The sequence below is a fragment of the Bacillus sp. GbtcB14 genome, from assembly GCF_019091205.1.
In the GTDB taxonomy this organism is placed as follows: Bacteria; Bacillota; Bacilli; order Bacillales; family Bacillaceae_G; genus Bacillus_A; species Bacillus_A cereus_AG.
In genome coordinates this window covers 1-57671 of record NZ_JAGXJT010000015.1, presented here as the reverse complement: position 1 = coordinate 57671, position 57671 = coordinate 1, and the positions used below count along the sequence as shown (strand labels likewise).

Genomic DNA, 57671 nt, shown 5'->3' with positions numbered 1-57671 from the left:
TATTGAAATATCGAAAATTAATATAAAACTGCCAATCTATCAAGGGACCTCTGAGGAAGTTTTAAGTCGCGGGGTAGGTCATTTAGATTATTCTTCACTTCCGGTAGGTGGAGAAAATACGCACACTATTTTAACAGGGCATCGTGGTTTACCATCAGCAAAATTATTTACAAATTTAGATAAGCTGAGTGAAGGAGACCGTTTTTATATTCACTCTTTAGACAAAGTTCTTACTTATAAAGTAGATCAAATTAAAGTAGTTTTACCACATGAAACGGACGATCTACAAATTGTAGAAAATAAGGATTATACAACATTAATTACGTGCACGCCTTATGGAGTAAACACTAATAGATTGCTAGTTCGGGGTGAGCGTGTAGAGTTCAACCAGGAAGAAAAGCAAGGAATGAGTACAGAGGTATCTATGTTTAATAAGTGGATGGTAATAGTTCCAATCCTATTGTTATGTACGCTTCTGGTCGTAATTTATAAGAAAAAAATAATTAGATAGAATGTATCTATCCCGTATTAATGAATAGTGTATCCAAAAATTTAGGGAAAAGCACAGAACGTATGTAGGGAAGGATCAATAATAAAAGTGCACTTTATTCGACTGTAGAAAAATACGGTAAAGGTGGGAACAAAGGAATTGAGGCTACGATTAAAACTGGTAAGTATTCATTTTATGGCTTTGTTGATGTTATGTGTAAGTTTTGTCGTCTATGTACCAAAAGAAGCGTATGGATCCACGATAAACATAGAAGGTCTAGGTGATATATCGCGTTATAATGCTGTTGTCTTTGGTAACCATAAAGCAGTAGGTGGCGATATTGAAGGAGCAATTGCAGTTCAAGGTGATATGGATGCATCTGGTTATACAATTGTAGGTGCAGCAGCGGGAACATCTAATATAGTAGGTGAAAAATGGAGTGATGAGGGATATCCATCCTTGTTATTGTCTGGAAAATTTAAAAAATCAAGAGAGGAATCTTTTATCATTCAAAACGGAATAGTCGTAATGACAAAAGAGAGTGATCCAGATCGTATCATACAATCTTCTTATGATCGTATTGTTTATAAAGAAAAACTAGAAATTGACACGAAATTTAATGAATTTCACAACATAGTGAACCAAGTCAGTAAAAATGCAGGCCAATATAAAACGAATATCCCAATTCCAAATATGAGTTATGGAATCGGAAAAGATATAAACAATCCTAATATTTATGTTTCATCAGAACTGGTAGGGAAAATCAATTTAGATATAAGAGATGTCTTTTTACCTAATGCTAAAGGAAAAGATTTTATCGTTATGTATTCGGATGCAATAGAGGTTACATTTAAAAATGGTGCTATCTTATATGACACGAACAATATTGGTAGGGCTACAGATATAATTCCTACATCACAACCCTATGCCCCTAATTCACCGTTCACTGAGTTATACGGGAAGGTGATTTGGGTTTTTCCTAATGCAAAAAAGATCACAACAGAGGGATATGGTGTCGTTGGGAGTGTGTTTGCTCCAAATGCTGTATTAGAAACAAAAGGCGGTTCGATAAATGGACAAGTATTTGTCGGTGCAGTACAACAAACTGGTGGATTTGAATTTCACAATTTCAAATTTAATTGGCAACATTGGAACAAGCCTAGTACAGGAAAAGTAAAGATAAAAAAAGTAGATAGTAATAATGATAATAAAGAATTGATGGGGGCAAAGTTTCATATTGAAGATTCAAATAAAAAAGTAGTTGGAGAGTTAGTAACAGATGAAAAAGGAGAAGCGGTATCAAAAGAATTACCAATAGGTAACTATACTCTTGTGGAAACAGAAGCGCCTAAAGGTTACGAATTATTAAAAGATAAAATAGCTGTAAAAGTAGAAAAAGATGTAGTAGTAGAAATTAAAATAGGGAATAAGAAATTACCAGATCCAATGGGGAAAATGAAGTTAGTAAAAGTAGATACGAGCGATAATAATAAAAAGCTAGCAGGAGCAAAGTTTCATATTGAAGATTCAAATAAAAAAGTAGTTGGAGAGTTAGTAACAGATGGACAAGGAGAAGCGATATCAAAAGAATTACCAATAGGTAACTATAACCTAGTAGAAGTAGAAGCGCCGAAAGGTTATGAATTATTAAAAAATAATACAGCTATAAAAACAGAACAAGATGTAGTAGTAGAAATTAAAATAGGAAATAGGAAATTACCAACTCCGACTGGGCAAATTGAAATTGAGAAAGTCGATGATAAGGATAGTAATTTAAAACTAAAAGGTGCTGTATTTCAAGTCTTAGAAAAAGAAGGTAAAGAAGTTAGTAGATTAACAACGGATGAAAAAGGAAAGGTGATTTCCAACCAATTAGCACTTGGAAAGTATACGATTAAAGAAATAAAAGCGCCAAATGGATATATGTTACTTAGAGATCCAATAGAAATAGAAATTACAGAAGCGGTAAGGATACAGAAACTAACAGTGAAAAATGTGAAAAATAATTGGATAATCCCTAATACTGGTGGCAGCGGAACAACAAGTTTTTACGTGATTGGTTTTATGTTAATGTTTGGTGTGTTATGTTTATGTGTGAAAAATCGTATATAAATAGTATAAAAACCGTTGTATATTATGAACTAATTTTATAAAGTTAGACAAATCGCTGCATTAGATAGTTTTTGGGGTAGGAGTTCGGCTTTGTACTGGACTTATGCTATTAAATTTGTCGAAGAAGGAAGGATAACAGTAAACATAGAATATACTAATAAATTAAAATGTCTATGAGGTGAAACTGATGGCAATAAAACAAGATGAAATTAAAGTAGTAGTCGGAGCTGGGGTGTTTGATAATAATCCAGGTTGGATACAAACGCAAGAAGATGAACTTAACTTACTAGATAAAGCAACGTGGGAAGAAAGATTTGAATACAATTCTATTTCAGCTATTTTAGCTGAGCATGTATGGGAACACCTTACATTTGAAGAAGGTGTAAGGGCAGCAGAAATTTGTTATGAATTTTTAAAGCCAGCAGGACACATTCGGTGTGGTGTTCCTGATGCGTTTTTCCAAGATGAAGCGTACCAAAATATAGTTCAAATAGGCGGACCAGGTCCGAAAGATCATCCAGCAGCAAGTCATAAAATCGTTCATAATTATAAAACCTTAACGAAAATGTTTGAAACTGCGGGGTTTGAGGTAGTTTTACTTGAATATTGTGATGAAAATGGTCAGTTTTATTACAACGAATGGGATGCAAACGATGGTGTTATTTTCCGTTCTAAAAAGTATGATTCTAGAAATAAAGGCGATAAACTTGGTTTTCCATCGCTAATTGTCGATGCGATTAAACTAAATTAAGTGCTTATAATATTAATTTATGAATTGTAGTGGAGTTTATTTGTTTATACTATTTTATTATAAAAATCGCAGAAAGTATTCTTTCTGCTTTTTATTTTGCAAAGGGGATGAATATACTATGCAACCTATAAAACAAGTGGCATTAACCTGCATTACTCATGATCCAACAGGGAGCTTATTATCTACAATAAAAGAGCTAAAAGAGGAATTAATAAATTTAAAGTATGATAAAAAATATATAACAATTAGTAATGTAACAACTAAAGAAATTGTAAAAGAACTAGAGGAATGTGAATTCCATATAAATATAGTAGAAAAATCAGGGGTAGCGAACGCACGTAGGGATTGTTTGAAGTTTGTTAGTAACCATGATCATGATTACTATCACTATTGTGACTTTGATCGTTTGCTAACTTGGATTAAAGAATATCCAGCTGAGCTTAATTCGTTCATTCAGAATATAGTAGATGTAGATTACTTAATTATTGGCAGAACGGAGAAAGCTTTTCAGACACACCCTGAAGAATGGCAAGTTACAGAAACAGTATCAAATAAAATTATGTCATTACAATTAGGGAAACAAGTAGATATTACAGCTGGTTCATGTGGGTTTTCAAAACAAGCAGTTGATTACATAATAAAATATTCTAAATGCAGAATGACTGATGGGGAATGGCCGATGATTATAAAAGAATTTACAGATTTTAAAATCGGGTATATTGCAGTAGATGGTTTAAAATACGTCAATAGTCTTAATCAAGATAATATTATTAATCCAATAAAAGCATGGTCAACCAGATTAGAACTTTCATGCGTAATAAGTCAATCAATTTTGAATATAACAAAAAATCCTTAAACTAAGTGGGGGGAATAGAGATTTCTTTTTTTAATGAAATCATGTAAAATAGAACGTATATTCGTTTTATTTTAAAAGGGGGTTAATTAATAATGTTCGCTGTAATAGATAAACAAGATAATGAATACGTAGTACAATTTGATCGTCATTTTTCATATTCAATAGAAGAGGTTTGGCCTGTATTAACAGAAAACAGTAAGCTTAAAAAATGGATGTCTAATTTACAGATTGAAAGCCTTAAAACAGGTGGCATAATCAAGTTTGACATGATGGACGGTTCATTTATAAATATTGATATTTTAGAGTGTCAAGTAAACGCAGTGCTTGAATTTACTTGGGATAAAGATCGTATCCGATTTGAAATACATAAAGAGGAAAATGGTACTCTTTTACTTCTTAAAGAATACATTCATGAATTAACAGATCATACACCGAAAGACATAGCAGGTTGGCATATTTGTTTAGATCTTTTTTCTTCCGTTCTAGAAGGAGAAGAAAAAGAATTTTCTAAAGATGAATGGCAACAGTGGTTTGAAATATATAAAGGTAAGTTTCTTGAAGTAAGAGGGTAATTACGTAATAGATTATATTTATTGTGTAATTATTATATCGTAAAAATGTCTTTTATGAAGAATAAGAATAGAGGTTAATATGAAAGTAAATCAATTAATTGCTAATAACATAAATAAATTAGATACAGCTATTCCATTTAATAAGTCGTTTGGAATCGCTGGTTTATCAGGATCAGGTAAAACAACTTTTTGTCAAACAATTGGCGAAGAATCAAAAAAACGATTAGTTTCTTTATTGCCAAAGGCTGAATATCAATATTTATTTCCTAATATCATGGAAACAAATTTTAGTGCTATTAAGATGGAGAATATGCCTTTAGTACTTTTTCTAGGAAAATCATCGATTTCTTCCAACCCACGTTCAACGATAGGTACTCATACTGGTGTATTTACTGAAGTTCGCGAAAAACTTGCCGAAGTATTTCATCTTTCCCCTGAGGTTTTTTCATTTAATAATCAGTTAGGTTGGTGTACTGGTTGTAAAGGTCGAGGCACTACTAAAAATATTGAGTGTAAAAAATGTAAGGGAAAACGTTATAGTGAAGAAATCGAACAACATACTATAGATTTATTTGCTAAACCACATACAATTTCAAATATTAACGATTTAAGTGTTGAATCTATTCTTTCGTTAGCGGAAGAGTTAAATATTAGTGAAGCGAAACAACATATACTGCAAAATATAATTAATATGAACATTGGTTATTTAACATTAAATCGAATTATGGGTACTTTGTCAGGTGGAGAGTTAACAAGACTATATTTGGCTGAATTCATGGCAGTAAGTGAAAATGCTGTAATTATTATTGATGAGATTTCAGTCGGACTTGATCATGAAACATTATTACAAATATTAGAAGAGATTAAGCAGTTAGGGTGTAAAAATCAAATTTGGCTCATTGATCATTCAGATACAGTATTGGATACAACAGATGAGCAATTGTTCTTTGGACCTGGTAGCGGAAAATATGGTGGGCAAATTGTGAAAGAGTCACCAAGACCAAAACCAATACTGTCGGATCTAAATAAAGAAGTACCAACAGAATATTATACATTCCAAGAATTATATTGCCGTAATATCCAAATGACGGAGTTTCAAATTCCTAAAAATAGGCTTGTGACGGTTACAGGAGAATCTGGATGCGGGAAATCTACACTTGTTAACGAATGTTTAGCTACAGATTTCTTGAAACGATATCCAAAAGATAAACTAGTTATGGTTGGACAAGATCGAAATCAATCTATTACAAGCCGATCAACTGTAGCCACTTTCCTAGATATTAAAAAGAAACTAACAAAGTATAGTGAAGAAATTGATGATATTTTTGAGCGTTCGATTGAGGATATTATAGATGAACTTCCAAATGAAGATATTGCGTATAAACGCTTGAGTCTACTAATTAAATTAGGACTTGGTTATTTAACGTTAGAACGAAAAACACAAACATTATCAACAGGTGAGTTTCAATGTGTTCATTTAGTTTCGGAGTTATTTGCAAACACTAGAAATCCACATACATTATTTATTTTTGATGAGCCTTCAAAAGGTTTATCTCAAAATATTTTAAATCAATTTATAGATAGTGTTAGAGGGATATTGCAAGATGAATCAGTCTCTATCATTATGATTGAACATAATAGTTACATGTTAGAAAGCTCTGATTATATTGTAGATTTCGGGAAAAGACAGCTTGAATCTATAAAGCATCTTGATGTACTAAGTCATGAAGATTATTATCGTCAAAAAAGTAGTGTGAATCATGCTGAGCAAATACATATTTCTTCAGCACTTAAGCATAAAGAAGGCGTTCACTATTTAGAAGGAAATCATATTAACTATTTTAAAAATGCCGAAAATGTTTATAAGGGTGGTATTTTAAAAAGTTTATCATCAATGGCCCGTTTAATTTATGGTGAATATAAATCTGATACAATTGCTCCTGTTGTTGCTATTGATCTTGAAAGACATTTATATAGTCAATATAGTTTCTTATATGAAATTGGTGGATTAATTAATCATATTGTAGCTGCTCATCCAACTAATAAAGATACGAGAAGTTTTGATTTCTATTCACAGGACAATCATTGTCCATCTTGTTCTGGACGTCTTCAAATTGAAGTTTTCGATAAAGATATTACAATTCAAGATAAAAATGTTCCATTTTGGGACGGTTTATTCGATCCGGAAATCATGAAAGTATTAAAATTTTATCAATATGAAAAAATAGAATTCCTATTTGAAGAAATTAAAAATGAGCTTGGTCACGATTTATCAAAGAGCTATAATGATATGTCAGAAGAAGAAAAGCATACGTTTTGGTACGGATATTTTGAAAAATCATTTTATGATAAAAAAGGAAAGACACGCAGAACATGGGTAGGATTTAATACGATTATTGGTGGATATATTGTTATTTCAAAAGCAGCTATTAAAGAAGAAATTAAGACTTCTAAAGAAATGATGACATGTCCAATTTGTGAAGGGACGGTTTTAAATCATCATAAACCACTTAAATTTGGTAACTTCGATATTCGTGAAATTATCAATCAACCAGTTGATGAAGTGTTGAAAATAATCGGTGATTTACCTGCGCTTCATAAATTGAAGTCTATAGTTGGTGGCGATATGAAATTGACAGAAGATGTTTCTTTATTGCCAAGGAAAGCACAAGTTGCACTGAAAATGTTGGAATTAGAACAGGCAAGCTTTTTAAACTATGAAATAGTGTTACAAAATGTTTTACCATTTTGGGACGAAATAAAAGGAAGTATTGAATCCATTAGCGTTAATAATCAAGTAACTATTTGTGATTTCCCTAATGTATATGAAACGAGAGAAAACATTATAGATAAGTACTTCACAAACGGTAAATATAAAAAACTTACGTATGTATACGAGGCGTTTGGATACAAAAAATTAGTTACCCAAATTAATAAAATTAGAAAAAATAATCCATGTCCATTTTGTAAAGGAAAGAAAGTTATAACAGAAGATAATCTACATGACGGCGTGTTTAAATTAACAATCCCATGTGTAACTTGTAATGCAACTGGTATTAGTGATGAAGGACTAAAAGAAGTTGTTGAGGCTGTGGATATACAAACATGGTTAACTGGAAAAGTTAGTGATGTTGTGGATGAGAGCTTATTAACAAAAGCTGTTTCGCAAATACCAATTTTTAATCGCATTCGCGAATTGGATAAACGAGATATGATGGCGGTTTATGAATGTCTTGAGTGTAATCATTAAAGTTTTATTAGCTTATGTGTTATTAAATAACTAACTTAATTAACACAACTTATATAAAACATAATTTTTTAATGAAAATTGTATTAACTCAGTATAATTAATCTAAAGTAATAAAAAAGATCCAACTTCTTAATGTCAAAGTTAAGAAGTTGGATCTTTTTATTTTTATGTCCTGCATACAATATTTCTCACTAAAGAAAGAAGTAAGGAAGGTAAGTAAGGAGAGATGAAAAGCTAATAGGGATAAAAAGTTGATATATTATGTAATAATTATATTATAAAAGTGATAATTAAGGGTTAAAAACAGTTCATAAGTGATATTTGTACTTATTAATCTTTTTATTTTGTTGTCTGATTTTTTGAATTTAACAGAAATATATACTTGAATGAAGTATATATTGCTGTTAAATTTATCCTATGGATAGAACAAGTTTAATTAAAGGTCATTTAGAAATGTGTGTATTATCTATTTTGTCGATAAAGAAAAGTTATGGTTATATGAAAGAACTTGAAGTAAACAATCTAAAATTGAAAGGAGTAGGAAGTATTTACCCCATTTTAACTAAGTTGAAAAATCAAGAGTGGGTTAATACTTATCAAGAAGTAACAGACAGTGGTAAAGTTAGAATTTATTATGAGATTAATGAAAATGGGAAAATACGTCTTGAGAAGAAAATTAATGAGTGGTTAGAATTGCAATCGGATATTCAAACATTATTAAAAAGCGGTTTGAAAGGAGACCTTTTGAAATGAGGAATAGATTAATAGGTAAAGAAAAGCAATTTTTAACAGACGTACTTAAGGAATTGAAGCAATACGATATTAGTTTAGAAGAAAGGGGAAATATTAAGCGACAAATATTAGAACATATTCAAGAATGTCGTGAACATGGTGAAGATAGTATAGAGGATCTAGGTACACCTCAATTATTTGTTCAAGATTTTATAGAAATAAATGAAATTGATTTACAGGTTAAAATGAAACAACTTCAAAATAAAAAGAGAAAATTTAACACATTTATCTTACATGGCATATTCATCGCATTTATTACTTACCTCATCTCGCAAACTACATTTTCATTAGTTTTAACTGAATCATTTAATTCAACTAATAGAAAAAATGCATTTAATTATAATATTTTATATCGCATTTCAGAGAATCAATGGTGGAATGCTTTATTGATAATGATTAGTTTTACGCTCTCTGTAGTAGTATTTATTAGTTTAGTAAGTTATAAAAAAAGAAAGCATCTTAAAGTATAATGAAGAATACGATCTATAAACTGTCTCTAATTTATATTCTTTGTAATATATTAATATTATGTATCATGCCTTCAAAAGTTTACGCTCAGCAAAATGTTAAAGTTACATTAGATAAGTATATTGAAAAATTTATAAAGGAGCAGAACATTCCGGGAGCTTCTGTTGCAATTGTACATAATAAGGATGTATTCTTCACAAAAATGATGGGGATTACTGGAGAATCTGAAAAAAAGATAACTAGTAAAACACCATTTGCAATCGGCTCAATAAGTAAATCTTTAACAGCTTTAGCTATAGTGAAATTAATAGAAGATAAAAAAATAAAATTAGAGGATCCAGTTCAACGATATCTCCCTTGGTTTAAACTAAAAGATCCATACATATCCTCAACTATAACAATCCAACATCTACTAACTCATACAAGTGGAATAAGTACATATGAGGGTTTAGCGTTATCAGATAAGCAATCCAAAAGTTCTACAGCATTAAAAGAAAATGTAATGAAACTTTCAAAGGTAAAATTAACTGCTCTACCAGGTGAAAAATATCAATATAGTAATGCGAATTATATTGTTTTAGGGGCACTAATTGAAGAAGTCACAAATGAAACATATTCTTCATATATGGAAAAGTATATTTTTCAGCCATTAAATATGAATGGCGCGGCAGCGAGTAAAGAAACTGCATGTGAAAAAGGTTATTTAACGGGGTATCAATCTTGGTTTGGCATACCAAGACACAGTGTAGTCTCCTATGATAATGCAGGAGCACCGTATGGTTATATTACCGCGAATTTGGAAGATATGATTCAATTTATTATGTTTTTGAATCACCATGAAGATTCTCAATTTTTAAAGCAAGAAAACATGGATCTTTATCTTTCACCACTTTATCAAATAAATTCAGAAAAAAGTTATGGTTTTGGATTAAGAACCACAAATATAAATGAAAGCGAAACGATGATTTGGCATTCAGGATCAACGCCCGATGCTCGTGCAGAAATATTTACTTTAAATAAAAGTGGCTGGAGTGGTGTGATTTTAACGAATAAAAATCATGTATTAGAAGAAACCGCACTATCAGTATTGAAAAAGGGAATTATTAGTATTTTGAATGGAGAAGAACCGGTTGATTCCCCTAAAAACATACCATTTACACAAATTGTTATGTCTATAGTTATATTCGCGCTTTTCACTACATCAATTATGTTAATTACAAAATATAAACATAAGAAAACAGTTAAAAGACTAACTTGGTTATTTATAGGGAGTCTATTTCTACTAGTATCTATTATTTTCATCCCGCTTCTTACTTATAGTACAAACTCACCATGGCATACGATTAAAATATTTGCGCCAGACGTAGCTTTAATTACAAGTATTATTGTAACTTTATTAGCTTTGAACGGACTAATATCAATTCTTATAGCCTTAAGAAGGAAGAAAGTATAATGGGAAATAATTAAAGAAATATAATTCAAGTGTTAAAAACAGTTTACTCTCACACGATGTCATTGTTTAAGATAAAGTTGAACTTCGAAGTAGATGTGAATTTTAGGAGGAAATCATGTTTAAAATAGGGGATTTTTCAAAACTATCTTCCATTAGTATACGTATGTTGAGACATTACGATAAAGTGGAATTATTACAACCAGTAAAAGTCGATGAGCAAAGTGGATATCGATACTATTCAGCAGCCCAATTAAAGAAAGTAAATCGAATTCAAATGTTAAAAGGTATGGGATTTAATATTGCTAGTATTAAAGAAATAGTAGAATCCGATAATATAGATGGTATAAAGGAACAATTTTTAAATCGTAGTGCTCAAATTAAGGAAGACATGAATAACCTCCAAAAACAATTACGTCTTCTCGAAGCCTCAATAAAAACGATGAGAGAGGATGTTGTTGAGATGAACTATCATGTTTCAATAAAAGAAATTCCAGAAAGAAATGTAGCTAGTGTTAGAAAGATTATTCCATCTTATAATCGCGAAGGGGATTTATGGGATATATTAATGCAAGAAATACAAATGAAAAATAGTAGTATTGCACATCCGAATTATAGTATTGCGGTTTTCCATGATCGTGAATACAAAGAAAATGATGTAGATGTAGAAATACAGCTAAGTATTTTAGGTAAGCATGAAAATACAAAAGATGTTACATTTAAAAAGATTGAATCAACTAATGTAGCTTCCATAACGGTTAATGGAAGTTATGAACAAATGACAGCTGTAAATGAAGCGGCGGCAAAATGGATTGAGACAGAAGGTTACGAATTAGCAGGCCCGATGTTTAATATTTATCATGTGAGTCCAGCGATGGAATCGGATCCTAATAAGTGGGTTACAGAAGTTTGTTATCCAGTTAAATGATGCTAAAGAAAAAGGCATTAATTATATGCCTTTTTTCTTTATGGTGTACCGTCACGGAAATGCGAATTTACAATGCTTAGCCTATTTTCCTGACGATTCTCCCGTTTTTAACAAGGTTAAGAAAGTTTCAGTGGTCTTAAAGAATCTAATGAGATCACTTTCTCCGAATTAAAATGGTATTCTCCTAGCAAATTAATATGTTCCCAGCCTAAAGGTGAAATGTGGTGCAATATTACGGTTATGGCGGGTGTAAAACAATTAGAACATGATCTTATTCATATGCGGCAGCGTGAAGGGATTGAATTGGCTAAGAAAGAAGGAAAGTTTAAAGTTCGGTTAAAGAAGTACCATAAACATCATGCAGGAATGAATTATGCAGTAAAGCTTTATAAAGAGGGAGATATGACTGTAAATCAAATTTGTGAAATTACAACTGTGTCTAGGTTCTCATTATATAGAAAGCTATCGGAAAGGAACAGTTGATGAGTTGTACTAAAAATAGGAAATATACAATAGAAAATAAATTTCATATAGAGGTGGAATTATATGCCTAAAATTGACAATATGTTAGCAATTCTATGGATGCTTCGTTCAGGTGAAAAAATTACTGCAAAACAAATTTCAGAAAAGTTAGAGATGAATATAAGGACTGTGTATCGTTATATTGATACAATTTCAACAAGTGGCGTACCTATCATTTCAGAACCAGGACATAACGGTGGATACACTTTATTGAACAATTTTATTGAGGCTCCTCTTTTTTTTGATTTTGAGGAGCAAACTGCACTATTTCACGCTGCTGTTTTTGCAGAAGAAGCGGGATATTATGGAGGTGAAGCACTAAATAGGGCCATTTCAAAACTAAGTAAATACTCAAATCAAGAGCAGGAAACAAAGATAAACCAACATTTAGCTAGTCTTGAAGTAATAAGTCGATTAAGTTCGCTCTCTATGGAACCTTTTTTGAAGGAGTTGGAACAGGCCGTAGCTGACGGGTATTCAGTAAAAATTCTTTACCATAAAAGTGGCGAAAAGCAATTAAATTATAGATTGGTCGATCCGTACAAAATTATCTATTGGAATAATAAGTGGTATGTGATTGGATTTTGTCATCTTAGGAATGATATCCGTAGTTTTAGAGTAGATCGAACTGAAAGTCTAATGCTAACAGAAAATAAGTTTAACCGACCAGAAAAATTTTCAGCACGTGACTTTTTTATAAATGGTCTTCTTCCAACTATAGAAGATAAGGAGGGGATTATTTCTTTGGTTATTAATGGGGATAAAAGTGTATTGGCTGATATTTGCCAACACTGGTTTTTAGGACATTATTTACAAGAACGGACTTCAAATCAAGCAGTTTTTCTTCTTGAAAAAGATATGATACATACATATGTACCTTATTTACTTTTACCGTACAATAAATCTATTAAAGTTATTGAGCCAATCAGTCTTAAGAAAAGACTTGTTGAAGTTCTGTCGGAATTAATAAAATTTCATCAAGTATGATAACTTCCCTGACGTTAACTGTCAGGGAAGTTATATTATAATAGCTATATAAATTGTGATTGGAGTGTTATTGGATGCAAACAAAAAAAGCTTTTCTATATGTATTTAATACAATGTCGGATTGGGAATATGGATATTTAATTGCTGAACTAAACTCAGGAAGATATTTCAAAAAAGATTTAGCACCTTTAAAAGTAATTACAGTAGGAGCTAATAAAGAAATGATTACTACTATGGGAGGACTGAGCATAAAACCAGATATTTCCCTTGATGAATGTACTCTTGAGAGTAAAGATCTTTTAATTTTACCAGGAGGGACTACTTGGAGTGAAGAAATTCATCAACCTATCTTGGAAAGAATTGGCCAAGCTTTAAAGCTTGGTACTATTGTTGCTGCAATTTGTGGTGCAACTGAGGGCCTCGCGAATATGGGATACTTAGATACTAGAAAGCATACAAGTAATAACTTAGAATATACTAAAATGGTATGTCCTAACTATAAAGGAGAAAAGTTTTATGAGCTGGGATCTGCGGTAGCGGATGCGAATTTAGTTACTGCATCAGGAATAGCTCCTCTGGAATTTGCAATGGAGGTACTGAAAAAAATAGATGTATTTACACCAGATTACATTCATGGTATAACCTAAATAAGACTCATAAACCTGAATACTTCTTCCAGTTAATGAATTCAATAAATAAATGAAGTAACTGAAAAGCTCAATTTCTCTATTTTGATTTGTAGAGAAGTTGGGCTTTTTAATTTGGAGTTTCCTTATCGTTGTAAATTCGTATTTTCCTGACGCGCCACCTTTATTAACTTATCCGTAAATATCAAGAGAAATTACTTCTTGATTCGATTCGTCAACTACTAGTACAATTTTATTTGCAAATGTACAAAATGAGCGGATTGTAATGGAATCCTTTAATGACTCTTTTAAAAACCAACCTGTTGGTACTAAAGAAATGCAATCTTCTTTTTGAAAGAATGAATGTTTGAGGAAATATGCTATTTCTTGAGTTTCTTTTAAGAACATCGGAGCAATGCAATCGAATAGTACAGAATAATATTTTAATGTTCTTCTACCGACAATTCTATTAAAAGAACAACTTCGGTATAAATCAGGTACTACGGGATATATACCGTTAGTTAGAAGTGCTTTTAAAGTTTGTTTTGATTTCTTCCTTTAAACCTAGCATGAAAATTTCATGTAATTCATTATTAATATAAACTTGTTTCACATCTTTATAGTGAGGGATTAATTCATTTTTAACTATATTTAAAGTAATGTCATTTGTAATGGGAAAGGACGTATAAACGTCCTCTTCAAGTATGACATCCATGCCACTGAAAAGTTGGCAAATTGGGCTGAGAGAAGCATTTGAAGATACAGGAGGTACCTTTTCTATATAAAAATCTTCATTTATAGTAGGTGCTGAATATTTTTGCTCTTCGATTTCAATTAACCAATCATACATAATTATCTTTCCTTCCATCATAGTTTTCGTATCGGACTATATAGTGCAATAAAAACTTCAAGTAGCTTCGTGAAAGCAGCTAAAGCAAATACAAGTACTGGATTATAGGCTGAAATAATACCTCCTACTAATGCCCCGAGTGGCATAGCTAATCGTGTAAGTACACGTAAAAATCCAAAAACCCTTCCTTGTATATTTGATGGAACGGTTTCTTGGCGAACTGTGGCTACAATTATATTCCATGCAATATTGCAAGTCATTGCAATACCGAAAGCAATGCCAGGAGCAAACCAATATGTACTCCAAAGTGCGAAAGTTAAGCCAATTGCTCCAGCGAATAGGAGTAAAGGAATTAGAAGGCCGCGCTGCAATCTCTTTTCTAAAGGAACTGCAATCAAGCTTCCTAAAATCCCACCTATGCTAATTAATGAATAATTAAAGCCACTTTGCTCCGGGGTAAGTTGCAATGTGGATAGTAAATAATACATGAATACACCTAAAACCGCACTTGCTCCAAAGTTTCCAATCATAGCTTGAAGAGATAAAGCTAAATTTAAGCAATCATTTTTGAGCCATTTAAACCCATTAAACAAATCAGATAGAACATTTTGAAGTGTATTTTTATCATTATTTTGGCTGTCTACAGTTTTAATTGATGGTAATAGCATCACAGCAACTAATGTTGCAATAAATGAAAGAACATTAATCCAAAGCACTTGAAAGCCTCCAATAAAAGATATGAAAATCCCAGCTATCATTGGACCAAACAAACTAGCCAATTGATTGATCATTTGATAGAAAGAATTAGCCTTCGTTAATGATGCTCCTGCGATGTGTGGAATGACTGTAACAGTTGCTATATCAAAAAGCATAGACATAACTGCTAAGATAAAAGTAATTACGTATAAATGCCAGATTTCTAATAGATGTAATGTATGTAGAATGGGGACAAGACTTACTAAAATAATATTGGTAATATCCGCTATCCAAAGTAACTTTTTTCGATCGTATCGATCAATTATTACACCAACTAAAGGACCAAATAAAACAATTGGCAATACATTAATAGCAAATAAAGAACTCATAATTACAGCTGAACCGGTTAATTGATAGGCAATCCATGGAAGCGCAAAAGTATACAGTGAATCCCCGATTCGTGAAATGAGTAAACCAAAAATAAATATCTTGTATTCTTTCGAAAAAGTTGTCTTTACGGTAAGCTTGCGTTCTAGTATAAATTTCACACTGTTTGAACCACCTTTATTATAGAGGAATTTGAAAATAATCCGTCCAATATTTATTATGTATAGAATTCTATGATTCTTTTGTGAATCCTACTTTTTAGATGTATTTTTAAATTTTAAGGAGGAAATAAAAATGAAGGCAGTATTTTGGATTGAAGAGAATTTAAGAACATAATAAAATTATAGTAAACTAATTTGTAAAATGGTTAATTCAGGAGGGAAAATATTGATGCATATAGATAAGAATGTAAGAACATCTGGTGCGTATGTAATGTATAAAAATTTATTTGTTTTTCAGGTTGGACCAACTAGTAAAGGCGATACATTAGGTGTAGTAAGGCTTGGTGGACATAAAGAAGGCGAAGAAACAGCGGTAGAAACTGCTAAAAGAGAAGTGAGAGAAGAAGCTGCTATAGATATTACTATTTTGAGTTCACCAAGTACATATTATAAAGAGAACTGGAATGCGCAACCTAAGAAAATAAAAGTAGAAAATGAAATCAATCCAATATTAATTATTGATAGTCCAGATGAAACTTTATCTACTATGTATATGGCACATGCAGAAAATGAACCAACTCCATCTTCTGAAACGAACGGGCTCTTATTACTTTCAGTAAATGATATTAGGCTTATTTGTAGTAAGGAAATAACACTAAATGATTATATTAAGCAAGATGGAATAGCTGTATTGAAAGAAAAAATGAATAAAGAGTTAATCTTGCAACCTTTTCCACAACTTATGTTTTTAGCAGAATTTTTAAAAAAGGATCCTGTATTACTTCAGCAGTTTCTAAATTAGCAACAAAAGCCACCTTTATAAGGGGCTTTTGTTTTAAATAATTTAATGGTATGTGTATCCTCCATCAGGAAACAATACATTGCCTGTAGTAAAACTATTTTGCATTAAATATAGTACAGTATGCGCAATTTCATCATTATGCCCAGGTCGTTTTACAAGAGATAGAGATTTATAAGTTTCATAAGCAGCTAGTCTATTTTCATTTTGTTCATTCTTTCTTTGTATTGTTCCGGGAGAAACAACATTAACTCTAATTGGAGCTAGCTCAACAGCTAAAGCTTTCCCTAAACTTTCAATAGCACCATTACATGCTCCGTAAGCAGGCGCTCCTTTAAGTGGTCTTTGACTAAATGCACCGGACATTAATACGATAGATCCAGAGTTTACAAGAAAAGGAATTGCATATTTTACGGCATAATATTGTGGCCAAAACTTTCCGATAAAGCTACTTTCGGCAATATCATCTGTAGTGGTTATTGGTCCGAGTGTGTAAGAAGCTCCTGGTGTGAACAAATGATTAAAATCCCCAATGTTCTTGAAAAACGCTTTTAATTGGTTTTTGTCTTGGTTATTCAATACATAAGTCTGAAGATGATTGTTATTAATTACTTCTTGAGCAATCATTAATTTTTCTTTGGATTTTCCTGCAATAATAACATGTGCGCCTTGTTCAATTGCTTGTTGTGCTGTTGCAAACCCAATACCAGAACTCCCACCAATGATAACGATACGGCTACCTTTTAATGTAGTAATAGGCATATTTAAGCCACTCCTTTAATAAAAACGTTAAAATAATGTTGTTATGCCTTTATTATTCGCTAAAAGATAGCAAGTGAAAAGTACGCACTTTTTATGTACATAGTCGTATATTTCGTACTAATCACTATTCATGCGGATAAGTAATATGAAAAATTGCTAAATATGTTTTATGATATCTGAGGAGAGGTGAGAAAATGGATTTACAAGAACCGAAGTTAAAAGGGGTAATAGCAACATTACAAATAATCGGTGGAAAATGGAAGCCACTCATTTTATTTATTTTGCTAACAGATGGAACGAAACGATTTGGTGAATTAAAGCGATTAATACCCGATATATCTCAGGGCACATTAGCGAAGCAACTTAGAGAATTAGAGTTAGATCGACTAATAGAACGAGAAATTTATCAAGAAATACCACCTAAAGTGGAGTATAGCTTAACTGCGCATGGAAAAACGGTAAGTGTTGTTTTGGATAGTATGTGTGGTTGGGGAAGGAAACATTTAGAATATATCAACAAGAATTAACTGTAAATTTATTATGTAAACTGAAAAATAGAAAGTTGTTATTTCAATAATTTGTATTTTATAATATATATAATTAGATGATGTTATCGTAGATATAATCTTTTAATTGAGGTGGGATAGATGAAATTATTTATTGCTCGAAGGAAGTAGTTGTTTGAAACTGAAAGATGTGTACCAGATATAAAAAGAGATTTTCGAAAATATAAACTATGAGTCTAATTCGGGGGACTTCAGGATTGAACATTTCATACATAGTAACAAAGGGGAAATAATAAAATGAATGAATTAGAGTACAAAAACTTTTATGATAAAGTAGGAAGAGTAAATGGATGGGATTTTAGTAAAATAAAATGTGAAACTGTAGGAGATACATGGGACTTTTATGGAGAAGTGAAAGAAAGATGTAAACCATCAGACGCTCTACTTGATGTTGGTACAGGTGGAGGAGAGAATGTACTTCACATAGCATCATCAGCTAAATTGTTAATTGGAATTGATAATTCTAACGGCATGATTGAAACGGCACATTCTAACTTGAAAAAATCAGGTATACAAAATGTTGAGTTTCTTCAAATGGATTCTGAAACGTTAACGTTTCAGAATGCCTATTTTGATATCGCTTCTAATTGTCACGCACCGTTTATAGCATCTGAGTTAGCAAAAGTAATGAAACAAGGTGCTTTTTTCTTAACGCAACAAGTTTGCGAACATGATAAATTGAATCTTAAAGAAGCATTTGGACGAGGACAGTGCTTAGGTGAAAGAGATGGATCTTTAAAAGAAAAGTATATGAGTGAACTTATAAATGCAGGATTTGAACTCGTGCAAGTACGTGAATATGATGTTACTGATTATTACAGTACGCCGGAAGATCTTATTTTCTTGTTAAAACATACACCTATTATTCCTAGATTTGGAGAAGAGGAAGAGGATTTTACTATTTTACAAATGTTCATTGATGCAAATAGTTCTGAAAAGGGGATTCGTACGAATTCAAAAAGATTTATGATTATTGCTGTAAAATCATAATGTATTTTATTATAGAAGCTGCTTTTCGTTTGAGGAAAGGCAGCTTTTTTGTATGGAAACAATGCAGGATAAATTTAAATATTCATACTAAAGTTGTAGCTTTTATATGAAAAAATCCACCCTTCTGTTTGATTTTATCTATTTATAAGTGTAATACAATACGAATAGATAATATGAAACAAGGGGGAATGTAACGTGATTACACATATTTCAGATATAAAACTACAAACGGTTTCCATAGAAGGGGTAAAACAAGTTTATAAGGACATATTATCTTTTCCAATAAAAAAAGAAACTGCATCATTTATTCAATTTGAAGTAACACCTTATACAACAATTAGTTTTCAAGAAGTGTATGAGCCAATTGCACCTGCACACTTTGCTTTTGAAATTTCATATTCAAAATTTCATGAAACAGCAAAATGGCTTGAAAAGTCTGGGTTACTTATTGTGAAATGGAAAGATGGAAATACAATTGGTGAGGAGAACGATCTATTCAATATATACTTTAAAGACGGTGATGGAAATCTACTCGAAATCATCGCACATACGTATGTGAAAGAAGATGTATTAGTTCCGCAGTCACCTTTAAATATTTTATACGTAAGGGAAATTGGTCTTCCCGTTAAAAGTGTGCCTGTATTTACGGAATGGTTGAAATCAAATCTAAATATGAAAACGATGGAAGATGGGGATATTTTTAATTTTGTTATAGGTGGCACCGCATACATCGTTGCAACTTGGTGGCAGCGACCTTGGATCCCAATTGCGATGAAAGCTTTACCACCAAAAGTACACGTTTCTTTCGGAACACCAGATCAAGCATTTTTACAGCAAATCCAAATTAACTTTAAGAAAAATAGTGTCCCATTTCAATGTAAACCTAATGAAGTATCATTTATTGAGCAAGGATATGCATTTTCAATTGTGCATACACCAAATTTCCCTTCTGATATTCCTAATAAATTAAAGTTACCACTTTCTATTTAAAGATAGAAAGTGGTTTCCATGTAGTTAAACAACAGCATTTTTAAACATTGATATAGGTATATTTAGTTTCGATCTTCATCCTATACAGGTTCATTATCCGTACTTGTTCCTCAGTTAATTCTTCTTTATCCCAATACATATGCATTAAGCTATATTCAAAAATCTCCTTTAATTTAATAAACATTGGCAACTTGTCTACCATCTCTTTAGGTAGTTCATTTTCCTCTTGATATCCGTCAAATATTGCTTTTGTAATAGAACGCTCATAGTCTGCGATATTCCCATCTCCGACAAATGAATATTCTATCGCACTATAAATAGGAACTGCTAAATCGAATATATAAAAATGTTTTTCACAGTCTTGAAAATCAATCATTGTTAAGTTTGAATTGTTTTCAACCAAAATGTTTTCTAACCATAAATCACCGTGAATTAAGCCGTAATTCGAAGTAGATTTTCCTAGCCCCTTTATAGAAGTTAAAACGTCAGAGGCAATTTCTCTTATAGTAGTTTCATCTTTAGGGATATACTTAAGAAAATTATATTCTTCATTTTCATACCAATCGTTTATATGTTTAACCGGTTTAGTCTTTTCAAAGCTTTTAGAAATACGATGTAATTTTCCAATTTGTTTACCAAGCTTTCTAAATATATTAGAATTCCATTCGCTCCTTGGTAAATGTATACCTGGAGCAGCTTTATATAATACGGCAAGAATCTCCTTGTCTAATGTTAACCTTTCTACTAAATTCCCATTAAGAGAAGGTATTATTGGAGGAACTGCTAAACCATTTTCATATAAAAAGTTCGTATATGTAACTTCTTCTAACTGTTCTTCATATGTTTTGTAGTTTGTAATTCTAATGAAGTATGTACTTAGTTCTGTAAGACATTGATACATTTCATTCGTTATTGGTTTCATGTTAATAAAGTTTAACGAATATTGTTCATTTATTAATTGAAGTATTTCTTTTTCTAGCTCGTTCATTGTAACATCCTTTCCAAATTTTACTTTTTTACTAGAGAACGAAAAGGTTCTTAATTTACAACATTCGTGTTTTATTTTTGATATCCTTTAAAATGAAGCATGTTGTAATGAATGGCCCATGTTATAAAACACAAGAAATATCAAAAGAAAGAAACGAATCTCTTTTATACTTTTATATAAGGAGTGAAGGAAATGAATGAACATATACAGCAGATGATTGATTGGATTGAGAGCAATTTAAAAGAAGAATTTTCATTAAATGGATTATCGCGTTATATGGGTTATTCTCCGTATTACTGTTCTTTTAGATTTCACCAAGTAACAGGCATTAGTATTAGGCGCTATATTCTTTTAAGAAGACTGTATTTATCTGCGGAGGATTTGAAGAATGATAGAAAGATAATAGATATTGCATTGGATTATGATTATTCTTCGCAAGAGGCTTATAGTAGAGCTTTCAAAAATGTTTTTGGAATGAATCCAAGAGAATTCCAACTTAACAAAATGCCTATTCAATCATTTATTAAACTAAAAATAGAAGAGGAGTTAAAAATGAATATTTTTAGAAAATTAGAGGTTGAGCAGTTACGTATCAATAATAATGAGTTGTTTGATAAAGATGTACTTAACATATTGAATGGTCAAATGATGTATGAAGAATTTAAAACGGAGAAGCTAATGGGTGAGTCTGATTATGCCCCATTTAACGAGGCCATGTGTGTAAATATGGCTACTGCACAAGTTTTTGATGAAGAGTTTATTAAAAAAAGAGCAGAAGGTCATAACAGTTCAGTAGAAAGTTATACAAAAAAGGTCATAGATCCGTTAAAAAATCTTTTTACAAAAAAGTATAAATGCATTGTTTTATGGTTTGGTGAAGATATGTTCTGTCAAATGAACCTACTTACAATACTTTCTTACCTTGAACAGTCCTCTTATGAAGGGAAGGTATACTTAAATAGCTTCAGAGAAGATGAATTTAAAGTAAATCAAATTGAACTTGAATTGGGAAATTATTCTTCGGTATACAATGAAGTATTAGTAAACCATAAAAAGGCTTCCCATAAGGTACCACCAGTAATGTATCAGTCTATAGACTTATATTTAGAAATGCTACAACAAGATAATACTGTAATGAAATTTATCTCTAAAAATAAAGATTTATCAACTCAAGAATTATTAACCAAGTTGTTTCAGCTATTTCCAACAATCGGATATGGGGATTCTCAGTACATAGAACTGATAAATAAAATAAAGAAGAAAGCTGCACCTAAAATATAGGAACAGCTTTCTTTTTACAATTGTTCAAGTAACTCTAATTCACTCTCTACAAATAACATTAGTTCTTTAATCGTTTCTCCTGTAAAATCAAAACGAATTCCAGCAGCTTCATATACTTCAGTTAAAGGTTTAGAGCTACCTAACGATAATGCTTTTTTATAATTTTCTATTGCTTGTTTAGGGTTTTCTTTATATTGTTTATACATTTGCAGCGCACCAAGTTGTGCGATAGCATATTCGATGTAATAGAACGGTATTTCGAATATGTGTAATACAGGTAACCAGCCAGTTGCAATCCAATCTTCATACCCTTCAATATTTACGACGTTTGATTGGTAAGTGTTATGTAATTCTAAATACTTTGCATTTCTTTCTTTAGCGGTATGATTAGGATTTTCATACATCCAATGTTGAAATTGATCAACGATAAGCATTTGTGGTAAGTACTTAACAATATCCTTAAAGAAGTCTAATTTTGCTTCTATAAATTCTTCTTTATTTTCATAAAAAGTATCCCAATACTCCATCGAAAACAATTCCATTGTCATGCTAGCAAGCTCAGCTGATTCTGAAGGGATTTCTAAATATTGTTGTAGCTCTAGCTGCTTCATATATTCATTATGAATACTATGGCCCATCTCATGAAGGAATGTAGTAACATCATAATGTGTATGATTGAGATTCATAAAAATAAAAGATAATTGAGAAGCAGGTAAATATTCACAAAATCCACCGGGTCCTTTTCCTTTACGGCTTTCTAAATCTAAGCAATTATTTTTCTGCATACGATCCAGTAATGTAGAAAATTCAGGATCTAGTTTGTGTAAAATAAGAGAACTTTTTTCGATTAAATCACTCGCGTCTTCGATAGGTTTTAATGCTTTTTTATTTGGTGCGGTTGCTTTTAAATCCCATGGACGAAGGCTATCTACTTGAAGTTCAGATTTTTTCTCATTAAATATTTTATCGATAAGTGGTACTACGTATTTACGAATAGATTCAGCAAGTTCATAGCAATCTTCAGGTGTATAATCAAAACGTTCATGTTTTTTGAACATATAATCACGATAATTATGTAATTGAATGTTTTTTGCTTTTTGGTGACGGATTACGATTAATTCATTTAATATATTTTGTAAATTATCTTCAACAGATAAGAATTTTTCAGAAATGAGAGTTTTTGCTTTTTTTCGTATATGACGATCCGGATCTTGTAAGTAAGACTGTAGTTCAGTAATTGTTTTTTCTTCACCATCCCATAGTGCAGTTAAACCACCTGTAATTTCGAAGTAATCGGTTACTAGTTTGTCTTCAGTTACCTCTAAATCAATGTTCTTTTCACAAAATAAAGTCTGAGCATTCTTTATTTTTTTATCTAGTAAGCTATGCGTTTTTGGATCAAGTTCCATTCGAAAAGGTGACTCTAAATATTTATTATCAAATGAATTTTGATAACGTTTCAAAAGAGGCCTTACAAATTGTTGATCATATTCAAAAGTATCTTTTATTTCTTTATTATCTGTATTACATTGAAAGGCGATATAGTGCGATCTTAATTGTTCTTCAATTTCCCAAATGAATGTAGATTGTTTTTTTAACCAGTTTTCAAGTTCTAGTTTTGAAGAAATGACTTCATTTAATAAAGTAGAAAGAGCTTTTTCCAATTCTAATACATTATTAATATCAATCGTATTTACACGTTGCAATATTTATCCCTCACTTTTTATTTACTTAAGGAAGTATTCTTCTTCTTTACTACAATCCCTTTTTTTCCTAGGAAGTTTGTGCCCACAACTCCAAGAACAATCAAAATTGTTCCGATGATGTGATAGTATGCGATTTGTTCATGTAAGAATACAACACCCGCGATAATTGTAATAAGTGTAGATAAGTTGCTGAAAACACTTATTTTAGCTGCTTCAATATAAGATAACGAATAGTTTAATAACAATGCGGTTAGTAAAGAAGATAGCAAACCTAAATATAAAATGGAAATAAGAAATGTTCCGTTCATAAATGGTTTAAAGTATATAGTTAATGTCCCTTTGTTTATATGGCTGACGATAGCAATTAAATTAAAACTAATAAAACCAATCGCTGTCATTGTATAAGTTAAATCCATAAGCTTGAAATTATTTGCCATTTTCCGTGCTAATACATTATAGAAAGCAGATGATAATGCCGATAACAAAATAAGAATAACGCCGACGATACTAGTTTCATAAGCCCCTAGACCATTCATTATAAATATATAAATGACACCGATGACGGAGATGAGTACAGAGATTTTTTGTGATGTATTCGTATACTCTTTTAAAAAATAGGAAGCTAAGATCATCGTAAATATTGGGATCACCGCTTGTATAATTCCTGCTTCAGATGAACTTGTATACACTAATCCAAAAGCTTGAAAAGCAAAAAAAAGTGCTGGATAAAAAATCGCAATTGGTAAAAGAGAAAGTATATTTTTAAATGATATATTTAACTTTATGAATCCAAAAATAACCGGAATATTTGCTGCTATGAAAGCAACTGTAAAACGATGAGCCAGAGTATCAAGAGGGCTTGTAATGGTTAGTGTTAGTTTCACGAATAAAAAAGAAAATCCAATAATAAATGAATAGAGTAATGCTGATATATATGCTTTTGTTGTATTTTTCATAATTTCACCTCATAGTAGTTGATTTCTTACTGGCCAGTATACGTACATAGTAAACTTTCTGATCTAGTGCTACAATGTGAACAAACACAAACTGTACCGGTACAAATTAAATGATGAGGTGGTAATGATGTATAAGTATTTACATGTTTTCAACGACTTAGAAAGTATGATTCAAAATGGGGAGATAAAAGAAGGTAAGAAACTACCGTCTATTCGGACACTAGTTACGCAATATGAGTGTAATAAGGCAACGGTTATACGGGCGCTACATGAATTAGAAAAGCGTCATATTATTTATTCTGTGCCTCAAAGTGGGTACTACGTTGTTAAAAAATCTGGGAATACCATAGAAAATAACGAGATAATTGATTTTGCTTCCTCAGCACCAGATCCAGATGTTTTCCCATATTTAGATTTTCAGCATTGTATTAATAAGGCTATTGATACGTATAAAAATGACTTGTTCGTATACGGAACGCCGAAAGGTTTACCGTCTTTAATTCCGGTCATTCAAAAACAATTAGCAAATTATCAAGTCTTCACGAAAGAAGAAAATATTTTTATAACGTCAGGTGTACAACAAGCGCTAGCGATACTAACTTCTATACCATTTCCAAATGAGAATGAAACGATATTAATTGAACAGCCAACATATCATTTATATATTGAGTATCTAGAAATAAATAAAATTCCTGTAATCGGTATTAAACGTACGAATGAAGGTATTGACTTGCATGAATTGGAGCGTATATTTCGAACAGGTAAAATAAAATTCTTTTATACGATACCGAGATATCATCATCCGCTTGGAACTTCTTATTCTAAAGATGAGAAAGAAAAAATCGTGTTATTGGCTAAGAAATATAATGTATTTATAGTGGAAGATGATTATTTAGCAGATTTAGAAACAGATTCAAAAGCAGATCCGTTATATAGCTTGGATAATTGTAATCACGTAATATATTTAAAAAGTTACTCTAAGATTATTTTTCCAGGTTTACGGGTTGGAGTTGCGGTCATTCCACCATCCATCGCAAATGATTTCCATACATATAAAAAGATATTAGATATTGATAGTCCGATGATTTCTCAAGCGGCTTTAGAAATTTATATAAAGAGCGGTATGTTTGAACGTCATAAAAACAAAATTAAATCTTCCTACTACAATAGATCAATAAAATTAGCGGAAACATTAAAAAAAGTGCAAAATGAAAATCCATCATTATTTACATATAATAGAAAAAACACATTGGGAATACACACTTGTTTAGAAATAGAAAAAAACATAGCTATAGAAACAATCATAAAAAATTCAAGAGAAAATCAAATTAGTATCGATTCAGTTGATAGAAATTATTTAAATGATTTTCATAAAGAAAAGTTGCTAAAGTTAAACGTATCGAATGTAAAAGAAGATAAAATTGAAGAAGGTATTCGTAAATTGATTGAGGAAATCAAACAAGTGGGACGGGTAACCTTTCAATTTAAAAAAGAAAAAAATAAATAAGGAGGTTTGTTGTGAGACGCAAAATAATTCTCTTGTTTGTGTGTATCGTTATAATAATTGGAGCTATCATTGTGACTAAATATTATAAAGAAGATGATCAATGTATTGCAGTTGGTAAGTATTCAAGAGGTATTATCGTAGATCAAAATAACGAACCTATATCTAATGTGAAAATTTATGAAGATTCAATTGAAAGTAAGGAACGTAGTATTTCAAATACACAAGGCGAATTTGAAATACTAAATGGAGTTTGTGGTGAGATTGTATTACAATTAGTTACTCCAGATGGAGAAATCTATACGAGGAAATATGATAGTAAGCATATACCGGAAGTGATAGAACTGAGTTATAAAAAGTAAGGGGAATTACATGCAACCAGTACAAGGAAAATGTGTTAAATTGATATTTTTTAGAGCACTCAATAGCTGCGTGCTCTTTTTATTTTGGACATAAGCAATTTAAATGGAAATGAACTACCAATAAATGTTAACCTTAAAGTGTAGCATTTATTTTGAATAGGAGGGTGATGGGGTCTATGGGAGTACGCTTAGTCGATGATTTACAACAATTATCGTTGTTACTTATGTTTTTAAGTACATTTATATTTTACAGATACTTAAAGAAGGTTAAGCGAGATAGAAAATTGACTGGTTTTGAATGGACAATGTATTTTGTCACTCAGTTTGCGACATTAATTTGGGCAATGACTTATTTTATTAAACATTTAGCTGAATCGTAATTTCTATTCACTCAATCTAGTTTACTGTTATCTATTAGGAACATAAATATAGTCCGTATCTAAATCAATGACAACATCGCTCATGAGGTCTTCTTGTAATAACTTTGGGATTTTTTCATAATGATACTTTACACAAAATAAGCTTAGAAGCTCTTCATTAGACATTTCTTCATTTTTTACATTTAAATACATTATTTTTAACTTGTTAAGAGAACAGTTACGGCCAAAAACATACTCATTAATTCCATATCCATCAAATTCAATTATCATATTATCACTGTTGGGTGCTAGCCAACGTTATAGCTTAAATTTTAGATAAATCTATTATACATTTTTGGGGATGTAGTGAGAATATAATTCTATAAAGTGAGAGGATATGAATGGAACGATATAAATTAGTTTTAGAAGGCCCTAAACAATTTAAGTGGGAAAAGTGTGAAATTAAGCCTATACAGCACGACGAAATTATCATTAAAACAATCGCAGGTGCAATAAGTATTGGCGCAGAGTTACCGCAGTATAGTGGATCTGACGTTACAGATACAAATCCTATTTATCCAAGAAAAACTGGATATGAAAGTTATGGTGAAGTTATTCAAGTTGGTAATAAAGTAACAAATGTAAACGTAGGCGATAAAGTAGTTTCTTTTTATGGACATGAAACGATAGGAATAGTTACGGGGTATAAAGTAATTCGAGTACCTAGTTATATAAAGCCTAAAGTTGCTTTATTATCTATTCTTGCATGTGATGCCGCTAAAGGAGTATTGAAAATAGACCCACGGCAAGATGAAAAGGTGCTTATAACTGGAATGGGAGTTATCGGTTTACTCGCTTGTTATTTCTTAAAATACTATGTAGGTGTTAAGCAAGTGGATGTTGTTGAACCAAATAAAAATAGAAGAGAATTTGCAAAGAAGTTTGGTGTGAAAAACACATTTGATTCAGAAGAACAAATAATAGAAACATATAATTACGGTTTCGAATGTTCTGCTACAAATAGAGGGTTTCACACATTACAAAAGGCTATTAATAATAATGGAGAAATATGTATTCTTTCTGATGGTAATATAGAAGAGCTAACATTAACCGCCGACTTTTATCGGAAAGAATTGAAAATCATTGGTTCAAGTGACGGTTATGATTATCAAAAACATGCAGATTGGTTTTTTAGTCAAATAGAACAAACACCATGGATAGAAGAAATTTTTCAACATGAAATTCATTATTCTACACTCGAGCAATGTTTTGCAGAATTGAGTAAAGGGACAATAAATCCATTGAAAGTATTCGTTTCATATGAATAATAGGTCAACTTATAGCTTATAATTTATCCTTTAATGGAGAATGCTAGTAACATTCACCATTAAAGGATTGGGCTATTATGAATATGATTTTGGAAAGCATAATTTTAATTCTTACTGGAATGATTGCATTAAAAATGACAGGTAGTAAATCTGTTAGTCAAATGACGAGAGCGGAAATAATTATAGTAGTATCAATCGGCCGTATTATTGTAGAACCAGTATTAAGTAGGAAAGTAGTCCCATCTATATTTGCGGCTGTAATATTTGCAAGCGTACTTCTTATCATTCATTTCTTTGAATTGAAATCAAGGAAGGTGGAACAATTCCTAAATGGCAGTAGTGTTGTTATTGTTGAAAACGGAGAAATTGTAAAAGAGAATTTGATGAAAGCAAAAATGTCGGAACAACAACTATATATGCAATTAAGAGAAAAAGGAATTCATGATTTAAAGAGTTTACAACAAGTTACAGCTGAACCGAATGGGCGTATTGGTTATCAATTGATAGAGAAAGCTCAACCAATAACTTTAGAAGTGTTAGAAAAAGTAATAGATCAGTACAATATAAAAAGATAATTTCTTATGTAAAAATGCCAATATACAATAGAAGTATTGGTATTTTTTATTTTGTCTAAATGTAAAAATTAATATTTAGAATACATATTCAACCAATCTTTAAAATAGATATAGGCTTATTAATATGCTATATTCAATGGACCTATAGTGACTGTGGTGAAAAAAGCAGCGTTAAAATGAATAGGTCTTTTATGTGATGCTATACAAGAGATAAGAATAAGGAGATAAAAATAAAATGGAATTTTGGGAATCAAGTTTTATTGAGAAACAAACAATGTGGGGATTTGAACCTACAGAATCTGCAATTTTGACAAAAGATGTTTTTCTGGAAAAGAACGTTAAAGATATATTAGTACCGGGTATTGGATATGGAAGAAACGCAAAGGTGTTTATCGATAATGGTTTAAATGTAACTGGAATTGAGATTTCAAAAACAGCTATTGATTTAGCGAAACAAAACGGACTAGAAGATGTTAGTATATATCACGGTTCGGTAAACGAAATGCCTTTTGATAATAAACTTTATGATGGAATATTTAGTCATGCACTTCTTCATTTGTTGAATGAGAAGGAAAGAGAGAAATTTATTAAAGATTGTTATAATCAGTTAAAACCTGGTGGATATATGGTTTTTACAACCGTTTCTAAAAAAGCTCCCATGTATGGAAAAGGGAAAAAGTTGGAGCAAGATTATTTCGAAATCATGGAAGGCGTAAAAATGTTCTTCTATGATAATGCCTCTATAAAGCAAGATTTTAATAAATATGGAATAGTACAAGTTTCGGAAATTGATGAACCAAATAAAAACATGGAAAATAAACCTTCAATCAATTTCTTAATGATAAAATGTAAAAAAGAACTATAACTAAAAGTTATTAAGAATTATTAAAGATGTTTATATATTGATTATGCACAAATAAAAAGGACAAGCATATAATAGAAATACCTATTAACTTTAAGTAACTTTAACTTTCTTTAATAGGGCATCTCAAAATCCCTAAAAAGAGCACTTGCGGAAACAAGTGCTCTTTTATTTTTTGTTTATTTAAGATGATTATAGTTCGTTTAATTAATATGGAATTTAAAACCATAAACTTTGAACAAAATGGTAAAATTAATAAGAGGATGTATAAGGGGGACGGGGATTTGAAACTTAAAGAACTGGCGAATTTGTTATTGATTAAAGAGACCATTGGGGATATGGATGTAGAAATTACGGGCTTGGAAATGGATTCTAGAAAGATAACTAGTGGAAATCTATTTATATGCGTATCAGGTATCGATGGTTTTCTTGAAGATCGGCATCAATTTGTTGAAGATGCAGTGAATAAGGGTGCTGTAGCACTAATTGTAGAAAGAGATGTAAATATTGAGATACCTAAAATAATTGTTAAAGATGCTAGGTATGCTATGGCAGTTATTGCATCACATTTCTATGGTTATCCATCTAATAAAATGAAGCTAATTGGAATTACAGGTACAAATGGGAAAACAACTACTTCCTATTTACTTGAAAAAATTTTAAGTGATTATGGATATCACACGGGGCTCATGGGGAATAACGGAGTCAAAGTTGGTTCAAAATGTTATCCAACTGATATTAATACGCAAGAACCTCCAACACTTCAACGAAATTTGCAAATGATGAAAAATCAAAATGCAGATTATTGTGTTATGGAAGTTACGTCACAAGGTTTACATATGGGAAGAGTTAAAGGGTGTAACTTTAAAATAGCTGTTTTCACAAATTTAACGCAAGATCATTTGGATTATCATGGAACATTTGATGAATATAAGCATGTAAAAGGTCTTCTTTTTTCAAGATTAGGAAATGATTTTTCTACTACAGATAAAAAAGTTGCTATTTTGAATGCAGACGATCCATCGGTAGAATACTTTAAAAACATTACTTCAGCTGAGGTTATCACTTATGGGATGCATAATGGAGCAGATGTTCAAGCGAAGAGCATAACTTTAAGCTCAAAAGGAATTCGGTTTTTAGTTTCGTCCTTTAATGGAGAAATAGAAGTTAACCTAAATCTAGTAGGACATTTTAATGTATATAATGCATTAGCAGCAATAACAGCGGCGTTGGTTGAAGATATTCCGCTTACAAACATTAGTGATAGCTTATCTAACTTAAAGAGCATTGAAGGTAGAATGGAAATCATAGACGCAAATCAAGATTTCCTTGTAATAGTGGATTATGCTCATACACCTGATGCGTTAGAAAATGTCCTCTCTACAATTAGTGAGTTTTCAAAAGGTAAAATCATTACTGTTTTCGGTTGCGGTGGAGATAGAGACGCAAAAAAACGATCTATAATGGGTGAAATTGCTGGAAGTTATAGCGATTTTGTTTTTATTACTTCTGACAATCCCCGTTCGGAAGATCCGCAGTTAATAATGAAAGATATTGAAAAAGGATTTTCACAGAATAATAATTTGAATTATAAAGTAGAGGTAGATCGTGAACTAGCGATAAATCACGCAATAAAAATGGCATCTTCTAATGATATTGTTTTGATTGCGGGGAAAGGGCACGAAACGTATCAAATTTTAAAAGATACAACAATTCATTTTGATGATAAAGAAAAAGCTCGACAAGCAATTATTAATAAATGAATGAATTCAATTAATAGCTGAATAGTATTGCTAATAAAAATAATGTTTTAGATGAATCTAAAACTAATAACGAAGCAATTTTTTGAAGAATTTATAATTGAAAGGTAAGGGTGTTTCTAGGAATATATGAGGGAAAACCTTACCTTTTATAGTTTTATTTCTTAAAAACAAATGTTATAGCATTTGTTTTTAATTGAATGTGTCTTTCGTTTCGGACTATATCATAAGCTAATTCTTTTATTTCAACTTTTATTTCTTGCCATTCCTTATAAATACTTTTTAATAGATGTATCATATCATCAGTAGGAAGGTTAATTTCAATTAAAGCATCTAATTCTTCATTCGTATGTAAGTCAATTTCTTGTATGTTTGAGTTAATAATTAAACAATTGATACCACCAGTCTTTGTACCTCTTTTCATAGAATGGAGCACGTTTGTTAAATCTTCTTCTGATTTAACATGCTCTAAACTTGATACTGCAACGATATAATCATAAGTATCAGGTTGGATGTAGTAGTTTTCAATTGATGCTTGTTCTGTTTTTATAATTTCAAATACATCATGTTCTTTGCTATAAGTTTGTAATTTTGTTAACGCGGAATCCAGTAAGTCCACACATGTAACAGTACCGCTAGCATTTTTTATTTTTTGTGCAATTGGAATGCTATTTCTTCCAACGCCAGAGCCGAGGTCAAGCACTTGCAAGTTATTTTGTCCTTCAAAGTAATCTAGTAAGTTCATAACTGTTTTAACCGGTTTATAAAGCCAAGAACCAGTTTCAAATAGTTTATATTGTTCATAGCAAAGGTCGTGATATTTCTTTTCTTCGTGTCTTATGTGATCAATACGGTTCATATAGTTTCAGCTCCAATATTTTTATTACAAAATGAATAGGTGGGGCAGCCTTTAACATTTGTTTGAATTCGAAAAATACCACCAGCATGTGGATACTCTTTTAATTCGTCATCCGTCATTCTTGTTCTGGCTGTTGTAACATATAAATCAGTTAAGTTAGGTCCACCAAATGTACATGAGGTTACATATAACGCAGGAATTGGAATACTTAATATTTGTTCTCCAGTTAAAGGATTCCACCTAGTAATCTTTGAACCTCCCCAATGTGCAATCCATAAACAACCTTCTTCGTCAATTGTCATACCATCAGGTAGACCATCATTTTCAGGGAAAATGATTACATCACTTGGATTATGAATTTCTCCAGTACGTATATTATTTTGATAGCGAACCACTTTTTTAGTAGGTGTATCTATAAAGTAAAGGTATGTATGATCAGGTGACCAAGCGATTCCGTTTGAAGTATTTACATGTGAAACTTTTTTCTCTACACTCAAATTGTTATTTAAACAATACAAGGAGCCTGCAGCATTAATACCGTATGTATCTGTAGTACCTGCCCAGAAACGACCAGCGGGATCACATTTTCCATCATTAAAACGATTTTCTATTAAATGTGGTTCGGGGTCAAAAATATGTGTCAGTTTTTCTGTATTTACATTAATAGAATAAAAGCCGTTTTCCATAGCTAAGAGTAATATGTCCTCTAAATATGGAATAACACAGCCGATTTGTTGATTGAGAGCGATTACTCGGTTTGTATTTGCAGTAGAATTAAGTATGCATAATTGTTTCTCTATAATATCAACCCAGTATAAAAGTTGCTTTTTTTCATTCCAACAAGGTCCTTCAGCTAAACTAGCTTTAGCATCTAAAACCAATTCTATATTACTGATCAAGATGTTCACCTCAATTTATAAGATATTTATATAATTCGATAAGAATGAAGGTAAACCTTTTAGTCAGAGGATATTAAGATTTTTACTGTAGAAAACTGACTATCTTAAGCGATTAAAAAAATGTATAAACATGGAGAGGAAAATGCATATGATGTTTTATGAAATTGTTTGTTTTTCTTGTAAAAATATATTCCGTGTTTACGAGGGAAGTGAAAAATAAAAGCGATTTAAAGAGAAATTGAAAGGGATATATTGTTGTGATGAATGGAGTCATAAAATTCAATTAGAAGCGATAAAACATTTATTTAGATAGCTTTTTCGTTCGGAAAAGTTTGACAATAAAAGCATTATAAATTATCATATGAAAAAACTAATATATAAAATGGCATGGAAGAGAAGAGTAGTTAAGAAAGATTACGTACAGAGAGCTCTGGTAGCTGAGAAAGAGCGGTATACATCTTAATGAAAAAAGACTTGGAGCTGCGCAAGGAACTAATTTGTTTAGGGATGGTGCGACGGATTCTCCCGTTATAGAGATAGGGTATAAGCATATTTTGCCGTACCTGAAGAGGTTAATATGGCGACGTATTGACAAACTGAGGTGGTACCGCGAAGCTAACAACTCTCGTCCTCAAGATGAATAATCTTGGGGGTGGGAGTTTTTTTATTGCATAAATTTGAAAATGTGAAAACAAATAATAATTGAGGTGAGTAATATATGCATTGGGCGTATGAAGTAGCACATGAGTTAATTAGAAAACATCCAAACAAAGAAACGTTTGTTTGCGCATCTGGAATCAGTCCATCTGGTTCTGTTCATATCGGGAACTTTCGCGAAATAATAACGACTTATTTCGTTGTAAGGGCACTTCAAGATTTAGGGAAAAAGACTCGTTTTATATTCTCATGGGATGATTATGATAGGTTTAGAAAAGTCCCTAAAAATATTGATCCATCTTTTGCGAAATATATTGGTATGCCATACTGTGATATTCCAGATCCATATGGTTGTCATAATTCGTATGCAGAGCATTTTGAAAAAGAGTTTGAGAAATCACTTCAAGTATTTGGGATTGAAGTGGAATTCATATATCAACATGCTGAATATAGAAGCGGAAGGTATAACAAAAACATATTAGAGGCTTTATATAGAAGAAAAGAAATATATGATATTTTAATGAGTTTTAAAACTGGAGAGTGTAGTGAAGAAGAGCGAGCGAGTTTTTATCCGGTTACATTATATTGTGAGAAATGCGAGAAAGATGCAACAATGATTACACATTTTGATGAAGTATTAAAAACAGTACGGTATGAATGTATATGTGGAAATGAAAATGAATTATCGGTATTAAATACAAATAAAATGAAACTGAATTGGAAAATCGATTGGCCGATGAGGTGGATGATAGAGGATGTTATTTTTGAACCAGGTGGAAGAGATCATTCATCAGAAACGGGTAGTTATAATGTATCCAAGGAAATTGCAAGGGAAATATTTAATCGTGAAGCTCCTCATTACGTTGCGTATGATTTCATAGGAATAAAAGGCAATCATGAAAAAATGTCAAGTTCTTCAGGGAATAGTATTACACCTAGTGAGTTGTTAAAAGTGTATTTACCAGAAGTGATTCTTTTCATGTTTGCTAAATATAGACCAAACGCAGCTTTTCATATCGGTCTTGATGAAGATGTGAATCGCAATTATACAGAATATGAACGATTGAAAGATAGTTATGAGAATAAAACGCTCAAAAATGAAGATTTATTTGATACAATTAAACTCTCTAAAGTTGATAGCGGGTTTAAAGAATATCCGAGATTTAATCAAGTAGCAGGAACGTTACCGCTATTAAATTTTGATTCATCTATTTTACAAGATACATTAGAAAAAATAGATAGAAGGTATACATTAGATGCTATGATAGCGATATGTAACCGCGCAGAGTATTGGATAAGAAACTTTCAATCTGAAAAATTAATTGCGGTAAATCAAGAGAGAAATACAGAGTTTTACAACACATTAGATGAAAGACAGAAAGAATGGTTAGTAGAAGTTTGCAAAACACTTCGTTCTAATAAAGATTACTCTAACTTTATGGAACAATTGTATTCAATTTGTCATCATGAAAATAAAAAAATAATGAAAGAAAATCAAAAACAATTATTTTTTATTATATATAGGCTCATTATGAATCAGTCTAGCGGCCCGCGTATACCGTTATTAATACATGTTGTAGGAGTTGAAAAATTCATTACATTATTAGATTTTAAAAAAGGCTAAAAGAAACGCAAGTACTTAAAGGTCTAAGTACTTGCGTTTCAAATTTTGCTACCGTGAATACATTTTCGGACATTCATCACCACTAGGTTCATAAAAACAGTGACTTTTAAATTGTCCTACAAATGGCTGGTTATACCATTCAGGCGGACAAGCTCCAACTGGACGGAAATACCAAAGAGCCCATCGTGCTGGCCAGCGCCATTCACCTTGTAAAACTTTTCTTGCGATATCTTTTTCTGATTCGCGAGCACGCTGATAAAAATATCCGTATTGCACTGCTTCAAATCCACCTGGACTTTGATATACTGCATCACGCACAGATCGAAGTTGTTTAAAGTCTAAGCAATCACAAAATACACGATTTACTACTACGCAGCCAACAAGTTGTTCACCTTGTCGACCTTCTCCTTCAGCTTCAGCACGAATTAAACGAGCTAGCAAATCCACATCGCTTTCGTTATATGGAATAAGGGGCATAGTGCTACCACCTTTCTTTACCTGTTATAGTAAAGAGTGTATGTATGAAAATAAGCTAGGTGCTTTTCTATAGGTAAATATCAATAAATATTAAAAGGAGCTTTTATGCAAAAAGCTAATTAATAATTGTAGAGTAATATAAAAAGGGAGAGATAACATGTATTGTATTCATAAAGAACATATCATTTACGCAATGTCACCAGATAATCAGCCTTGCATGGAAGTAGAAGTAGGGAGTCGTGTTGTATTTGAAACATATGATTGCTTTGAAAATCAAATTGACTCTGAAGATGTTGCGTTTCAAGAATTAGACTGGAACCGCATTAATCCAGCAACTGGACCTGTTTTTATTAAAGGTGCAGAACCTGGTGATATTTTAGTCGTAACGATTGAAAAAATTAAAATTGCAGAGCAAGGTGTTTTAACTACAGGGGCGAATCTTGGCGTAATGGGTGAAGAGCTAAACGAAAACACAGTGAAAATTGTCCCAATACATAATGAACAGGTTTTGTTTTCAAATGAACTACAAATTCCGATTAATCCAATGATTGGTGTTATTGGTACTGCGCCGAAAGAAGAAAGCATTTCATGTGGCACACCGCATGATCACGGTGGGAATATGGATTGTAAAGAGATAAAAGAAGGGACAATATTATTATTACCTGTAAATGTTCCTGGTGCTCTATTAGCATTAGGTGATTTACACGCAGCGATGGGTGATGGTGAGATTGGTGTTAGTGGCGTAGAGGTTGCTGGTGAGGTAACAGTAACAGTTCAAATTTTAAAAGGAAAGAAATGGCCACTACCAATGGCTATCCAAAAAGAAAAAGTAATGACGATTGCTTCAGAGAAGTTGTTAGATGCTGCAGCGAATCGCGCTGTACGTAATATGGTGACATTTTTACATGAAGAATTAGAAATGTCTAAAGCGGATGCAACACTTTTATTATCAGCTGCAGGCAATTTAAAAGTATGCCAAGTTGTGGATCCTCTGAAGACTGCTCGGATGGAATTAGGTATGAATTATGTGGAGAAACTGGGATTTACTTTGAGTAAATTTCATATTAAATAAAAATACTAGAAGAAGGATGCTGTTGTATAAAAGTATCCTTTTTTAATTTACGGATTAAGTAAAAAAAGGTAGTATTTATTTTATATAAGATTGTGGATCGAAAAAGGAGTTAATCAATGGTTAAAATTATGATTGTAGAAGATGATATGAAAATTGCAGAACTATTATCAACACATGTTGCGAAATACGGTTATGAAGGAATTATTGTAACGGATTTTCAAAATGTTCTAGACATTTTTTTAGACGAACAGCCAGAGTTAGTTTTATTAGATATTAATTTACCGAGTTTTGATGGGTACTATTGGTGTCGTCAAATTCGCGGAGTTTCTACATGTCCGATATTATTTATATCGGCTCGTGAAGGCACAATGGATCAAGTTATGGCGCTAGAAAACGGCGGCGATGATTTTATTTCAAAGCCCTTCCATTACGAGGTTGTAATGGCTAAAATTCGTAGTCATTTAAGACGTGCTTACGGAGATTATGCACCGAAAGTAGAAGAACGGATGGTTGAGCAACAAGGTCTTTGTTTATATCCGGAAAGGCTTGTGTTGAAGCTTAAGAATCAAGAGATTGATATAACGAGAAATGAAGCTATTTTATTAGAAATGTTAATGAAAAATTATCCACGTGTTGTGAGTAGAGAAGTGTTATTAAATAAATTATGGGATAGTGAATCTTATGTTGATGATAATACTTTAAGTGTAAATACAACTCGTGTGCGTAAAAAGTTAAAAACGTTACAGATAGAAGATGCAATTGAAACGATTCGTAGTGTCGGTTATAGACTACATATTACTTGGGATACTGGTATGGAAAAATGATAAGATTGTTTATTCGTGATCATATACCACTTATTTGTTTTACAGCCATCCAACTACTAGCCATATTTCTTGTATATTGGTTTGATGGACATAATCATATTTCAACAGCATTATATGCAATGTTTTTAGGTGCCTTCTTTATGGTAAGTTATTTAGTATTTCGTTACTTCACACATCGCACTTTCTATGAAAGGTTAGCAAATCCGTTGCACTCTTTGGATGATTCTGTTCAAAAATCAGATTTTGCAGTTGTATCTACTGCGCTTCAAGACTTGCTTGAGGTACAATATCGGCATTATCAAAATCAGCTCCAAATACAAGAGAGAAAAAATAATGATCATTTAACTTTTATGAATCAATGGATACATCAAATGAAAACACCTTTATCTGTAATAGAATTAATTACACAGGATGAAGTTGATCCACGTTTTGAAAGTATAAATGAGGAAACAGATAGGTTGAAAAAGGGGCTAGAGATGGCTCTGTATGTCGCGCGTTTAGAAGCATTTACACAAGATTTTTATGTGGAAAGAGTACAACTACATAAAATAGTAAATGATTCCGTGCATGAACATAAACGCTTCTTTATCCGGAATTTTGTATATCCACAGCTTGAAATTGATAAAGGTATTACTGTAGAAAGTGATGCGAAATGGTTACAATTTTTAATTGGACAAATACTATCGAATGCAATTAAATATTCATCAGGTAGTAGAGAAAAGATTAAAGTGCAAGCTTGTAAGGAAGGTAATAACGTTATACTTGAAATCGCCGATAATGGCGTAGGGATACCGAAGCAAGATTTACCAAGAGTGTTTAAACCTTTCTTCACAGGAGAAAATGGTAGAGATTTTAAAGAATCAACTGGTATGGGGCTCTATCTTGTATATGAAATTACGAAACAATTAGGACATAGTGTGGAAATCCATTCAGAAGTTGGTAAAGGTACCGTTGTACGAATTAAATTTTTTAATGTGTAAAAAGTAATCAAGGCTAAAGAACTTTGGAAATAAGTTTTTTAGCCTTATTCTGTATCTTTCATACATTTCCAGAATGAAAGATTATTTACATAAGAAAAACTAAGCGATACCGTTAAAGATAAAAGAGAGTTTTTTATTACCGGTTAATGGAAGGAGTGAATCAGAATAGATATTCGAAAAATGAAATATTTCATAACGGTGGCAGAAGAATTAAACTTTAGCCGTGCAGCAGAACGTCTTATGATGGCACAACCGCCTTTAAGCCAAGAAATTCGTAAATTAGAAGATGAATTAGGGGTCCAACTTTTTCATCGAACAAAGAGAATGGTTGAGCTTACCGATGCTGGGAAAATATTTTTAGAAGGTGCTAGGCAAACATTACTTCAAGTAGAAAGAACGATTAAAGAAACTCAGCTTGTAGAGGAAGGAAAAATCGGGCATTTAATCATCGGTTTTGTCGATTCTACAGAAACGGTTATAAACATATTAAAAACATTTCGAGAACGGTTTCCTAACATTCAGCTTATATTACGCGAGATGACAACAGACCAGCAAATAAAAGCACTTTATGAAAAACAAATTCATATTGGATTTATTCGTTCTAAGCAGAATAATGAAATATTGTTTTCCGAAGTTTGTTCTAAAGAACGTTTAAAATTGGTTTTATATGAAGACCACCCATTAGTTTCGTTACCTAATATTTCTATTAAAGAACTAGTAGATGAACCATTTGTTTTATTTCCTCGTCATTTCGGTACTAACTTTTATGATTTAATTATTAGTTACTTTTGGGAACATGGAGTAAGTTTAAATATTGTTCAAGAAGCAATTCAAATGCAGACGATTGTTAATTTAGTCGCAGCAGGAATGGGGATTTCTGTCGTTCCATCATCGGTGGAAAGTTATAAAAAATCGGGTGTCATGTATAAAGACATTCAGGAACATACACCGGAGATAAACTTATACGCTGGATGGAGACAAGATGAAAAGTCTGTCGTTCTCGAGAACTTCTTAGCAGTTGTTAGAGAGATTTATAAGACTTCACAACTTAAAGGCCCATCTTTATAGGATGGGCTGTGGGAAGTTGGCAAGAGGTGTTTATTTATAGGTAAAACTTACTCATGGTTCAACCTGTTTTGCTAGGATCATACTCAGCGAAACCTGTTAATACACTATCAATCTGATTCATAATTTCAGGTTGCAATTTAACACTAGTAGCAACTACGTTTTCTCTTATTTGTTCCGGATTTGAAGCACCAATAATTGCAGAAGAAACAGCTGGATTTTGTAACACCCAAGCAATTGCGAGTTGAGATAGGGTAAGGTTAATTTCTTGTGCAATAGGGTTAAGTTTCTGGATAGCAGTAAGTACATCATCACTCATCCAACGTTGCACCAGTTTGTCAAAAAACGGTTTTCCAGCATCCGAGTTAGCACGTGATTGAGCAGGGATTGGTTTACCTGGTTGATATTTTCCAGTGAGAATACCTTGTGCGAGGGGAGACCAAACCACTTGACCAAGTCCTTCACGTTGACATGTAGGTATTATGTCTGTTTCGATCACTCGCCACAACATCGAATATTGAGGTTGGCTAGCAATAAGAGGAATGTTCAATTCTCGGGCAAGTGCTGCACCGCGTGTGATTTGCTCCGATGTCCATTCACTTATACCTAAATAAAGGACTTTACCTTGTCTTACAAGATCTGAGAAAGCTAACATTGTTTCTTCAAGAGGAGTTGTTGTATCGAATCGATGTGCATAATAGACATCAATGTAGTCTGTATGTAGCCGTTGTAACGATGCATTACAATTTTCTATAATATGTTTTCGTGATAAACCTCGATCATTTTTTCCAGGTCCGGTCGGATGGCATACTTTTGTACAAAGTTCTATACTTTCTCGGCGTATTCCTTTCAAAGAGCGACCAAGTACTTCCTCGGCAATAGTGTCCGAATAAACATCAGCAGTATCGAATGTTGTAATACCGACATCTAGTGCGGCTTTCACACAATCATTTGCAGTATCTTCATTTACTTTTCCACCATGGTTTATCCAGTTTCCGTATGCAATCTTACTTACTGTTAATCCACTGTTTCCGAGTTTGCTAAATTCCATTGTAGAATCCCTCCTTAAAAATGATACCTTTATTATAAGAACTGAAATGTAGTATGTATAATATAAAATTAATCATAAATTTATATAAAAATTATATAAGAGGTAGTGCGTAGAAGTTTATTATTAGGGAAATCTAAAGGAGTAGTACAACAAGTGTAATGTATGCTTGTTTCATATGAAGTTAAGAAATGATAAATAGACCTAGAAGAAAGCAATCATTATAATAGCACATATAATTGCATTTACTCATACAGTACTATCATGGTACAATATGGTTATTAACGACGGAAAGGAATGATGGGTGGACGATGATTAACTAATCTTATTTTTAAATGTTGAAATGAAATAAATTTCAATTTCTAAAAAATAGGATTAGTCTGCCCAATTCCAAACAACGGTATTGCTATTTATGTTGCCCAATAGCTTATTTGGGTATAAATGATGTAACGACTAATCCTGCCAAATTTATTTGGGAGGATTTTTTTATTCTCCCTTAATGAAAGGGATCGGTATTATGAAAGAACTATTAAAATTAAATGATGTTTATGTTGAAATAAAGGAAAATACTTTGTTAGAGAAAATGAATGTGACAGTAAGACAAGGGGATATTATCGGATTAATTGGTAAAAACGGGGCTGGTAAATCAACGTTACTTCAATTAATAAATGGGAAGATTGAACCATCAAAAGGTACTGTTGAATGGATGCAAATGAATATGACAACAGCATATGTTGAACAAGAAAAAGAATCTTTTGTTAGTAAGGATATGATTGCAAAAGAAGCAGAGCTTCTTGCAAAATGGGGCGTGCCAACGAACGATTTTCTAACTTTAAGTGGTGGTGAAAAGCTAAAAGTTCGATTAGCAAAAGGATTTGCCGAAAATCCTAATGTTTTAATATTAGACGAACCGACAAATCATTTAGATGAGATGAGTACGGAATTTCTCATTAAACAAATTAAAAATATGAAAGGTACAGTTATCGTCGTATCGCATGATCGATATTTTTTAGATGTTGTCGCAACAAGAATATGGTCAATTGAGGATAAGAAATTAATTGACCATAGCGGGAATTATACAAGTTATATGAAAGCACGTGAGCAGAAAAGAATGACGCAGCAGCGTGAATATGAAAAACAACAAAAGAAGATTGAACAAGTAGAAACTCATATAAAAGAATTAAGTTCATGGTCACAAAAGGCACATGCGCAGTCTACAAAACAAGAAGGAGTTAAAGAATTTTATCGTGTAAAGGCGAAGCGAATGGACGCGCAAGTTAAATCGAAACGAAAGCGTCTTGAAAAAGAGCTGGAGAAAACGAAAGTAGAACGTGTGAAAGAGGATTATTCAGTTGAATTTTCTATTCAAGCGAGTAAAAAAGTAGGAAAACGTTTCTTAGAAGTAAAACAATTGCGGAAAGAATTTAATAGACGAATATTATTTGAAAACGTTAATTTTACAATTCAGCACGGTGAGAAGATTGCGATTATTGGACCAAACGGTAGCGGGAAAACAACTTTACTGAAGATGATAATGGGAAACGAAACTGCTGCAGGGGAAGTATGGATTTCACCATCTGCAAACATCGGTTATTTAACACAAGAAGTATTTGATTTACCACTTGATAAAACACCAGAAGATTTATTTTATAAAGAGACATTTGAAGGAAGAGGAAAAGTCCAAAATTTAATGAAACATTTAGGGTTCCAAGCTTCTCAATGGAAAGAGCCGATTCAGCATATGAGTATGGGTGAACGAGTAAAATGTAAGCTAATGGCTTATATTTTGGATGAAAAAGATGTACTTATTTTAGACGAACCAACGAATCACCTTGATCTTCCTTCACGTGAACAACTTGAAAATACATTAGCTGAGTACAACGGAACACTCGTTATCGTTTCCCACGATCGATATTTTCTAGAGAAAACAACTAACGCAAAACTTGTGTTTGTAAACAATACGATACAAAAGCAGCTCGAAGAACCTACGAAAACAAGAGATGAAATTGAAGAGCTACGTTTAACGCTAGAAACAGAGAGACAAGAAGTATTAGGTAAATTAAGCTTTTTAACTTCTAAAGACAAAGAATATAAAGAACTGGACGAACGGTTTATGGAGCTTACGAAGCAGATCAAGGCGCTTTAACGTAAATAAGGGGGATTAATATGGGAAAAGAGAGTTTGACTAAGTTATTTAAAATAGATTGTGGTGATATATACCTACAAGAGTTTACGGTCAAAGATGCAGAAAGTATTTATAAAATAGCAAATCAACCAGAAATAGAAAAGTTTTTACCCGACTGGAAATCAACGAAAGAACAACGAGTTAATTGGGTTACAAATGATGAAATACCAGAAAACAAAGCATTTCTTGATGCAGTGAGAACTACGACTAACACAGATGATCACATATTGAGGCTAGGAATATTTAAGAAAACCACAAATGAATTTGTTGGATGGTGCTGTACTGGTATGAAAGATGAACTCCCTGCACCGAATAGAGAAATTATGTATGCTATCTCAAATGAACATCAAAATCATGGCTATGCTACAAAAGCGACTAAAGGCTTAATTGACTATTTGTTTAAAGAAACAAATTTAAATGTCCTCAACGCAATCGCTTTAATTAACAATGTACCATCAAATAAAGTCATTAAAAAATGCGGGTTTACTTATTTGAGTGAACAGAAGATAGAAAATCAACTATATAATCATTATTTATTGAGTAAATCTGAATGGATAGAAAATATTTCTCTGTAAAAGGAATTAAAACGAAACCATTAAAAAGCTTAGAGCTAAAACTCTAAGCTTTTTTACATTCATTTTATACCTGTTAACATATGAAGGGTACAATTGTAAGGACTTCTTGATGAAATTGCTGTTCAACAAAATAGGGAGATCAAGCTGTACATGTGATAACCAGTTTAAAAAATCATTTATGAAAAGGGAATTGGAATATTTTGTCGAATTCGTGTATCAATGATAATACAAATTTCTTACTCAAATCATCCTACAAACGAATTACTTTAAGCTCAATTAGAAGAATGGAAGGGGAAAAATGGGGTGATATAAAGAAGAATTTGGTCTTAATCAACAAAAAATGCCGCTAAGTCTATTAAAGAGCTGCATATAAAACTTACGGTTGATTGCTAGTAAATTAAATCTTTAAGCCAGGAATTAGTTTAAATGAGGGAGGGGAACACATATTATTATTTGGTTTCGTCACTTACCACAAATAGGTATGGATTATTCAGAATGGACGCCGTTTATACAGAATGATTGGTACCAAAAACATTATATGAAGTTTGTATATTTATTTCAGATTATCATTTTTATGATACCTTATTTTTTTGAAACAAGTTTCACTCATATTAATATATTCTATCTTATCATAATAGGTATACTAGTCTTCATCATTCACGAATGTCTACACATTTTAGTAATAAGTAAAAAAGGGGATATTAGCTTAACATTTAGTGGGATATTCTTTTGGCTAAATACAAATGCAACCTTATCCAAAATTAGATTTTGGGTCTTTATGAGCTTGCCTGTTATTGCATTATCGGTAGTTCCTGCCATGATGTCTTTCTTTGTATCAGGAAATATTAAATCAATTTTATTATTTATATGTTGGATAAACACATTCATTTCCGCCTCAGATATTTACAATTCGTTTTTGATTGCAATGAAACCGAAGAACTCATTTTTTTGCAGAGGGTATTATCAAGTGAAATAGTATTTAATGGGTAACTCAAATATGCTTCAAATAATGCAATAGTTAAAAATATAATATTTGAAAGTAAAAAGACCGATAAAAAAATCGGTCTTTTGTTATTAATAAAATAAAGATTAGAAAATAGCATTGTAATTTAAACCAATATGCAAATATTATAAGATAGATATGCTTTGTTTATAGATTGAGAATAGGTTTGTTATCAGTTTTTTTAGAAATCTTACAAGCGTGTAAGATAAATGAAAGATGAATCAATATGAGCTGTAAGACAATTCATTTACACTCTATAGTGAGCAGTGGAAATGAAGGGAGAATAGAAATGGAAATTTTACAGGCAAAAAGTATTAGTAAAGTATATAAAGGGAAAGTACCTTATAAAGCATTATTAGATATTGATTTATCAATTCAAGAAGGTGAATTTGTAGGAATTATGGGTCCATCAGGTAGCGGGAAAACAACGTTATTGAATATGGTATCTACTATTGATTCTCCATCATCGGGAGAAATTATAATTAATGGTACAAATCCTTTTCAATTATCATCAGAAGAATTAGCGTTATTCCGCAGGAAAAAGCTAGGGTTTGTTTTCCAATCATTTAATCTTCTTAGCACACTTACTGTAAAAGAAAATATCGTATTGCCTATGACATTAGATGGTGTTTCTGTGCAAGAAATGAACAAACGAGTGGAAGAGATTGCAGAGAAATTAAGTATTACAGATATATTAAATAAACGAACATTTGAAATATCTGGAGGGCAAGCTCAGCGAACAGCAATCGCTCGTGCGATTGTTCATAAGCCGCAATTATTACTTGCGGATGAGCCAACAGGGAACTTGGATTCTAAATCTTCAAATGATGTAATGGAGATGCTCGATACGCTTAATAAAGAAGAAAAAGCAACGATGATGTTAGTGACACATGATCCGTATGCAGCGAGCTTTTGCAGCAGAGTAATTTTTATTAAAGATGGTCAACTATATAATGAAATTTATTGTGGCGAAAGCAGGCAAGCGTTTTATCAAAAAATTATGGATGTCCTTTCTTTGTTAGGAGGGAAAAGGCATGACTTTTCGTCAGTTCGCATGTAATAATATTTTTCGTAATAAGCGTACATATGCAGCTCATTTTTTGAGTAGTGCATTTTCTATTATGATTTTCTTCACGTATGCTCTTTTATTATTTCACCCTGATTTACAAGGGGAATTAAAATCGACAAGTGCAACAATAAGTGCATACGGTACATTGGGATTTTCAGTTTCGCAAGGCTTGATTTTTGTATTTTCATTTTTCTTCATTCTATATTCAGTCAGTTCATTTTTAAAGACGCGTAAGAAAGAATTTGGCATATTAATGATGCAAGGTATGTCAATGAGACAACTTAAGAAGTTATTGTTAATTGAAAATATGTTAATTGGACTTGGTTCAATTTGTATAGGGATTTTCATTGGACTCATATTTTCTAAACTAGTCTTATTGATAAGCGCAAGTGTATTAATGATTAATAATGGTTTACCTTTTTATATACCAGTGCAGGCTGTATTTTTAACAGTTATCACATTCCTTTTCTTGTTTTTAATCGTTTCACTTTTTACATTTAAAATGGTAAAAGTAACAGAACTTGTGGAACTTATTCAAGCGGAGGAAAAGCCAAAACCTGAACCGAAATCTTCAATTTTATTATCACTATTTTCTTTAATTAGTATAGGATATGGATATTTTTCAGTATTTCGTTTCATCCCAAGTTCCAATTTTATTACGCTTGGAATAGGTGTGATTCTAGTAATTATAGGAACGTACTTTTTATATACACAGTGTAGCGTTTATATATTGCATCTTGCGAAAAAGAGTGAATCTTTCTTTTTAAAGAGAACAAATATATTAACATTTTCTGAATTAATTTACCGTATGAAAGATAATGCAACGATGTTTTTTATAGTATCTATTGTTTCAGCAGTTGCATTTACAGCGATTGGTACAACAGCTGCAATTGGAAATAGGGATTTGGTAAGGATGACAAATCCGTATACCTTTTTGTATGGAAGTTTTGAAAACGACAAAGTATTAAATAAAAATCTTTCTATTATAAAAAAACACCTTTCTGATGCTAATATTCCGTATCGAATGGCTTCATTTTCAGATATTTACACAGAAAGTGGCGTACAAGTAATGAAGTTAAGTGAATATAACGATCTTGCTAAAGCACTAGGTTATCAACAAGAAACAATCGAAAAAGAAGATGAAATTTTATTAATTCCTGGAGTCGTAGCACAAAAACAAGAATTTAAAAATGGCGAGTATAAAAAGAATATAGAAGTCATTCAAGGTGACTGGACAAAGACATTTCATGTGAAAAAAGCTGTAGAAAATTTAGTTTTACCACATGATTCTAGAACTATTTATATCGCTGTTCAAGATCAGGTATATGATGGAATACCTTTTACTAGTGATCCAGTTAATCAAGATAGTCCATTTCGTACTTACGGATTTGTTGTAGACGATTGGATGAAAACGAAGAAAATTTCAAACGAATTAATTAGTACATTCGAGAAAGATATGAGAGAAGGTAATTTCCAATTTCGAGCTTTAACTATAGACTTGTTAAGTGCAAAGCAAACGAATGGGCTATTACTTATGGCATGTGTTCTAGTCGGAATCGTCTTCTTTACATTTGCTGCTAGTTTCATTTATTTCCGATTATATACAGATTTGGACCGTGATCAGCAGCAATATAAAATGATTTCGAAAATGGGATTAAGTAAACGAGAATTAAAAAAAGTTGTAACGAGACAGTTAGTATTAATGTTCTTCTTACCAATTATTGTTGCAGTAATTCATACTGTAGTTGCTTATATGGCATTACAACAATTAGTAGACTTTTCAATTTTAAATAGTTCTATCATGATTTTAATTTCATTTATATGTATACAAGTTTTATATTTCTTTATAACCCGTTGGCGTTATCTGCAAAAGCTGTATAAGGTTATGGAGCAATAGAGTATAGTAGCTTGTAAGACTACACAAAAGTACGTAAAAAAATGAACTGTATGATGAAAGGAAACGCGATGAGAAGAACTTTAACTATTTTTATGTTAACGATAGTACCTTTAATAAGTTTTAGTGCATGCACTAAAAAGGAAAATCCATTTCCTGCAAACGGTTTATTAATCATTGGGGATGAGAATAAAACTTCGCCAATTATTAATCGTTATCAAGAAATTACAAAAGAAAATGAAGTGTTTTCTGTGAAAAAAGGTAAAATTAGAAATGGCCAAGTATTAATTTTAAATGAATCTACCGCACAAGCATTAATTAAAGCAAAAGTTTTTCGCAAACGAGATAATGGCTCCAATTATATATCTATAAATAAGTTACCGCAATTCCCGAAAGAGGGTTCGTTACTGTTTGCACAAGAAGACGAAAAGAATTTGAAAAGTATTGAATTAGAAGGAAAAGAGATTCCTGTTAAATATGATAGTGACGCTTGGATAGGTAATACGCGGAAATATCCAACTCAATGGTATGTAATGGTAACAAGAAATAGTTTGTATAAGGAAATAAAAGCAAATGAAACGAATATGCAACTTCTACATCTGAAAAAGTATTTAGGTGATGAAAAACCTAAAATGTCGACAGATAATACATTAGTTAATGAAAATGTTAAAGCAAAAAAGCTAATTAAAGGTTTGGAAGGAGAAGTATCTTTTCAGTTTGTAACAATTGAAGAAAAATCTTAAAAAAGAGTTCGAGGTTGATAGAAACTTTATCAACCTTGAACTCTTTTTAGTTTATAGGCCCGTTTATTACATTACTTCATTTAAATGAGTCTCATTCGTTTCTTCAATAGCATTTGAATGTTGAATTGAATTATTTTGAGCTTCCTTTTCTTTACGTACTTTTTGTAGCATTTCAAGGATGATCCATAAAGGAACACCTTTATCCTTTAACATCTTCCATAAATCTAATTCGTTAAATTTATGCTCAGGCTGTTTCATGTCTTTTTCAGATGAACGAATATCGAATTTGATAGGATCATTTGCTTTCTTACCTTCAAGTTTAGTAGAAGAGATAGTATTATGCTCAAGATTAGATGGAGCTATTTTAGTAGGTTGAGATAATGTATGAATGTTTGATCCGATTTGCATGCTTTTCCCTCCTTTTTAAGCATTGAAATTATTTTTCTTATGATTTTTAAATCCTTATATCATGAGGAAACTATAACTAATTATAAATTCAAATAATCAGATTTACAAGTTGTATTGTAAAAAGTAATTGTTAACTTGAATTAATATTTATCAACATTTGTGTATGTTTTCTATATATACAATGTATATAAAATACTTTACATTATGTTTAAGTTATAAACTAATTGTGTTTTTCTTTTTTATAGAAAAATGTAAACGTTTTATTAGGGGGAGGAATCATGGGGAAATTATTATTAAAAATATGTTTATTTGCAATAGGGACTGTGTTTTTATTCACAGCAAAAACAATTTACGCTGAAGAGAGGCAACAAAATAATTACCCTATCATATTAGTGAATGGATTTGCTGGGTGGGGTAGAGAAGAAATGTTAGGGGTTAAATATTGGGGTGGTGTTCATGATATACAGGAAGATTTGAAACGCAATGGTTATACGGTACATACCGCAGCTGTTGGACCTGTTTCTAGCAACTGGGATCGTGCATGTGAATTATATGCGCAAATTAACGGCGGTACAGTAGACTACGGTGCTGCACATGCTGAGAAACATGGACATAATCGTTTTGGCAGAACTTATAGTGGTTTCACGCCGAATTGGAATGAAACAAATAAAGTACATTTAGTTGGGCATAGCATGGGTGGACAAACGATTAGAACATTAGTACAGCTATTAAAAGAAGGCAGTTTTGAAGAAAAAAACCATGTGAAAAATTACCCGAACACCAAAATATCACCACTATTTGAGGGCGAGAAATCATACGTTCATAGTGTTACAACATTAGCAACTCCTCACAATGGGACAACACTTGCTGATGGTAGTCTTCTACTGCCGTTCGTTAAAGATTTACTCATTACAGCTGCAAGTTTTGGAGGAAACAATAATTTATCGTTATATGATTTTAAATTGGATCAATGGGGTATAAAGAAGAATACTGGAGAGTCTTTTTTCCAATATACTGATCGCATCCTAAATAGTTCACTTTGGAAAAATACAAAAGATATAAGTCAATGGGATTTAAGTACAGATGGTGCAAAGGAGCTCAATAATTGGGTAAAGACGCAATCAGATGTTTATTACTTATCTTATAGTGGACATGCATCACAAGCGGCACCTATAACAGGTTTACATCTGCCTCATATAACGATGAATAAAGTGTTAATGGGTAATGCATTTTTCTTAGGTTCCTATGCAAGATATGAAGAAAATCGTCCATTAGTTGATACTTCTTGGTGGCAAAATGACGGTGTAGTAAATACAAATTCTATGATTGCACCCTCTTCTAATACTGCTGTAAATAGTAATGAGTCCTTACAGATTGGAAAATGGAATCATATAGAAACGAAAGCAAATTGGGACCATCTTGATATGGTAGGACTTAGTGTTTCAGACACGTTAGGTTTTTCTAGCATTCAAGAGTTTTATAGAACAATTGCAGAAAAGATATCAAGATTACCGAAATAGGTAATAATAAAGCGCTCTCGATGGAATTCGAGGGCGCTTTATATTATATTGAAAGAGGGATATGGTAGAAAAATATGGGGGGATATTATGAAAATTCAAGTTGTATTATCAGGATATGGAACAGTAGGCAGAGAATTTATAAAATTATTAAACGAAAAATATTCATATATATATAAAACATATGGGATTCATTTAGTTGTAAGTGGCGTATTAGGGAGAAATATTGCAATACATAATGAAGATGGCTTATCTATTCACCATTTATTGATGTATGGTGGCGGTACCGCTGCAATTGAAAAATATTTAGAGTATCATCCGAAGGAACGTGCAACAAATGGGATAAATGGTACTGTATTAGTAGAATCAACTGTTACCAATCTTAAAGATGGAAATCCAGGGAAACAATATATGAAACAAGCGATTGAGAAACAAATGGATATAGTTGCAATTTCAAAAGGCGCACTTGTTACAAACTGGAAAGAAATAAATGAAGCAGCAAAGCAGGCAAATGTACGAATTCGATATAGCGGTGCAACTGCTGCGGCATTACCGACACTTGATATTGGTCAATTTAGTTTAGCTGGTTGCCATATTGAAAAAATAGAAGGAATATTAAACGGGACTACAAATTATATTCTTTCGAAAATGAATGAGGAAGATATTACGTTTGAAGAAGCACTGAAAGAAGCACAAAGTAAAGGAATTGCTGAGACAGACCCTATATTAGATGTAAGTGGTTCAGATAGTGCGTGTAAATTGTTACTTTTGACAAACAGCTTAATGGAAACAGAGAAAACACTTACTGATATACATATAAAAGGAATCGAGCACGTTACAAAACAGCAAATACGAAATGCTAAGGAACAACATAAAATTATTAAATTAATAGCATCAATATATAAGGATGAAGGTGGCAATGTGAATTTAAATGTTGAACCGCGCGAAATAGAAAAAGATCATCCGTTAGCAAAAGTAAATGGGACCGAAAAAGGAATTACGTTCTTTACAGATACGATGGGACAAGTTACTACAATTGGCGGGGCTTCTAATCCAAGAGGCGCAGCAGCTGCAGCTTTAAAAGATGTAATTAACTTATATCGAAAAGATTTGTAAGACCGTACCGCCCTTTATAAAAAATACATATGTAGTGGACCTTTTGAGAATGAAATAAATATGCAAAAATAATTGCAGGGGGTAAGGAATTGTTTAAGGATTTTAAAGTTGTTAAAGATCGTCCTGTTTATATTCAATTGAAAGATTATTTAAAAAAGATGATCATGAAAGGGCATTTGCTTGGAAATCAAAAAATTCCATCAACGAGGGAACTAAGTGATTTACTAAGTGTGAGCAGAAATACTGTACTCGCTGCTTATGCGGATTTAGAGCAAGAAGGACTCATTTATGCAGTTAAAGGAAAAGGTAATTTTGTTGCGAAGGTCGATATATCGAACACTTCGTCTGTTGAAATAGATTGGAAAAATAAACTTGATACGATTACCTTATTAGCGGATGAATTAGATTTAATGAAACATGGTGTTCGCTGGGAAAAAGGAATGATTGTTTTTAATAGTATAGCCCCGGATGAGAAGCTATTTGATGTTGAAAATTTCAAAAGAGCTTTTCTTACTCGTATGTCCATTGAAGGGGATGTCGTATTAAACTACGGATACGCAAAGGGATATAGACCGTTAATGAATTATTTACTTCATTACATGGAAATGAAAGGTGTAGACACTTCTAATAAAGATATTCTAATTACAAATGGATTTACAGAAGGATTGGATATTGTACTCTCTTCTTTATCAAAAAAATCCGGGCGTGTCATTTGTGAGAATCCAACTCACCACGCTGCACTAAAGCTGTTCCGCTTACATGGACTTGATGTTCATGGGATTGATATGGATGAGGATGGTATTAATACGAATGAAGCTGAAAAAAGCTTACGTGAAAAAGAGTTTGATTTTGCGTATTTAATTCCTTCTTATCATAATCCTACCGGTATTGTTACGAGTTCAGAGAAAAGAACAGAATTGATGAGGTTATTCTCGAAATATAAGGTTCCTATTATAGAGGACGGATTTAATGAAGAATTACGTTATTCAGGTTCACATTTAGCTCCCTTATTAACTTTTGCTGGAGCTGGAAATAATGTGATTTATATTAGTAGCTTTTCAAAGGTACTTTTCCCTGGTTTACGTGTAGGTTGGATTATTGCGGATAAAGAGCTGATTCATTATTTAGAAAGTGTAAAAAGAGCAAGAACGATTCACACATCTACATTAGATCAAGCTGTTCTATTTCAATATTTACATGAAGGATATTTTGAAAAATATTTAAAAAAGGCAAGATCTGTTTATAAGAAAAAATATGAGTTAGCTGTCGGCGCGTGTAATCAGTACATTCCTTTCAAAAGAATGACTGGAGATGGTGGACTTCATTTATTTATAGAGCTAGAAGAGCATATGAATGCCCGCACACTTTTACAAAAGTGTTATGAGAAAGGCGTTACGTTTTCACCTGGAGATGTGTTTTACTCTGATGGAGAAGGAGCGAACACTTTCCGATTAGGATTTTCACGCTTGAAAGAAGAAGAAATAGTTCGAGGAATTAAAATCATTGGTGATACATTAAAAAATGAAATTTGGAGTTGAGAAAATGAAAATTGGTGTTATTATGGGCGGGGTATCGTCTGAAAAACAAGTTTCAATTATGACAGGGAATGAAATGATTGCTCATTTAGATAAAAATAAGTATGAAATAGTCCCAATTACATTAAATGAAAAAATGGATTTAATTGAAAAAGCGAAAGACATTGACTTTGCGTTGCTCGCATTACACGGAAAATACGGAGAAGATGGGACAGTTCAAGGAACACTGGAGAGTTTAGGGATTCCTTATAGCGGAAGTAATATGTTATCTAGCAGTATATGTATGGATAAAAATATTTCGAAAAAGATTTTACGTTATGAAGGTGTAGAAACACCAGATTGGATTGAACTTACAAAAATGGAGGATCTAAAGCTTGATGAGTTAGATAAGTTAGGATTTCCATTAGTGGTAAAGCCAAACTCTGGCGGATCGAGTGTCGGGGTGAAAATCGTTTACAATAAAAATGAATTGTTCTCAATGCTAGAAACTGTATTCGAATGGGATTCGGAAGTAGTAATTGAGAAGTATATAAAAGGTGATGAAATTACATGTTCTATTCTGGATGGAAAACAGTTACCTATAGTTTCAATTCGACATGCAGCCGAGTTCTTTGACTACAATGCAAAATATGATGATACTAGTACAGTTGAGGAAGTTATCGAACTTCCAGCAGAAATTAATGAACGTGTAAATAAAGCGTCACTTGCTTGTTATAAAGCATTAAAATGTAGTGTTTATGCAAGAGTTGATATGATGGTGAAGGACGGAATTCCATATGTAATGGAAATTAATACATTACCAGGGATGACACAATCAAGTTTATTGCCAAAAAGTGCAGAAGCAGCGGGAATTAGTTATAGCAAACTATTAGATATGATTATTGAAACTTCATTTAGAGTAAGAAAAGAAGAAGGATTTTAAGTAGCGGTAGCATGAATACTTTTGACAGTAACATGAAGTATGTTATGATGAATACAATACGAAAATTAAATATTTATCCACTAGGGGGGCCTATTATAGGCTGAGATCAAATGAAAATTTGAGACTCTTAGTACCTGATCTGGTTAATGCTAGCGTAGGGAAGTGGAAAGACATTGCTATTTTATGAATAAATACTGTCAATTTCACTTTCTTTACGCCTGTAAAGAAAGTTTTTTGTTTTATAGATTTAATAATTGTGGGTAGATACTTAAATTTTATACATAATTGGAGGGATTTAAATGACTTTTTCACAATCATTACGTAAAGAAGTAGATTCAATTTGGGAAGCTAGTTTTAATCATCCTTTTGTAAAAAAACTTGGTGAAGGAACGTTAGATTTAGCGAGTTTTCGTTATTATGTGCTTCAAGATTCTTATTATTTGAGTCACTTTGCTAGAGTACAAACTTTAGGAGCTGCAAAAGCACTGGAATTAGAAACGACAGCTCGTATGGCACACCATGCTCAAAATACATATGAAGCGGAATTATCCTTACATGAGAATTTTGCGAAGAAACTAGGGATTACACAAGAAGAAAAAGATAATTTTATCCCTGCTCCAACTGCATACGCATATACTTCACATATGTATCGTGCTGCGTATGAAGGACATTTAGGCGATATCATTGCAGCAATTTTACCTTGTTATTGGTTGTATTATGAAATTGGTGAGCGTTTAAAAGGGTGTCAACCAGAAGAGCCGATTTATAACGAATGGATTTCTGCTTATGGATCTGATTGGTTCCGCACATTAGTTGAAGAGCAAATTACACGATTAGATGCAATAGCTGAAAAAGTAACAGAGGCAGACCGAAATCGAATGAAACAACATTTTATTATTAGCAGTCAATATGAATATTCATTTTGGGAAATGGCTTATACATTAGAAAAGTGGCCAGTGAATACTGCAGTGAAAAATGTAATAGGATAAAGTGAAGAGGTATTGCTATTCGCAGGTATGAATAATACTTATATATATGATTTCACAAAAGAAGTATCGAAAAAAGACGCATTAATCTAAGTGCGTCTTTTTTCAATTTATAAAAATGAGCCCAAGGAAAAAATAACCTAAAAATAGGTATATGAACAAGGTGCATCATCTAGTGATAAGTCATACTTTGTTGGTGTATGCATTGAACTTAGTTTATAGCGCTATTTCTACTTAGATATAACGAACAGAAATATAGGGAAGCATTGATGAGGTTATATTTTATAAACGGAGGTTATGAAAATGAATCAGTTTCAACAAGAACTACAAGCGTTAAGCCTTAATGATTACCGGTCTGGAAATATTGTGTATTGGGACCAGCAAAACCAATATCCATATTACTATATTGAAGATGCAGTTCGTCGCTGTGGCGGCTGTGGCGGTTGTGGTCGTTGTGGCGGTTGTGGTGGAGGTCGTTGTGGAGGATTCCGTTGTGGAGGATTCCGTTGTGTTGGTTGCTTTGGTTGTTTTGGTTGTGGCGGTTGTGGTGGCTGTGGTGGTTGCTCTAATTGTTTTAATGGTACTTCTGATACTACTGGTACCATTGTAACATATGAATATTGATTACATTTATCAATTAAAAAACATTAGCTTTATATAGGTATATGGCGACAAAGAATATAGCCATCGCTAATGGATATATTCAATCATTCAAGTGAAAGAGTAACTATTAGATATATAGGTGTAAATCAAGATGAGATAGATAAAGCAATGATTAGATTTAAAATCTAATCATTGCTTTTTTCTTATGGTTTTACCATCAAATGTCTGTCTAATTTAAGGATTGATTTCTTTTAGTTAGTGTGTAGCTCATCAAATTATTACAACTGTGTAAGGTTAATGTAATGTTAATCGATAGTAAATTAAGGTGCTTGAGTGTATTTTAAATAAGATTAAAAAATACTGATTATCTATAGAATATTGGGTAAATAATATTTAATTAGGAAGTGTATTAAAATGATTGAATTTAAATCTATTATCCATTCGTACAAACTAAAGAGAAAAATAGCTAAGGATTTATACGGAAAAAGAGATGAATTGACAATGTTATTAAATGAACTTAATAACATGAAATGTACTGTAACATCTGAAAAAAAGAAAAATAATCTATTATCTCGTTTACAATTCATTTATCAAAATATGAAAATAGATAAGCAGTATCCTCTTCCAGTTGTGTTTAATAATAAATTATTGGAGCGAGTAGAAAAAGAATCTCTACATACTATTGAGGATGGTGTAACATGTCTACATTTCATGTTAGATATGAATTATGAGAAAATAAAACAATATGGATCGAGTACAAGTAGGTCATTTGTTCCATTATCGCAGTCTTCCATTTGTCTTGCGGATTGTATTTGTTTAACAGGATTTGTATTAGGTTTACTAGGAGCAATTTCAATTGGAGGATTCATGTTATCTATATGTTCAATTACATAGTTGATATTTGTAAGGAGAGCACCGACTTAAGGTGTTCTTTTTTAGTTTTATTGTAAAGTTATTGTATTGAAATAAAGATTTTAGGGGTGCTGTATAAGCGATTAAATGTCATTCTATTAGTTTGGTATTCTATTTTGCTTATAAATAATTTTAATCAATTAGGACATCAATTCCAAAAGGATATAAACCAACAGGAATGGTAGCAATGACAGAGTTAGTGTTGGTATTAATAACAGATACATTATTTGAGTTTCGATTTGCAACAAAAATCGTACTAGATGGAACCTCAGTTGGACCGGTAGCACCCACTGCACCCGTTGGTCCAGTGAAACCAGTAGATCCAGTCGGTAGTGTGAATGGTGGGATAGGTGGTAAAGTCGGACCGATTAAACTAGGATTGAGAGCAACGGAAGATAAGAACTCATTCATCATATTTCACCTCTAATAAAAACGTATTATTAATAGTAAATGTAGATGTCGAACAAGGTGAAACGGACTAGTGAGGAATTAGGCAATGAAATTTCATAAAAGCGTTATTGAGTAACAAATAAAAAGAGCGCATTATTATATGCACTCTTGGTAAGGTAGGTAAATGTCTCATGAGATATAAAAAATTCGAAAATCGTAATCAGATTTTCACGAGTGAATTTTTAATATTGTATGCCTTACTTGGAATAATGGAGCCTGTCATGAAAGAAAAAAGAGCGCCGTGGGAGAAAGGCGCTCTTTGACTAAGGAGTATATAGAAAATGATTAATAATGAATCATGATTATTGTATGTGAGGTTTTTATATGCAATCAAAAAGAGCACACATATGAGCATGCTCTTCGATACGAAAGGTAGATCTCTATGAGCGGAGAGACTACATACAATATCGTATGTTTGTTTCTTTTAAATGTGAAGAAAAAATCAACAAAAGGTCAACGAAAACTCAATAAAAATTCAACAAAAACGCTATTTGTGCGACACGTTTCCCTATAAGTGTATAAACACGAAATGGGAGGGTTATCAATTTGATGACAACAACGG

55 protein-coding genes, 4 pseudogenes, 1 riboswitch and 1 other annotated feature (1 of these 61 running past the window's edge) are annotated in these 57671 nt (G+C 32.1%); of the genes and pseudogenes, 45 read left to right on the top strand and 14 right to left on the bottom strand.

Going from position 1 to position 57671, the window contains the following annotated elements:
• The 13 genes and pseudogenes from KVT31_RS26455 to KVT31_RS26395 all read left to right on the top strand — a co-directional run.
• On the top strand, nt 1–511 hold the 3' portion of the coding sequence (locus KVT31_RS26455) for a class C sortase (protein WP_088096425.1). The gene continues 293 nt to the left of window position 1, outside the view; the window shows 511 of its 804 coding nt (coding positions 294–804); its start codon lies beyond the left edge, outside the window; the stop codon is at nt 509–511.
• Between the two features lie 138 nt (nt 512–649).
• Nucleotides 650–2602: an MSCRAMM family protein gene (locus KVT31_RS26450; RefSeq protein ID WP_088096426.1), complete on the top strand. Its 1953-nt coding sequence runs from the start codon at nt 650–652 to the stop codon at nt 2600–2602.
• Nucleotides 2603–2789: 187 nt separating this feature from the next.
• Nucleotides 2790–3353, top strand: a complete 564-nt coding sequence (locus KVT31_RS26445) for a class I SAM-dependent methyltransferase (RefSeq protein ID WP_088096427.1) — start codon at nt 2790–2792, stop codon at nt 3351–3353.
• 118 nt (nt 3354–3471) lie between these two features.
• The gene (locus tag KVT31_RS26440; protein WP_088096428.1) at nt 3472–4209 is read left to right on the top strand and encodes a polysaccharide deacetylase family protein; all 738 of its coding nucleotides are present in this window, start codon (nt 3472–3474) and stop codon (nt 4207–4209) included.
• Nucleotides 4210–4301: 92 nt separating this feature from the next.
• Nucleotides 4302–4781 (top strand): SRPBCC family protein, encoded by a 480-nt coding sequence (locus KVT31_RS26435; RefSeq protein WP_088096429.1) that lies wholly within the window; start codon nt 4302–4304, stop codon nt 4779–4781.
• A 79-nt stretch (nt 4782–4860) separates the two neighbouring features.
• On the top strand, nt 4861–8031 hold the full coding sequence (locus KVT31_RS26430) for an ATP-binding cassette domain-containing protein (protein ID WP_088096430.1): 3171 nt from the start codon (nt 4861–4863) through the stop codon (nt 8029–8031).
• Between the two features lie 453 nt (nt 8032–8484).
• Nucleotides 8485–8784 carry a PadR family transcriptional regulator gene (locus KVT31_RS26425; RefSeq protein ID WP_308162509.1) on the top strand — a complete coding sequence of 100 codons (300 nt, stop codon included), beginning with the start codon at nt 8485–8487 and terminating at the stop codon, nt 8782–8784.
• On the top strand, nt 8781–9293 hold the full coding sequence (locus tag KVT31_RS26420) for a DUF1700 domain-containing protein (protein ID WP_140392463.1): 513 nt from the start codon (nt 8781–8783) through the stop codon (nt 9291–9293). The genes KVT31_RS26425 and KVT31_RS26420 overlap by 4 nt, the downstream gene beginning before the upstream one ends.
• Entirely contained in the window at nt 9293–10744 is a 1452-nt protein-coding gene (locus KVT31_RS26415) for a serine hydrolase domain-containing protein (RefSeq protein ID WP_088096432.1), read from the top strand. The genes KVT31_RS26420 and KVT31_RS26415 overlap by 1 nt, the downstream gene beginning before the upstream one ends.
• 115 nt (nt 10745–10859) lie before the next feature.
• Nucleotides 10860–11669, top strand: a complete 810-nt coding sequence (locus KVT31_RS26410) for a MerR family transcriptional regulator (protein WP_088096433.1) — start codon at nt 10860–10862, stop codon at nt 11667–11669.
• A gap of 231 nt (nt 11670–11900) precedes the next feature.
• Nucleotides 11901–12152, top strand: a pseudogene (locus tag KVT31_RS26405) (helix-turn-helix domain-containing protein); the annotation flags it as partial.
• A 63-nt stretch (nt 12153–12215) separates the two neighbouring features.
• Nucleotides 12216–13178: a helix-turn-helix transcriptional regulator gene (locus KVT31_RS26400; RefSeq protein WP_088096434.1), complete on the top strand. Its 963-nt coding sequence runs from the start codon at nt 12216–12218 to the stop codon at nt 13176–13178.
• 74 nt (nt 13179–13252) lie between these two features.
• Nucleotides 13253–13881: pseudogene (locus KVT31_RS26395) on the top strand (type 1 glutamine amidotransferase family protein).
• Between the two features lie 115 nt (nt 13882–13996).
• On the opposite strand, the gene KVT31_RS30430 reads toward KVT31_RS26395, so the two are convergent.
• The 3 genes from KVT31_RS30430 to KVT31_RS26385 all read right to left on the bottom strand — a co-directional run bounded on the left by KVT31_RS30430 (nt 13997) and on the right by KVT31_RS26385 (nt 15898).
• Nucleotides 13997–14212, bottom strand: coding sequence for a hypothetical protein (locus tag KVT31_RS30430; protein ID WP_249276707.1), 216 nt, complete (start codon nt 14210–14212; stop codon nt 13997–13999).
• A gap of 109 nt (nt 14213–14321) precedes the next feature.
• Nucleotides 14322–14654 (bottom strand): hypothetical protein, encoded by a 333-nt coding sequence (locus tag KVT31_RS30425; RefSeq protein ID WP_249276708.1) that lies wholly within the window; start codon nt 14652–14654, stop codon nt 14322–14324.
• A gap of 17 nt (nt 14655–14671) precedes the next feature.
• Nucleotides 14672–15898, bottom strand: a complete 1227-nt coding sequence (locus KVT31_RS26385) for an MFS transporter (RefSeq protein WP_088096435.1) — start codon at nt 15896–15898, stop codon at nt 14672–14674.
• A gap of 226 nt (nt 15899–16124) precedes the next feature.
• Here KVT31_RS26385 and KVT31_RS26380 point away from each other — a divergent pair, with 226 nt between their 5' ends.
• Nucleotides 16125–16700, top strand: a complete 576-nt coding sequence (locus KVT31_RS26380; RefSeq protein ID WP_088096436.1) for an NUDIX hydrolase — start codon at nt 16125–16127, stop codon at nt 16698–16700.
• Nucleotides 16701–16742: 42 nt separating this feature from the next.
• Here the strand turns inward: KVT31_RS26380 and KVT31_RS26375 are convergent, their stop codons facing one another.
• Nucleotides 16743–17459, bottom strand: coding sequence for an SDR family oxidoreductase (locus tag KVT31_RS26375; RefSeq protein WP_088096437.1), 717 nt, complete (start codon nt 17457–17459; stop codon nt 16743–16745).
• 194 nt (nt 17460–17653) lie between these two features.
• Here KVT31_RS26375 and KVT31_RS26370 point away from each other — a divergent pair, with 194 nt between their 5' ends.
• The 3 genes from KVT31_RS26370 (at nt 17654) to KVT31_RS26360 (ending at nt 20005) form a co-directional block, all read left to right on the top strand.
• Entirely contained in the window at nt 17654–17986 is a 333-nt protein-coding gene (locus KVT31_RS26370; protein WP_088096438.1) for a winged helix-turn-helix transcriptional regulator, read from the top strand.
• Between the two features lie 276 nt (nt 17987–18262).
• Nucleotides 18263–19015: a class I SAM-dependent methyltransferase gene (locus tag KVT31_RS26365; protein WP_088096439.1), complete on the top strand. Its 753-nt coding sequence runs from the start codon at nt 18263–18265 to the stop codon at nt 19013–19015.
• Between the two features lie 195 nt (nt 19016–19210).
• Complete coding sequence (locus tag KVT31_RS26360; RefSeq protein ID WP_088096440.1) at nt 19211–20005, top strand: VOC family protein; 795 nt, start codon at nt 19211–19213, stop codon at nt 20003–20005.
• 40 nt (nt 20006–20045) lie between these two features.
• Here the strand turns inward: KVT31_RS26360 and KVT31_RS26355 are convergent, their stop codons facing one another.
• Nucleotides 20046–20993: a phosphotransferase enzyme family protein gene (locus KVT31_RS26355; RefSeq protein WP_088096441.1), complete on the bottom strand. Its 948-nt coding sequence runs from the start codon at nt 20991–20993 to the stop codon at nt 20046–20048.
• 192 nt (nt 20994–21185) lie between these two features.
• On the opposite strand from KVT31_RS26355, the gene KVT31_RS26350 reads away from it, so the two are divergent.
• Nucleotides 21186–22274: a helix-turn-helix domain-containing protein gene (locus KVT31_RS26350; protein WP_140392464.1), complete on the top strand. Its 1089-nt coding sequence runs from the start codon at nt 21186–21188 to the stop codon at nt 22272–22274.
• Nucleotides 22275–22288: 14 nt separating this feature from the next.
• Here KVT31_RS26350 and KVT31_RS26345 read toward each other — a convergent pair whose 3' ends face one another.
• Complete coding sequence (locus KVT31_RS26345; RefSeq protein WP_088096443.1) at nt 22289–23980, bottom strand: M3 family oligoendopeptidase; 1692 nt, start codon at nt 23978–23980, stop codon at nt 22289–22291.
• 17 nt (nt 23981–23997) lie between these two features.
• Nucleotides 23998–24936, bottom strand: a complete 939-nt coding sequence (locus KVT31_RS26340) for a DMT family transporter (RefSeq protein ID WP_088096444.1) — start codon at nt 24934–24936, stop codon at nt 23998–24000.
• 127 nt (nt 24937–25063) lie between these two features.
• Between KVT31_RS26340 and KVT31_RS26335 the strand changes: the two genes are divergently transcribed.
• From KVT31_RS26335 to KVT31_RS26325, 3 genes are all read left to right on the top strand, one after another.
• A complete protein-coding gene (locus tag KVT31_RS26335; RefSeq protein WP_088096445.1) occupies nt 25064–26443 on the top strand; it encodes an aminotransferase-like domain-containing protein in 1380 nt (459 codons plus the stop codon).
• Between the two features lie 11 nt (nt 26444–26454).
• Nucleotides 26455–26802 (top strand): hypothetical protein, encoded by a 348-nt coding sequence (locus tag KVT31_RS26330; protein WP_016087754.1) that lies wholly within the window; start codon nt 26455–26457, stop codon nt 26800–26802.
• A 176-nt stretch (nt 26803–26978) separates the two neighbouring features.
• A complete protein-coding gene (locus KVT31_RS26325) occupies nt 26979–27182 on the top strand; it encodes a hypothetical protein (RefSeq protein ID WP_088096446.1) in 204 nt (67 codons plus the stop codon).
• 27 nt (nt 27183–27209) lie between these two features.
• On the opposite strand, the gene KVT31_RS26320 is transcribed toward KVT31_RS26325, so the two are convergent.
• Complete coding sequence (locus tag KVT31_RS26320) at nt 27210–27452, bottom strand: hypothetical protein (protein ID WP_088096447.1); 243 nt, start codon at nt 27450–27452, stop codon at nt 27210–27212.
• Between the two features lie 110 nt (nt 27453–27562).
• Between KVT31_RS26320 and KVT31_RS26315 the strand changes: the two genes are divergently transcribed.
• The 4 genes from KVT31_RS26315 to KVT31_RS26300 all read left to right on the top strand — a co-directional run bounded on the left by KVT31_RS26315 (nt 27563) and on the right by KVT31_RS26300 (nt 31689).
• Nucleotides 27563–28489, top strand: coding sequence for a zinc-binding dehydrogenase (locus KVT31_RS26315; protein ID WP_088096448.1), 927 nt, complete (start codon nt 27563–27565; stop codon nt 28487–28489).
• Nucleotides 28490–28566: 77 nt separating this feature from the next.
• Complete coding sequence (locus tag KVT31_RS26310; RefSeq protein WP_088083767.1) at nt 28567–29064, top strand: DUF421 domain-containing protein; 498 nt, start codon at nt 28567–28569, stop codon at nt 29062–29064.
• Between the two features lie 235 nt (nt 29065–29299).
• Nucleotides 29300–29929 carry a class I SAM-dependent methyltransferase gene (locus tag KVT31_RS26305; protein WP_088096450.1) on the top strand — a complete coding sequence of 210 codons (630 nt, stop codon included), beginning with the start codon at nt 29300–29302 and terminating at the stop codon, nt 29927–29929.
• A gap of 281 nt (nt 29930–30210) precedes the next feature.
• Nucleotides 30211–31689 (top strand): UDP-N-acetylmuramoyl-L-alanyl-D-glutamate--2,6-diaminopimelate ligase, encoded by a 1479-nt coding sequence (locus tag KVT31_RS26300; RefSeq protein WP_088096451.1) that lies wholly within the window; start codon nt 30211–30213, stop codon nt 31687–31689.
• 154 nt (nt 31690–31843) lie between these two features.
• Here the strand turns inward: KVT31_RS26300 and KVT31_RS26295 are convergent, their stop codons facing one another.
• Nucleotides 31844–32545: a class I SAM-dependent methyltransferase gene (locus KVT31_RS26295; protein ID WP_088096452.1), complete on the bottom strand. Its 702-nt coding sequence runs from the start codon at nt 32543–32545 to the stop codon at nt 31844–31846.
• Entirely contained in the window at nt 32542–33444 is a 903-nt protein-coding gene (locus tag KVT31_RS26290) for an SMP-30/gluconolactonase/LRE family protein (protein WP_088096453.1), read from the bottom strand. Before KVT31_RS26290 ends, KVT31_RS26295 begins: the two co-directional genes overlap by 4 nt.
• Nucleotides 33445–33586: 142 nt before the next feature.
• Here KVT31_RS26290 and KVT31_RS26285 point away from each other — a divergent pair.
• Together KVT31_RS26285 and lysS are read left to right on the top strand one after the other, a co-directional pair.
• Nucleotides 33587–33757 (top strand): annotated as a pseudogene (locus tag KVT31_RS26285) (DUF2197 domain-containing protein).
• A 66-nt stretch (nt 33758–33823) separates the two neighbouring features.
• Nucleotides 33824–34080: a binding site (T-box leader), on the top strand.
• An 82-nt stretch (nt 34081–34162) separates the two neighbouring features.
• Nucleotides 34163–35725 carry a lysine--tRNA ligase gene (gene lysS, locus KVT31_RS26280; protein WP_088096454.1) on the top strand — a complete coding sequence of 521 codons (1563 nt, stop codon included), beginning with the start codon at nt 34163–34165 and terminating at the stop codon, nt 35723–35725.
• 48 nt (nt 35726–35773) lie between these two features.
• On the opposite strand, the gene KVT31_RS26275 is transcribed toward lysS, so the two are convergent.
• Nucleotides 35774–36202 (bottom strand): cell wall hydrolase, encoded by a 429-nt coding sequence (locus tag KVT31_RS26275; RefSeq protein ID WP_088096455.1) that lies wholly within the window; start codon nt 36200–36202, stop codon nt 35774–35776.
• A 157-nt stretch (nt 36203–36359) separates the two neighbouring features.
• Between KVT31_RS26275 and KVT31_RS26270 the strand changes: the two genes are divergently transcribed.
• From KVT31_RS26270 to KVT31_RS26255, 4 genes are all read left to right on the top strand, one after another.
• A complete protein-coding gene (locus KVT31_RS26270) occupies nt 36360–37274 on the top strand; it encodes an acetamidase/formamidase family protein (RefSeq protein WP_088096456.1) in 915 nt (304 codons plus the stop codon).
• A gap of 116 nt (nt 37275–37390) precedes the next feature.
• Nucleotides 37391–38098 carry a response regulator transcription factor gene (locus KVT31_RS26265; protein ID WP_088096457.1) on the top strand — a complete coding sequence of 236 codons (708 nt, stop codon included), beginning with the start codon at nt 37391–37393 and terminating at the stop codon, nt 38096–38098.
• Nucleotides 38095–39078 (top strand): sensor histidine kinase, encoded by a 984-nt coding sequence (locus KVT31_RS26260; protein ID WP_098342408.1) that lies wholly within the window; start codon nt 38095–38097, stop codon nt 39076–39078. The genes KVT31_RS26265 and KVT31_RS26260 overlap by 4 nt, the downstream gene beginning before the upstream one ends.
• A 165-nt stretch (nt 39079–39243) precedes the next feature.
• A complete protein-coding gene (locus KVT31_RS26255; protein WP_088096459.1) occupies nt 39244–40146 on the top strand; it encodes a LysR family transcriptional regulator in 903 nt (300 codons plus the stop codon).
• A 58-nt stretch (nt 40147–40204) separates the two neighbouring features.
• Here KVT31_RS26255 and KVT31_RS26250 read toward each other — a convergent pair whose 3' ends face one another.
• On the bottom strand, nt 40205–41194 hold the full coding sequence (locus tag KVT31_RS26250) for an aldo/keto reductase family protein (RefSeq protein WP_088096460.1): 990 nt from the start codon (nt 41192–41194) through the stop codon (nt 40205–40207).
• Nucleotides 41195–41708: 514 nt separating this feature from the next.
• On the opposite strand from KVT31_RS26250, the gene abc-f reads away from it, so the two are divergent.
• The 6 genes from abc-f (at nt 41709) to KVT31_RS26220 (ending at nt 48660) form a co-directional block, all read left to right on the top strand.
• On the top strand, nt 41709–43337 hold the full coding sequence (gene abc-f, locus KVT31_RS26245; RefSeq protein WP_088096476.1) for a ribosomal protection-like ABC-F family protein: 1629 nt from the start codon (nt 41709–41711) through the stop codon (nt 43335–43337).
• 20 nt (nt 43338–43357) lie between these two features.
• Nucleotides 43358–43951 carry a GNAT family N-acetyltransferase gene (locus KVT31_RS26240; RefSeq protein ID WP_088096461.1) on the top strand — a complete coding sequence of 198 codons (594 nt, stop codon included), beginning with the start codon at nt 43358–43360 and terminating at the stop codon, nt 43949–43951.
• Nucleotides 43952–44432: 481 nt separating this feature from the next.
• Nucleotides 44433–44927, top strand: coding sequence for a DUF3267 domain-containing protein (locus tag KVT31_RS26235; protein ID WP_088096462.1), 495 nt, complete (start codon nt 44433–44435; stop codon nt 44925–44927).
• A gap of 316 nt (nt 44928–45243) precedes the next feature.
• Nucleotides 45244–46014: an ABC transporter ATP-binding protein gene (locus KVT31_RS26230; RefSeq protein ID WP_088096463.1), complete on the top strand. Its 771-nt coding sequence runs from the start codon at nt 45244–45246 to the stop codon at nt 46012–46014.
• Nucleotides 45989–47920, top strand: a complete 1932-nt coding sequence (locus KVT31_RS26225) for an ABC transporter permease (RefSeq protein ID WP_088096464.1) — start codon at nt 45989–45991, stop codon at nt 47918–47920. Before KVT31_RS26230 ends, KVT31_RS26225 begins: the two co-directional genes overlap by 26 nt.
• Nucleotides 47921–47988: 68 nt before the next feature.
• Complete coding sequence (locus KVT31_RS26220; protein WP_088096477.1) at nt 47989–48660, top strand: lipoprotein BA_5634 family protein; 672 nt, start codon at nt 47989–47991, stop codon at nt 48658–48660.
• A gap of 66 nt (nt 48661–48726) precedes the next feature.
• Here the strand turns inward: KVT31_RS26220 and KVT31_RS26215 are convergent, their stop codons facing one another.
• Nucleotides 48727–49068: a DUF3914 domain-containing protein gene (locus tag KVT31_RS26215; RefSeq protein ID WP_088096465.1), complete on the bottom strand. Its 342-nt coding sequence runs from the start codon at nt 49066–49068 to the stop codon at nt 48727–48729.
• 278 nt (nt 49069–49346) lie between these two features.
• Between KVT31_RS26215 and KVT31_RS26210 the strand changes: the two genes are divergently transcribed.
• The 8 genes and pseudogenes from KVT31_RS26210 to KVT31_RS26175 all read left to right on the top strand — a co-directional run bounded on the left by KVT31_RS26210 (nt 49347) and on the right by KVT31_RS26175 (nt 56641).
• The gene (locus tag KVT31_RS26210) at nt 49347–50588 is read left to right on the top strand and encodes an esterase/lipase family protein (RefSeq protein WP_088096466.1); all 1242 of its coding nucleotides are present in this window, start codon (nt 49347–49349) and stop codon (nt 50586–50588) included.
• 87 nt (nt 50589–50675) lie between these two features.
• Nucleotides 50676–51701, top strand: a complete 1026-nt coding sequence (locus tag KVT31_RS26205; protein ID WP_088096467.1) for a homoserine dehydrogenase — start codon at nt 50676–50678, stop codon at nt 51699–51701.
• An 89-nt stretch (nt 51702–51790) separates the two neighbouring features.
• Nucleotides 51791–53239, top strand: coding sequence for a MocR-like pyridoxine biosynthesis transcription factor PdxR (gene pdxR / locus KVT31_RS26200; RefSeq protein ID WP_088096468.1), 1449 nt, complete (start codon nt 51791–51793; stop codon nt 53237–53239).
• A gap of 4 nt (nt 53240–53243) precedes the next feature.
• Nucleotides 53244–54158 (top strand): D-alanine--D-alanine ligase, encoded by a 915-nt coding sequence (locus KVT31_RS26195; protein ID WP_088096478.1) that lies wholly within the window; start codon nt 53244–53246, stop codon nt 54156–54158.
• A gap of 72 nt (nt 54159–54230) precedes the next feature.
• A riboswitch (TPP riboswitch) is annotated at nt 54231–54336 on the top strand.
• 121 nt (nt 54337–54457) lie between these two features.
• Nucleotides 54458–55147: a thiaminase II gene (gene tenA / locus KVT31_RS26190; RefSeq protein WP_088096469.1), complete on the top strand. Its 690-nt coding sequence runs from the start codon at nt 54458–54460 to the stop codon at nt 55145–55147.
• 300 nt (nt 55148–55447) lie between these two features.
• Nucleotides 55448–55768, top strand: a complete 321-nt coding sequence (locus tag KVT31_RS26185; RefSeq protein WP_140392465.1) for a heterocycloanthracin/sonorensin family bacteriocin — start codon at nt 55448–55450, stop codon at nt 55766–55768.
• Nucleotides 55769–55806: 38 nt separating this feature from the next.
• Nucleotides 55807–55936 (top strand): annotated as a pseudogene (locus KVT31_RS26180) (site-specific integrase); the annotation flags it as partial.
• Between the two features lie 225 nt (nt 55937–56161).
• Entirely contained in the window at nt 56162–56641 is a 480-nt protein-coding gene (locus tag KVT31_RS26175; protein WP_170930139.1) for a homoserine dehydrogenase, read from the top strand.
• 150 nt (nt 56642–56791) lie between these two features.
• On the opposite strand, the gene KVT31_RS26170 is transcribed toward KVT31_RS26175, so the two are convergent.
• On the bottom strand, nt 56792–57070 hold the full coding sequence (locus KVT31_RS26170) for a YncE family protein (protein ID WP_088096479.1): 279 nt from the start codon (nt 57068–57070) through the stop codon (nt 56792–56794).
• Between the last annotated feature and the right edge of the window lie 601 nt (nt 57071–57671).

Bases quoted from the DNA above. Each gene is read 5' to 3' on its own strand.
- KVT31_RS26445 (WP_088096427.1), top strand. From the start codon at position 2,790: ATGGCAATAAAACAAGATGAAATTAAAGTAGTAGTCGGAGCTGGGGTG.
- KVT31_RS26440 (WP_088096428.1), top strand. From the start codon at position 3,472: ATGCAACCTATAAAACAAGTGGCATTAACCTGCATTACTCATGATCCA.
- KVT31_RS26435 (WP_088096429.1), top strand. From the start codon at position 4,302: ATGTTCGCTGTAATAGATAAACAAGATAATGAATACGTAGTACAATTT.
- KVT31_RS26430 (WP_088096430.1), top strand. From the start codon at position 4,861: ATGAAAGTAAATCAATTAATTGCTAATAACATAAATAAATTAGATACA.
- KVT31_RS26425 (WP_308162509.1), top strand. From the start codon at position 8,485: ATGTGTGTATTATCTATTTTGTCGATAAAGAAAAGTTATGGTTATATG.
- KVT31_RS26420 (WP_140392463.1), top strand. From the start codon at position 8,781: ATGAGGAATAGATTAATAGGTAAAGAAAAGCAATTTTTAACAGACGTA.
- KVT31_RS26415 (WP_088096432.1), top strand. From the start codon at position 9,293: ATGAAGAATACGATCTATAAACTGTCTCTAATTTATATTCTTTGTAAT.
- KVT31_RS26410 (WP_088096433.1), top strand. From the start codon at position 10,860: ATGTTTAAAATAGGGGATTTTTCAAAACTATCTTCCATTAGTATACGT.
- KVT31_RS26400 (WP_088096434.1), top strand. From the start codon at position 12,216: ATGCCTAAAATTGACAATATGTTAGCAATTCTATGGATGCTTCGTTCA.
- KVT31_RS30430 (WP_249276707.1), bottom strand. From the start codon at position 14,212: ATGTTCTTAAAAGAAACTCAAGAAATAGCATATTTCCTCAAACATTCA.
- KVT31_RS30425 (WP_249276708.1), bottom strand. From the start codon at position 14,654: ATGTATGATTGGTTAATTGAAATCGAAGAGCAAAAATATTCAGCACCT.
- KVT31_RS26375 (WP_088096437.1), bottom strand. From the start codon at position 17,459: ATGCCTATTACTACATTAAAAGGTAGCCGTATCGTTATCATTGGTGGG.
- KVT31_RS26370 (WP_088096438.1), top strand. From the start codon at position 17,654: ATGGATTTACAAGAACCGAAGTTAAAAGGGGTAATAGCAACATTACAA.
- KVT31_RS26365 (WP_088096439.1), top strand. From the start codon at position 18,263: ATGAATGAATTAGAGTACAAAAACTTTTATGATAAAGTAGGAAGAGTA.
- KVT31_RS26355 (WP_088096441.1), bottom strand. From the start codon at position 20,993: ATGAACGAGCTAGAAAAAGAAATACTTCAATTAATAAATGAACAATAT.
- KVT31_RS26350 (WP_140392464.1), top strand. From the start codon at position 21,186: ATGAATGAACATATACAGCAGATGATTGATTGGATTGAGAGCAATTTA.
- KVT31_RS26340 (WP_088096444.1), bottom strand. From the start codon at position 24,936: ATGAAAAATACAACAAAAGCATATATATCAGCATTACTCTATTCATTT.
- KVT31_RS26335 (WP_088096445.1), top strand. From the start codon at position 25,064: ATGTATAAGTATTTACATGTTTTCAACGACTTAGAAAGTATGATTCAA.
- KVT31_RS26325 (WP_088096446.1), top strand. From the start codon at position 26,979: ATGGGAGTACGCTTAGTCGATGATTTACAACAATTATCGTTGTTACTT.
- KVT31_RS26320 (WP_088096447.1), bottom strand. From the start codon at position 27,452: ATGATAATTGAATTTGATGGATATGGAATTAATGAGTATGTTTTTGGC.
- KVT31_RS26315 (WP_088096448.1), top strand. From the start codon at position 27,563: ATGGAACGATATAAATTAGTTTTAGAAGGCCCTAAACAATTTAAGTGG.
- KVT31_RS26310 (WP_088083767.1), top strand. From the start codon at position 28,567: ATGAATATGATTTTGGAAAGCATAATTTTAATTCTTACTGGAATGATT.
- KVT31_RS26305 (WP_088096450.1), top strand. From the start codon at position 29,300: ATGGAATTTTGGGAATCAAGTTTTATTGAGAAACAAACAATGTGGGGA.
- KVT31_RS26295 (WP_088096452.1), bottom strand. From the start codon at position 32,545: ATGAACCGTATTGATCACATAAGACACGAAGAAAAGAAATATCACGAC.
- lysS (WP_088096454.1), top strand. From the start codon at position 34,163: ATGCATTGGGCGTATGAAGTAGCACATGAGTTAATTAGAAAACATCCA.
- KVT31_RS26275 (WP_088096455.1), bottom strand. From the start codon at position 36,202: ATGCCCCTTATTCCATATAACGAAAGCGATGTGGATTTGCTAGCTCGT.
- KVT31_RS26270 (WP_088096456.1), top strand. From the start codon at position 36,360: ATGTATTGTATTCATAAAGAACATATCATTTACGCAATGTCACCAGAT.
- KVT31_RS26265 (WP_088096457.1), top strand. From the start codon at position 37,391: ATGGTTAAAATTATGATTGTAGAAGATGATATGAAAATTGCAGAACTA.
- KVT31_RS26260 (WP_098342408.1), top strand. From the start codon at position 38,095: ATGATAAGATTGTTTATTCGTGATCATATACCACTTATTTGTTTTACA.
- KVT31_RS26250 (WP_088096460.1), bottom strand. From the start codon at position 41,194: ATGGAATTTAGCAAACTCGGAAACAGTGGATTAACAGTAAGTAAGATT.
- abc-f (WP_088096476.1), top strand. From the start codon at position 41,709: ATGAAAGAACTATTAAAATTAAATGATGTTTATGTTGAAATAAAGGAA.
- KVT31_RS26240 (WP_088096461.1), top strand. From the start codon at position 43,358: ATGGGAAAAGAGAGTTTGACTAAGTTATTTAAAATAGATTGTGGTGAT.
- KVT31_RS26235 (WP_088096462.1), top strand. From the start codon at position 44,433: ATGGATTATTCAGAATGGACGCCGTTTATACAGAATGATTGGTACCAA.
- KVT31_RS26230 (WP_088096463.1), top strand. From the start codon at position 45,244: ATGGAAATTTTACAGGCAAAAAGTATTAGTAAAGTATATAAAGGGAAA.
- KVT31_RS26225 (WP_088096464.1), top strand. From the start codon at position 45,989: ATGACTTTTCGTCAGTTCGCATGTAATAATATTTTTCGTAATAAGCGT.
- KVT31_RS26220 (WP_088096477.1), top strand. From the start codon at position 47,989: ATGAGAAGAACTTTAACTATTTTTATGTTAACGATAGTACCTTTAATA.
- KVT31_RS26215 (WP_088096465.1), bottom strand. From the start codon at position 49,068: ATGCAAATCGGATCAAACATTCATACATTATCTCAACCTACTAAAATA.
- KVT31_RS26210 (WP_088096466.1), top strand. From the start codon at position 49,347: ATGGGGAAATTATTATTAAAAATATGTTTATTTGCAATAGGGACTGTG.
- KVT31_RS26205 (WP_088096467.1), top strand. From the start codon at position 50,676: ATGAAAATTCAAGTTGTATTATCAGGATATGGAACAGTAGGCAGAGAA.
- KVT31_RS26195 (WP_088096478.1), top strand. From the start codon at position 53,244: ATGAAAATTGGTGTTATTATGGGCGGGGTATCGTCTGAAAAACAAGTT.
- tenA (WP_088096469.1), top strand. From the start codon at position 54,458: ATGACTTTTTCACAATCATTACGTAAAGAAGTAGATTCAATTTGGGAA.
- KVT31_RS26185 (WP_140392465.1), top strand. From the start codon at position 55,448: ATGAATCAGTTTCAACAAGAACTACAAGCGTTAAGCCTTAATGATTAC.
- KVT31_RS26175 (WP_170930139.1), top strand. From the start codon at position 56,162: ATGATTGAATTTAAATCTATTATCCATTCGTACAAACTAAAGAGAAAA.
- KVT31_RS26170 (WP_088096479.1), bottom strand. From the start codon at position 57,070: ATGAATGAGTTCTTATCTTCCGTTGCTCTCAATCCTAGTTTAATCGGT.